Source organism: Paraburkholderia adhaesiva (assembly GCF_021390575.1).
Classification (GTDB): domain Bacteria; phylum Pseudomonadota; class Gammaproteobacteria; order Burkholderiales; family Burkholderiaceae; genus Paraburkholderia; species Paraburkholderia adhaesiva.
Genome location: NZ_JAJEJQ010000001.1, coordinates 1,433,920 through 1,491,391 on the forward strand (window position 1 = coordinate 1,433,920; position 57,472 = coordinate 1,491,391).

A 57,472-nucleotide genomic window follows, 5' to 3' on the forward strand; every position below is an offset into this window, starting at 1 on the left:
GGCTGGGGTGAATGAGCGGTGCGGCAGCGGCACGAGGCGCGGCGTTGCGCCCTCGCGTGTGCCGGTGCCGCACCGCGCGATAAGAGGAATGCTAGTGCGTGTTATTTGCCGATGACGGTTGCCGACTCGATCACGACCGCCGTTTGCGGCACGTCAGACATCGGGCCGCGCGAAGTCGTGGGCACGGCTTCGATCCGCTTCACGACATCCATGCCCTGCGTGACCTTGCCGAATACCGCGTAGCCGTTGCCGTCCGGATTCGGGTAGTCGAGGTTCGCGTTATCGACTGTGTTGATGAAGAACTGTGCCGTCGCCGAATCGGGGTCGCCGGTACGCGCCATCGCAATGGCGCCGGTCACATTCTTCAGTCCGTTTCTGCTTTCGAGCGGGATCGGCGCGCGCGTCGGTTTCTCGACGAAGCTCGTCGTATAGCCGCCGCCCTGAATCATGAAGCCGCGAATCACGCGATGGAAAATCGTGCCGTTGTACTGGCCGGCCTTCACGTACTGGAGGAAGTTGTCGACGGTCTTCGGCGCTTTCTCAGGATAGAGTTCGACGCGAATTTCGCCCTGGCTGGTCTTGATGAGCACCTGCGGATGCGCGGCTTGAGCGGCCGGTTGCGCAAAGGCGGGAGCGTTCGCAATCAGGGCGGCGCTGCCGAGCGCCAACATCAACCATTTCATGAGTGTCCTCGGTAAAGCGGATTAGAAGCGGATGGGGAAACGACGTGCGCCGCTGCCTGAGCGGCGCGACTTATTGCGAAGGTGCTACGTACGGCGGTGTCGCGAACGGTCCCGAAGGGCCACCGAACTGGAACGAGGGATTGCTCAACGTGGGCGAGATGAGGTTTGTCGTCGCCCCTTCGTTCGTAGCGGCGCCTTGCGACGCGGCCGGTTTTTTCGGCGCGGCAGACGGCGAGACGATGGTCTGGATGCCGGCGAGGCGCTGCTGCGTGGTGGCGCTCGCGTGACCTAGCGTAGTTGCGCGTCGGTATGACGCATCGGCGAGGCGCAGATACAGGTCGCCGAGGTTCTCCCATGCAAGTCCGTACGACGGGTTCGCCTTCACCGCGGTTTCCAGTGCGACGCGCGCCTCTTCAAAGCGGCCGTGCTTCGCGAAAAGCGCGGCGAGATTGTTGTAGGGCTCGGGCAATTCCGGGTACAGCTGCGTGAGCTCGGTGAATGCCGCGATCGCATCGTCGTCGCGATTCAGGCGCGCGAGGATCGTGGCCCGCTTGAATTTCGCCTGCACGTCGCGCGGGTTCGTCTTGATACGCGCGTCGAGTGCCTCGAGCGCCGCCGCCCAGTTATGCTGCGCGATGGCAGCGTCCGCTTCGGGCGTGCTGTCGGCTGTTGCGGGGGGCGCGGCATGGGCCATTTGCGCACTGCCGAAGACGAACGCAACGCTCGCAAGCGCCACTGCGGCAAGGGTCGCAACGCGATGCGTGCGGCCGCTGGAAGGTTTCATAGGGTGAGGTCGCGGTGTTATACTCCGAGCCATTCTAACAAAAAGGTCCGTGCGTTTTCGTCGCGCGCTTGTTCCGGCCGCATCCGGTAGTTCCTGGCAAATTCGGGGCGGCTTCGGGGCAACTTCCTGGCAACTGCTGGGCGTGACGCGTGAGACGCCGGGCTGTCTTCGCCCCTCGTGGTCGTCTCCGTCCAGATCGTAGCCTGAGTGCCGCGGTGCGTCGCACCGGCCGGCCACTGACGGCGCCGTTGCAGATTTTCTTCGAACCACGTATCCAGCGTCCTTATGGAATCACTGCGCATCTACAACACGCTCGCGCGTGACAAGCAAGTTTTCGTGCCCCTCGAGCCCGGCGTCGTACGCATGTACGTCTGCGGCATGACGGTGTACGACTATTGTCACGTTGGCCACGCGCGTGTGATGGTGGTGTTCGACATCGTTCAGCGGTGGCTGCGCGCGCTCGGTTACAAGGTAACGTATGTACGCAATATTACCGACATCGACGATAAGATCATTCGCCGTGCGGTAGAGAACGGCGAGACCATCAAGTCGCTCACCAGCCGTTTCATCGATGCACTTCACGAAGACGCGGATGCACTCGGCGTGGCGCGTCCCGATCTCGAGCCGCGTGCGACGCAATACATTGCGCAGATGCTCGACATGATCGGTATGCTGGAGAAGAACGGTTACGCGTATCAGGGCTCGGACGGCGACGTGAACTACGCGGTGCGCAAGTTCGCGAACTATGGTGCGCTCTCGGGCAAATCGATTGAAGACTTGCGCGCAGGCGAGCGTGTGGCGGCCAACGATGCCAAGCAGGATCCGCTCGACTTCGTGCTGTGGAAGCAGGCGAAGGCGCACGAGCCTGCCGATACGAGCTGGGATTCGAAGTACGGCCGCGGGCGCCCGGGCTGGCACATCGAATGCTCCGCGATGGGATGCACACTGCTCGGCGAGCATTTCGACATTCATGGCGGCGGTCAGGATCTGCAGTTTCCGCACCATGAGAACGAGATTGCGCAGAGTGAAGGCGCGACCGGAAAGACGTTCGTCAATTACTGGATGCACAACGGTTTCGTGCAGATCGACAACGAGAAGATGTCGAAGTCGCTCGGCAACTTCTTCACGATCCGCGACGTGCTGGCGAAGTACGATGCAGAAGTGGTGCGTTTCTTCATGGCACGTGCGCATTACCGTTCGCCGTTGAACTACAGCGACGTGCACCTCGACGACGCACGCAATGCGCTAACGCGTCTTTACACGGCGTTGAAAGAAGTGACGCCCGATGCAAGCGAGCTCGACTGGAACGAGCCGTTCGCGCAGCGCTTTAGCGCGGCGATGAACGACGACTTCAACACACCGGTTGCGATCGCTGTGCTGTTCGATCTAGCGACGGAAGTGAACCGTACGCGTGATGCAGTGCTCGCGCGTCAGTTGCAGCGCCTTGCGCGCGTGCTCGGTTTGCTCGTGCGTGAGCCGCGCGTGTTCCTGCAGCAGGCGGCTGGTGCACAAGATGCAGGGGCGTTCGACGTGGCCGAAATCGAAACAAAGATCGCCGCGCGCCAGGAAGCGAAGAAGGCTAAACAATATGCGGAGGCGGACCGGATCAGGGCCGAGCTGCTCGATGCCGGTATCGCGCTCGAAGACAAACCGGGCGGATTGACCGAGTGGCGCCGCGTTTAAGCGGGCTATCCAGTTTCCACTGATCGATTCGCGAGGGCAGGAGGCAGGATGGCAACGGCCACGAAGGCGCAGGCCAGGCGGTCTGCGTCGATGACGAGCACGGCAGGTGAGGCGGGCAAGCGCACGGTGCGCGGCGCCGCGGCGGCGAAGACCGCAAAAGACGTGCTCGACGGCAAGATGGCGCCGGCGAGAAAGACGGCGTCCAGAAATTCGAAGACTGCGCTCGACGGCGCGACGGGTACGCCCGGCGCTTCAGTCAAACGCTCACTCAAACGTTCGGTCAAGCCGGGCGTGAAATCGGCACGCGTGAAGGTCAACGGCGCGCCTGTGACGCTTGACGCACAAGCGCTGCATGCCGTACCCGCAGTGCAGCCCGATGGCGCTGCTGCGCCCGATGCGGCCGCGGAGAACCTGTCCGGTGCGTTCGAGCTCGATGTGCAGCGTCCCGACTACTGGGATCGCGCGTGCGCCGATCTCGTCAAGCGCGACCGCATTCTCAAGAAACTGATTCCGAAGTTCGGCCCCGTGCATCTCTTGAGCAAAGACGATCCGTTCGTCACGCTCGCGCGCTCGGTGGTCGGCCAGCAGATCTCGACGGCGGCCGCGCAGGCGCTCTGGCAGCGCGTCGAGGATGCCTGTCCGAAGCTCGCGCCGCAGCAGTTCATCAAGCTCGGTCACGAGAAGCTCGCCGCGTGCGGCCTCTCGAAGCGCAAGGCGGAATACATTCTGGATCTCGCGCAGCACTTCGTGTCGGGCGCATTGCATGTCGGCAAGTGGACATCGATGGACGACGAGGAGGTCATCGCCGAGCTCACGCAGATCCGCGGCATCGGCCGCTGGACCGCGGAGATGTTCCTGATCTTCAACCTCGCGCGCCCGAACGTGCTGCCGCTCGACGACCTCAGCCTGATCCGCGCGATTAGCATCAACTATTTCAGCGGCGAGCCCGTCACGCGCAGCGAAGCCCGTGAAGTCGCGGCGAACTGGGAGCCGTGGCGTACTGTCGCGACGTGGTATATGTGGCGCAGCCTTGAGCCCGCTTGAACTCCCAGCGGGCGAGACGTTGTTGCACCCCCGATTTGAAGGTATGAAGAAGGTGTCAGGGCAGTCAAGGGTTTGGCTATCGCCATCTCTTAATTGATAGTTCTGCGCCGATTTCGACACTGGCAGTCGCGGTTAGAATACGCGCTGCCGGTAAGTGCAAGGATTCCAACACATGAAGACCACGTTTCTGGATTTCGAACAGCCAATCGCTGAACTCGAAGCAAAAATCGAAGAACTACGCTTCGTTCAGGACGATTCGGCCGTCGATATTTCGGAAGAGATCGACCGGCTTTCGAAGAAGAGCCAGCAGCTGACGAAGGACCTCTATGCGAACCTGAGCCCGTGGCAGGTCTCGCAGATCGCGCGCCATCCACAGCGCCCGTACACGCTCGACTACATTCACGAGCTGTTCACCGATTTTCATGAACTGCACGGCGACCGCTCGTATGCGGACGACCTGTCGGTCGTCGGCGGTCTCGCTCGATTCAATGGCCAGGCCTGCATGATCATCGGCCATCAGAAGGGCCGCGACACGAAGGAGCGCGCCGCGCGCAACTTCGGCATGCCGCGTCCCGAAGGCTATCGCAAGGCCGAGCGTCTGATGCGCCTCGCTGAAAAATTCGGTCTGCCGATCTTCACGTTTGTCGATACCCCGGGCGCGTATCCTGGCATCGGCGCGGAAGAGCGTGGCCAGTCGGAGGCGATCGGCCGCAATCTCTACGTGATGTCTGAACTGAAGACGCCGATCATCACGACGATCATCGGTGAAGGCGGTTCGGGCGGTGCGCTCGCGATTGCCGTGGCCGACACCGTGATGATGCTGCAGTTCTCGACCTACTCGGTCATTTCGCCGGAGGGTTGCGCGTCGATCCTGTGGAAGAGTGCCGCGAAGGCGCCCGAGGCCGCTGAAGCGCTCGGTCTGACCGCTCACCGCCTGAAGGCGCTCGGTCTCATCGACAAGATCGTGAACGAGCCGCTCGGCGGCGCGCATCGCGATCCGAAGGGCATGGCTGCGCTGCTGCGCCGCGCGCTCTCCGACTCGCTGCGCCAGTTCCAGGGCATGAGCATTGCCGACCTCAAGGAGCGTCGTTACGAGCGCCTGATGGCCTACGGCAAGTTCAAGGAAACGACGCCGGGCGCGTAAGCCTCGCGCCCCGGTTCCCGATCACCGGCGCAAACGCGCCGTCAAACCGTGACAGCCCATTCAGACTCCAACGCCGGGCGCATCCTTCTCGATGCGCTCGGCGTTGCGCTTTCTGCACGCCCGAACGATAGCCTGATTGCGATCGCGTATAGCGGCGGCCTCGATTCGTCCGTGCTGCTCGACGCCGCCGTGAGGCTGGCGGGTGCGTCTCGTTGTATTGCGTTGCATGTGCATCACGGTCTAAGCCCGAACGCTGACGCGTGGCTCGCGCATTGTGCGGCGACGGCGAGTGCGCTCGGCGTGGCGTTCGACGCGCGGCGCGTCGAGCTGGCGCGCGACGATCCCGCTGGCGTAGAGGCAGCGGCACGTGAGGCGCGTTATGGTGCGCTCGGCGAAATGTGTGCGCTGCACGGCGCGCAATCGCTCTGGCTTGCGCAGCACGCCGACGATCAGGCGGAGACCGTGCTGCTGCAATTGCTGCGAGGGGCGGGGCTCGCGGGACTGGCGGCGATGGCGCCGGTACGCGCGCCGGCTGGTGGCGTACCGCGCGTGCGGCCGCTCCTGCATGTGTTGCGCGCGCAACTGGAGGCGTATGCACACGCGCATGGCGTGCGCTGGATCGACGACGAATCGAACGCAGACACACGCTACGCTCGCAACGCGTTGCGGCACGATGTGTTGCCCGCGTTGGCGGCGCAGTTTCCTGGTTATCGCGAGGCGCTTGCACGTACTGCGACGCATGCGGCGTCGGCGCAACGTTTGCTCGACGAGCTTGCGCGGATCGATCTTCGCGAACTCGCCGTGGACGATGGCGCGCGTTCGATCTCGCACGAGAAACTCGTGGCACTCGACGACGAGCGCGCACTTAACGTGCTGCGCTTCTGGATGCGCGAAATCGGCTTGCCGGCTGCATCGAGCGTGCGTCTTGCGGATGCATTGCGCCAGTTGCGTGAGATTGCACGCGACGATGGCACGGGCGGCGATCACGCGTTGCGCGTCGATCACGCGGGGCAGCGGCTACGCTGCTATCGGGGAGAGGTTTTCTGGGACGTGGCGCGCGAGCCAATGCCCGCGCACGCGGCGCGTGAGCCGGCCGAGCTGGTCTGGCGCGGTCAGGAAATCTGGCGCTTGCCGCAGTGGCGCGGCACGTTCGTGTTCGCCCCCGCCGATTCAGCCGATCCCGATGCGGTACCCGAAGCACTGCTTACGCGTGCACCGCTCGTTGCGCGGGAGCGCTCAGGTGGAGAGCGTGTGCGTGATGCAGCAGCGGACGTAAGTCGCACGCTCAAGCATCTGTTTCAGCGACACGGCGTTCCTGCCTGGGAGCGCGATGTGCCGCTGCTCTTCAGCGGCGAGACACTGTTGTTCGTGCCGCGCATCGGTGTGAATCGGGCTGCGTTTCCAGAATGCGACGTGAACGCGCCCTCGCTGGCGTCGTGGCGGCGTATCGAATGGCGTGAGGACTTGCAGATTGCCTGATGTCGGTATGAGGGCTTCTGTTCCGCTTCCCGCTTCTTTTCCGCTGCACACCCTGACTCAAGCAAAAAGGGTGTTATCACCGCGCCAATTTGTCCCCGGTTGACCGCGAATTCGTCGCAAATCCTTGCTGCGCAAGCCTTTTTTACCCGCCATCGCCCAGTTTTGGCTTGAAATTTCCGTATCGATCGGGTAGGGTAACTCGTTTGTCCAGTTCGCTTTTTCGCGTTCACGGGCGCTGTCAAAAGCGGCATGCAGTGAAGCAAGGGCCAAGCAAAGTGCAACAGGCACAGTGCGCAGGCACAAACGGCCACGAGCAAGCGCAAACAGGCGCAAGCAGGCACGAGCGAGCGCAAGCAGTTGTGATTTCCCCCTCGGCGGTTAAGTGCCGCTTGCAGGGGCGACGTCGCGGCATGCGGGCAGGGGCGCCGGAACAACTTCTCTGGTGTCGGACAAATTCTGCACGCGCTGCATGCAAGCGGTCGCCGGGGCCCTGGCAAGGTTTAGGGCCGGGTGGCGTCGCCGTTTTCAGTGCGCCAGCGCGGTAACATCTCCAGTTCAGAACGACAATGGCACTCATCGTACACAAATACGGCGGCACCTCGATGGGCTCGGTCGAGCGCATCAAGAACGTCGCCAAGCGCGTCGCGAAATGGCACAAGGCTGGCCACAAGATGGTCGTCGTGCCGTCGGCGATGTCCGGCGAAACCAACCGTCTGCTCGGTCTCGCGAAAGAGATTTCGCCGCAGCCGAGCCCGCGCGAGCTCGACATGATCGCGTCGACCGGCGAGCAGGTCAGCGTCGGCCTTCTGTCGATCGCGCTGCAGGAAGCCGGCGTTGATGCCATCAGCTACACCGGCTGGCAAGTGCCGGTCAAAACCGACAGCGCCTTCACGAAGGCGCGCATCAGCGACATCGACGGCGAGCGAGTGCTTGCCGATCTCGACGCGGGCAAGGTCGTCGTGATCACGGGCTTCCAGGGCATCGATCCGGAAGGCCATATCACGACGCTCGGCCGCGGCGGTTCGGACACGTCGGCGGTCGCGGTGGCCGCGGCCCTGAAGGCCGACGAATGCCTCATCTACACGGACGTCGACGGCGTCTATACGACCGATCCGCGCGTGGTGGACGACGCGCGCCGGCTCGATCGCATCACGTTCGAAGAGATGCTGGAAATGGCCAGCCTCGGCTCGAAGGTGCTGCAGATCCGCTCGGTCGAATTCGCGGGCAAGTATCAGGTGAAGACGCGTGTGCTCTCCAGCCTGACCGATCCGCTGATGCCGCTCGACGCGGAAATGTCCTCGGGCACCCTGATTACTTTTGAAGAAGACGACACCATGGAAAAGGCAGTCATTTCGGGCATCGCGTTCCAGCGCGACGAGGCTCGGATCATCGTGATGGGCGTTCCCGACAAGCCGGGCATCGCTTATCAGATCCTCGGCCCGGTGGCTGAGGCGAACATCGATGTCGACATGATCATCCAGAACCAGAGCGTGGCCGGCAAGACCGATTTCACGTTCACGGTCGGCCGCGGCGATTACACGCGCGCAATGGACATCCTCACGAACCAGGTGAAGGGCCACGTGAGCGCCGAGCAGGTGCTGGGCGATCCGAAGGTGTCGAAGGTTTCGGTCGTCGGCGTGGGTATGCGCTCGCACGTGGGCGTCGCGAGCAAGATGTTCCGCACGCTTTCGGAAGAGGGCATCAACATCCAGATGATCTCGACCTCCGAAATCAAGATCTCGGTGCTGATCGACGAGAAGTACATGGAGCTGGCGGTCCGCGCGCTGCACAAGGCGTTTGATCTGGAACACGCTTAAGCGTCGGTATCTGCGTGGACTTGGGCGCGGGTGACAGGTCTCACGGCCTTTGGGACGTAATACGCAGTTTTTGTTGCATGGTTTGTCGCACGCTTGCGAAATATCCACCAAAAAATGCATCCCAAAATTTGACCTTCACTCGCGAACCCGCTATTATCTTGGCTTCGTCGCGCTGCCTCCCTGGCGCGAGCGAAATTTTCGGGAGACGTGGCCGAGAGGTCGAAGGCACTCCCCTGCTAAGGGAGCATCTGGGCCAAAACCTGGATCGAGGGTTCGAATCCCTCCGTCTCCGCCAGTAATGGCGGCGAAACCCCGCAAGTTTTCGGACTTGCGGGGTTTTTGTTTTTCGCGCGGGCAATCCGTGAATGACTGGAACTCAGGACTCCAGAGCGCATCGCAATATTCTGGGCCTCTGCGATTCCCGGCACTACAGCCCGGCGTGCGGTGCTATGCTTCCTCGCGTCGCAAACGGACGTGAGCGGACACAAACGTACTCAAGCGGGCGAAGCCTGGCCGCGTGCTGCGAACTCCGTGCGTCGCAGCTGCCCACGCGTCGTGGACCTCACGGGTTGAACAACGCACAGCAGTGTTACGAGACGTTACGGTGGTACGCGCACGCGTCGTTTGTGCATTAGTTCTTACAAACCTGAAATATGCGGGCCGCGAGCCTGCGCTATATTTCATGCAACAAAATTATTTGTAAAAAGGTGACTCAATGAAGTTCCCACGTATTGCTGCAATGCTCGTCGGAGGGCTGGCTATCGGTGCGTCGGGTGCGGCCATGGCTGGCGTGAGCGTTGGCGTCAATATCGGCGTTCCAGCCCCGGTTTATGTCGCACCGGCGCCTGTCTATGCACCGCCTCCGCCGCCGCCCGTCGTTTATCAGCCCGCACCGGTCTATGCCGCCCCTGCCATCGTGATTGGCTGGCACGGTGACCGCTATTGGGATGGCCGCCGCTATTGGGAGCGCGACGACTGGTATCGCCACCATGGTCACGGATACGGCCATGGCGGTCCTGGGGGACACGAACACTGGCACTGAGCGCCACATGCGCCACAAAAGAAAAGCCGCCCCGAGGGGCGGCTTTTTCATGCCTTGCCGTTGCCCGTGCAACGAAGCGCGGGCGACGCGCGTTATTCGTCGAGACCGGCCCGGACGCCGACCACGGCGTTGAAGCCTCCGTCGACGTGCAGGATCTCGGCGGTCACGCCGCTAGCGAGGTCCGAAAGCAAGAACGCGGTCGAATTGCCGACCTGCTCGATCGTCACATTACGCTGCAGCGGCGCGTTCGCCTCGACGAAGCCGAGAAGCTTGCCGAAGCTCTTGATGCCGCTCGCCGCGAGCGTCTTGATCGGGCCAGCCGAAACGCCGTTCACGCGGATGCCCTTCGCGCCGAGCGACACCGCGAGGTAGCGCACGCTCGCTTCGAGCGAAGCCTTCGCGAGGCCCATCGTGTTGTAGTTCGGGATCGCGCGTTCGGCACCGAGGTACGTGAGGGTGACGAGCGATGCGTTGTCGGCCAGCATCGGCAGGGCAGCTTTCGCGAGCGCCGGGAAGCTGTAAGACGAAATGTCGTGCGCGATGCGGAAGTTCTCGCGCGTCATGCCGTCGAGAAAATCGCCCGCGATCGCCTCGCGCGGCGCGAAGCCAATCGAGTGAACGATGCCGTCGAGCGTGTCCCAGTGCTGCTTGAGATCGGTGAACAGGCCTTCGATTTGCGCGTCGTCCGCGACGTCGCAGGGAAACACCAGGTTGCTGTCGAACTCGTTCGCAAATTCGACGATGCGGTCCTTGAAACGGTCGCCGACGTACGTGAACGCCAGCTCTGCGCCTTCGCGTCTGCAGGCCTGCGCGATGCCGTATGCGATCGAACGGTTCGACAGCAGCCCGGTCAGCAGGATGCGTTTGCCAGCGAGGAAGCCCATGGATTCTCCTAATCAGGTCAATGCGTCGCGCGCCACGAAATGCCGCGCCGCGCGGTTTGGGTAGAATTCTCTCACAATTGACGCGGCACACTCGGCAAATCACTTATCCATGACAACAGGAACGCCTGCCAGGGCAACGCGCGCGCGGCGCGGGCACAGGGTTGCAACGTGGCTTTGCGCGTGGTCAAAGACGGGCGCGGCTTGCTGTGTGGCGCTCACCTTGACGCTCGCAGCGATGCCGTTCGCCCACGCGGCTCATGCGATTGCGCAGTTCGGCGAACCGAAATACCCGCCCGGCTTCAAACACTTCGACTATGTGAACCCGGACGCGCCCAGGGGCGGCACTCTCGTGCTCGCGAATCCGGACCGTCTCACGAGCTTCGACAAGTTCAATCCGTTCACGATGCGCGGCAACCCGGCGCCGGGCCTCGGCCTGATGTTCGAGAGCCTGACCACGGGAAGCATGGATGAGGTGGCATCGGCGTACGGTCTGTTGGCCGACGACATCCGCGTTGCACCCGATGGGTTGTCGGTGACGTTCCACCTGAATCCGCGTGCGCGGTTTTCGAATGGCGACACCGTCACCGCCGACGACATCAAGTTTTCGCTCGACACGCTCAAAAGCCCGCAGGCCTCGCCGCCGGTACAGGCGGCGTACACCGATATCGTCCGCGCAGTGGTGGTCGATCCGGCGACGATTCGCTTCGAGTTCCGCAACCACAATCGCGAACTGCCGCTGATCGCGGGCGGCATGCCCGTGTTCTCGCACAAGTGGGGATTGCGCGCCGACGGAACCCGCATCGCATTCGACCAGCTTGCGTTCGAAGAACCGATCGCCAGCGGGCCGTATGTGATCGAGCGTTACTCGACAGGCCGCACGATCACCTACAAGCGCGATCCGCACTACTGGGGCGAGGATTTGCCGGTGCGCGTCGGCACGAACAACTTCGAGCGCATCGCCTACAAGCTCTATTCCGACGATGTGGCCCGTCTCGAAGCGTTCAAGGCCGGCGAGTACGACGTGCTCGTCGAGTACATTGCACGCAACTGGGTGCGGCGCGACGTCGGCAAGCGTTTCGACAGCGGCGAACTGATCAAGCGCGAGTTCCCGCATCACAATGGCACGGGCATGCAGGGATTCGTCATGAACCAGCGCAAGCCGCTCTTTCAGGACGTGCGTGTGCGCCAGGCGTTCGATCTCGCGCTCGATTTCCAGTGGCTCAACCGCATGCTGTTTTACGGTCAGTACAGGCGCCTCGACAGCTGGTTCGCGAATACGGACATGCAGGCGAGGGGGCTGCCGTCGCTGGGCGAGCTGGCGCTGCTCGATCCGTGGCGCAACGAACTCGATCCGGTGGTGTTCGGGCCGCTGCCGCTGCAGCCGAGCACCGATCCGCCCGGCTCGCTGCGGGCAAACCTGCTCAAGGCGCGCGCGCTGCTTGCCGAGGCGGGCTGGACGTATCGCGACGGCGCGCTGCGCAACGCACAGGGCCAGCCGTTCGTGTTCGAAGTGCTCGACGATACGAGTGCGTCGGCGTCGTGGGCGTCGGTCATGGCGCAGTACACGCAGGCGCTCGGGCGGCTTGGCATTCGCGTGAACTATCGCGCGGTGGATTTTGCGCTCTACCAGAAGCGGCTCGATGCCTTCGACTTCGACATTACGACAATCCGCTTTCCCGACTCGCAGGTGCCGGGGATGGAGCTGATCGATCGCTTCGGCAGCAAGGCCGCGAGCGAACCCGGTTCGGGCAATTCCATTGGCCTGAAGTCGCCGGTCGTCGACTCGATCCTGAAGGCCCTGACGCAGGCGCAGACGCTCCCACAACTGCTCGATGCCACGCACGCGCTCGACCGGGTGCTGATGCACGGCTACTATGTCGTACCGCAGTGGTACAACGCCACGCACCGCGTCGCGTTCCGCAACACGCTGGCGTACCCGGCGACGCTGCCGCGGTACTACGGCGCGATCGACTGGATCATCACGACATGGTGGTTCAAGCCGCAGCAGGGCACGACGCCCTGACGCGGTTTCGCTACGTTGTCGCAACCCACGGACGCCAGGACCATGTGGAGCTATATCGTCAAACGCCTGCTGCTGATGATCCCGACGCTGCTCGGCGTACTCACGCTGACCTTCGTCGTGATCCAGTTCGTGCCAGGCGGCCCCGTCGAGCAGGCGATGCGCGAGTTGCGCCGCGGCGCGGAGCAGGGCATGCCGTTCGGCATGCGCGCGCACTCCGGTGTCGACGCGCAGCAGGTCGCGCAACTCAAAGCGCTTTACGGCTTCGACAAGCCGCCGCTCCAGCGATACGTCCTGATGCTCGGGCGTTTCGCGCGCTTTGACCTCGGACAGAGCTACTTTCACCACCAGAGCGTGTGGTCGCTGGTCGTGTCGAAGTTGCCGGTGTCGATCAGCATCGGGCTCTGGACGTTCTTTCTCACGTATCTGATATCGGTGCCGTTGGGTATCGCGAAAGCGGTGCGCAACGGCTCGCGATTCGACCTCGTGACGAGCCTGATCGTGCTGATCGGCTATGCGATTCCGGGCTTCGTGCTAGGCGTGCTGCTGCTCGTGCTGTTCGGCGGCGGCACGTTCCTGCAGTTGTTCCCGCTGCGCAATCTCACCTCCGACCACTGGGACACCTTGTCGTGGGGCGGCAAGATCCTCGACTACCTGTGGCATATCACGCTGCCCGTGACGGCGTCGGTGGTGGGCAGTTTCGCCGTGACGACGATGCTGACCAAAAACGCGTTTCTCGAAGAGATCCGCCGGCAATACGTGATGACTGCGCGCGCGAAGGGGCTCTCGGAGCGCACCGTGCTCTGGAAGCACGTGTTCCGCAATGCGCTTTTGCCACTCGTCGTGGGCTTTCCTGCAGCGTTCATCGGCGCGTTCTTCACGGGAAGCCTGCTGATCGAAACACTTTTTTCGCTCGACGGCTTGGGGCTGCTCTCGTATGAGTCGGTGGTGCGGCGTGACTATCCGGTGGTGCTCGGCACGCTCTATCTCTTCACATTGATCGGACTGCTTACGAAACTGATCTCCGATCTCTGCTACGTGTGGGTCGATCCCCGCATCCAATTCGAACAACTGGAGCGCTGAGTTGAACCGAGTCCGCCCCGGCATCAACGCCGAGTCCGAGCCGCGCACCGAGTCCGTGAAGGCCTTCCGGTCGCCCACGCCCGCACGGCGCGTGTGGTCGCGCTTCAGGCAGCAGCGGCTCGGCTACTGGAGCCTGATCGTGTTTCTCGTCGCGTTCGCGGCGAGCCTCGCAGCCCCGCTCTGGAGCAACGACAAGCCGCTCGCCGTGCGCTACGACGGCCATCTGTATTTCCCGCTCTTCAAGGACTACCCGGAGACCGTGTTCGGCGGCGACTTCCCGTCGCCCGCCGACTATCTCGATCCGTATATTCGCCACCGGTTCGATACGCCCGGCAATTTCGCGATCTATCCGCCGAATCCGTACTACTACGACACGCTCAACTACTTCGCAAAGGTGCCGAACCCGGCGCCGCCGTCGCGGCAGAACTGGCTCGGCACGGACCAGAACGGCCGCGACCTGTTTGCGCGGCTCGTCTACGGCTTCCGTGTCTCGGTGGAGTTCGCGCTCGTGCTCACCGCCATCGGCACGATCCTCGGGGTGCTGGCGGGGGCGGTGCAGGGGTACTTCGGTGGCAGGGTCGATATCGTCGGGCAGCGGCTCATCGAAATCTGGAGCGCGATGCCGGAGCTTTATCTGCTTATCATCTTTGCGTCGATCTTCGAGCCCGGCTTCATCCTGCTGATCGTGTTGCTGTCACTCTTCGGCTGGATCGGGCTCTCCGATTATGTGCGGGCAGAATTCCTGCGCAACCGCAATCAAGACTACGTGCTCGCCGCCCGCGCGATGGGCCTGTCGAACTGGCAGATCATCTGGCGTCACGTCCTGCCTAACAGCCTTACGCCCGTCATCACGTTCCTTCCGTTCCGCATGAGCGGTTCGATTCTCGCGTTGACGAGCCTCGATTTCCTCGGCCTCGGCGTACCGCCGCCGACACCGAGCCTTGGCGAACTGCTCGCGCAGGGCAAGGGCAATCTGGACGCGTGGTGGATTTCGATGTCGACGTTCGGCGTGCTGGTCGTCACGCTCCTTTTGCTCACGTTCATGGGCGACGCGCTGCGCAATGCGCTGGACACGCGCATTTCCGATGCGATGAAAGCAGGAGGCAACCAGTGAGCGCGCAACAGCTGGCAGGCACCGCGCCGCTGCTCGACATCGAACGCCTTTCTGTGCGCTTCGGGGAGACGCTTGCCGTCGATGACGTCTCGCTCGCCATCGGGCGCGGCGAACGCGTCGCGCTGGTCGGCGAATCGGGTTCAGGCAAGACCGTGACGGCGCTCGCCGTATTGCGCCTCTTGAGCGATGCGCAGGTGACAGGGACGATCCGGCTCGACGGTGAGGATCTGCTCGCGAAGAGCGAGCGTGCGATGCGAGGCCTGCGCGGCAGCGACATCGCGATGATCTTCCAGGAGCCGATGACGGCCCTCAATCCGCTCTACACGATCGGCGAGCAGATTGCCGAGACGATCGTGCTGCATGACGGCGTGTCGAAGAAGGAGGCCTACGAACGCGCGGTGGGGCTCCTCGAGCGCACGGGCATCCCCGAGCCACGCCGGCGCATTCTGAACTATCCGCATCAACTGTCGGGCGGCCAGCGTCAGCGCGTGATGATCGCGATGGCGCTCGCGTGCCGGCCGCGCCTGTTACTCGCCGACGAACCCACAACGGCGCTCGACGTGACGATCCGCGGCCAGATCGTCGAATTGCTGCTCGAACTGCAGCGCGACGAAGCCGCGCGCGGCGGCATGTCGGTGCTGCTGATTACCCACGACCTCAATCTCGTGCGCCGCTTCGCGCAGCGCGTGGCGGTGATGGAGCAGGGCAAGCTCGTGGAGACGGGGAGTGTCGAGCAGATTTTCGCGTCGCCGCAACATCCGTACACGCAGCGGCTGATCGCGAGCCGCCCGGAGCGCAACGTGCTGCCGGTGCTGCCGATTGCGCCGGTGCTGCTCGAGGCGAAGGACGTCGTCGTCGATTTCCCGACGAAGCTGCCCGGCTTCAAGGGCTGGTGGCACAAGGGGCGCTTTCGGGCGGTCGATGCTGCGAGCGTGTCGGTGCGGCAGGGCGAGACGCTTGGGATCGTCGGCGAATCGGGGTCGGGTAAGACGACGCTTGCGATGGCAATGTTGGGCCTGCAACGAACCGCCGGAGGACAGGTCGAGTTTCAGGGCAAGCCGGTCAAGAGCTATCTGGGGCCTGAGAAGCTCTCGTTGCGCTCGCACCTTCAGGTGGTCTTTCAGGATCCGTTCAGTTCGCTTTCGCCGCGGCAGACCATCGAGCGCATCGTCGGCGAAGGGCTTGCGCTGCATCGACCGGACCTCACCGGCGAGGAGCGCAGAAAACGCATCGTTGCAACTTTGCGCGAAGTCGGGCTCGACCGCACGGCACTGCAACGCTACCCGCACGAGTTCTCGGGCGGGCAGCGCCAGCGTATCGCGATTGCCCGGACGCTCGTGCTGGAGCCGCGCGTGATCGTGCTTGACGAGCCGACCAGTGCACTCGACGTGTCGATCCAGCAGCAGGTATTGCGCTTGCTCACAGAGTTGCAGCGCAGGTACAACCTGGGCTACGTATTCATCAGCCACGACCTTGAGGTGATCGGCGCGATGGCGCACCGCGTGGCCGTGATGCAGAACGGCGCGATCGTGGAGGCTGGTGACGTAGGAAAAATCTTCGACGACCCGACCCATCCTTACACGCGCCGGCTACTCAAAGCGGCCTTGGCGCGATGACAGTAAGAAAACGTTCATCAATGGTGCGCGCAACGTGATTGTATTTTTCTATTTGTTTTGACACACAAATACTTACTGGCTAGTATCGACCAATTCTTTCACTAACCTGCTGATTCACAGGCACTTTCTACCGAACGATGCGGCACCGATACTTGACCCAGGCATGCACGCGCGTCGTCGCCGGGATGTTCATCGGCGTACTGATGGCCGCTGCTCCCGGCGCGTTCGCCGACGAAGCGAGCAGTTTTAGCCAGAATGCCACCTATTCGCCGAACAATGCGGCGAATTCCCAAGGCTCACAACTCCTTTCCAATGCGCAGTCCACCGACCAGGCGGCTCCGGCGGAAAGCGGCGCTAGAGCTTTCCTGTCGGGTATGGCCGGCAAAGCAGGCGACGTGGTTGTGGGCGCTCTCAACATGATCGGCGTCCGTTACCGCTGGGGTGGCAACACCCCGGATTCGGGCCTCGACTGCAGCGGCTTCGTGCGCTACGTGTTCCGCGACACGCTCGGCATGTCGCTGCCGCGCAGTGCTGCGGAAATGAGCCGCGTCGGCGAAAAGGTCAGCATGAGCAACCTCAAGCCGGGCGACCTCGTGTTCTTCAACACGATGCGCCGCACGTTCTCGCACGTCGGCATCTATATCGGTGACAACAAGTTCGTGCATTCGCCGTCTACCGGCAGCACGATTCGCGTCGACGATCTCGATGACGGCTACTGGGAAAAGCGCTTCACCGGCGCGCGCCGCGTTGAAGCGTCGTTCACGCCGCAACAGCAGCAAGACTTGAGGCAGCGCGTGAGCGTCCAGCTCAACGGTACTTCCAGCGGTAACTGACCCCAGCTGACCCGCCTTCAGGCGGGTTAGGCCAAAAAAATGCCTGCTTGATTCAAGCAGGCATTTTTCATTGGCGGGCCGCAGCCCGCATCACCTCACGCGGTCGCTGCGCGCGCCGCAGCCAGCTTGCGCTCCAGCTCCGGCATCATTTTCGCCACGGCTTCCTCGCCCGCGAGAATCGCCGCGTTGCGCTGGCCGAAGTCGCTGCCCGCCATCGCGTTCAGGGCTGGCCGGATCACGACATCGGCGTATTTGTCGAGCTCGTAGGTCTTGATCGACTGGCCCATGATCGTGAAAGTCTGCATCAGCACGCCGAACTGGCTCTCCGTCGAGGCCGTTTCCGGGCGCGCCGAGATGTCCACCGCGATCACGAAATCGGCCCCCATCTTGCGGGCATACGCAGCCGGGACCGGGCTCACGAGGCCGCCGTCGACGTATTCGCGTCCGCCGATCTTCACGGGGTCGAATATCGACGGCAGGCTGCACGACGCGCGCACCGCGACGCCGGTGTTGCCGCGCTGAAACAGGATCGGCTGGCCGCTATGGAGGTCGGTGGCGACGATGCCGAGGGGTATCGTCATTTTCTCGATCGGGCGGTCGCGCAGGGTGGTGTTCAGATAGTTCTGCAGCGCGACGCCACGCAGGAAGCCGCGCGTGCTGAAGGGCATCGCCCAGTCGCTGATCGATGCTTCGTCCATTGACAGGGCGAGCTTGTTGATCGCGAAACCATTCATGCCCGACGCGTAGAGCGCCGCGACCACCGAGCCCGCGCTCGTCCCCGAGACCAGGTCGACTTTGATGTTGCGTGCTTCAAGCGCCTTGATCACGCCGATGTGCGCGAAGCCGCGCGCGGCGCCGCCGCCGAGCGCGAGGCCGACACGAATCGGACGAACCGTTTTCGCAACGGGCGGTGGCGGGGTGGTCGTCGCGGTAACGGGCGGCGTGACCTTGGCGACTTCAGTGCGCGCGGTCGTGCAGGCGGCGAGGACAGTGGACGCAGCCGCGAGCGTAAAGCTGCGACGGCTCATAGAGGACGATGACGACTTCAAACGGGTTCTCCAAACGGCGCGTGGCGGATCGTCGATGCGACGCGCAATCTCAGGTCACGCGCTGCAAACGGTCCGTGCGCCGCAGTCTGGTCGCGCGGGCAGCCTCTGGTGCTCCCACGCGGCGCCGTGCGACGGATGCGGCGCGCCGACATCATACGGCAAAGCCGGGCGTGATTTTGAGATGTGCATGTAACGCGATGTGTCAGCGAGTTTCGCGGGCAGGGTGGTGGTTTCGATCTGCGAACACGTTGCGTGGGCGAAGACGACGTTTCGGGGCTTGTGAGGCGCCCGCGCGCGGCGAGCCCAAGGTCAATGCGCCTGCGACGGGTATAATCCGGTCTCGAATTTTCCCGGTTTTTTCGTTCGCCCGGGCGTTGTGCCCGGCGGTTTGCGCACGCGCCGCGCCGGCCGCGAACCCCTGCCGTCCGTCGCTGACGAAACACGCGCGGCGGCACCGTCTTTCGAGTAATCGCCCATGACCACGACTCCCGTCCGTACCCGCTTTGCGCCGAGCCCGACCGGCTTCATTCACCTCGGCAACATCCGCTCCGCGCTCTATCCGTGGGCCTTCGCGCGCCACAACAAGGGCGTTTTCGTGCTGCGGATCGAGGATACCGATCTCGAGCGCTCCACGTCCGAATCGGTCGACGCGATCATCGAGGGCATGGCGTGGCTCGGCCTCGATTTCGACGAGGGCCCCTTCTACCAGATGCAGCGCATGGACCGTTACCGCGAAGTGCTCAAGCAGATGAACGAGCAAGGCCTCGTGTACCCGTGCTACATGTCGACGGAAGAACTCGATGCGCTGCGTGAGCGTCAGCGTGCCGCAGGCGAAAAGCCGCGCTACGACGGTACGTGGCGCCCCGAGCCGGGCAAGGTCCTGCCGACGCCGCCCGAAGGCGTGCAGCCCGTGATGCGCTTTCGCAATCCGCTGACGGGCGTGGTGGCGTGGGACGACGCCGTGAAGGGCCGCGTCGAGATTTCGAACGAAGAACTCGACGATCTCGTGATCGCGCGCCCGGATGGCACCCCGACGTACAACTTCTGCGTCGTGGTCGACGACCTCGATATGAAGATCACCCACGTTATCCGCGGCGATGACCACGTGAACAACACGCCGCGCCAGATCAACATCCTGCGCGCGCTCGGCGGCGAGCCGCCCGTCTACGCACATCTGCCGACCGTGCTCAACGAGCAGGGCGAGAAGATGAGCAAGCGCCACGGCGCGATGAGCGTGATGGGCTATCGCGATTCCGGCTATCTGCCCGAAGCGGTGCTGAACTATCTCGCGCGCCTCGGCTGGTCGCACGGCGACGCCGAAGTGTTCACGCGCGAGCAGTTCGTCGATTGGTTCGACCTCGATCACCTCGGCAAGTCTCCGGCGCAGTACGACCAGAACAAGCTCGACTGGCTCAATAACCACTACCTGAAAGAAGCCGACAGCGCGCGTCTCGCGGAACTCGCGAAGCCGTTCTTCGCAGCGCTCGGTATCGACGATGCGACGCTCGCGAAAGGGCCGTCGCTCGAAGGCGTGATTGCGCTTCTGAAGGACCGCGCGAACACGATCAAGGAGATCGCAGAGAGCGCACACATGTTCTACTGCGAGCCGCAGCCCGAAGCCGACGCGCTTGCACAGCACGTCACCGACGCTGTGCGTCCGGCGCTCGCCGAACTCGCTGCTGCATTCAAGACCGCGGAGTGGACGAAGGAGGCGATCTCGGCGACGCTGAAGGCGACGCTTGCCGCGCACAAGCTGAAGATGCCGCAACTGGCGATGCCCGTGCGTCTCTTCGTGGCAGGCACGACGCATACGCCTGCGATCGACGCCGTGCTCACACTGTTCGGCCGCAACGTGGTGGTGAGTCGCATCGAGCAGGGCCTCGCGAAATCCGCGTGATTTTTTAAAGATTTTTTGCCCCGGCCCTAGCGCTGGGGCATGAGTTCTTGTAGTATTCGGGCTCCGTTGAAAACGGAGCGTGAACAGGCAGCAACGTTCACGGAAGAGCGGCTGGATCGGGCAACGAAGTTTCAAAAATGTTGCAGAAAACGATCCAAAGACTCTTTACAAAAGCGAGTTTGCTGTTTATAATCTCGCTTCTGTTCTGCAAGGGGGTATAGCTCAGCTGGGAGAGCGCTTGCATGGCATGCAAGAGGTCAGCGGTTCGATCCCGCTTACCTCCACCAACAGAGCAGAGTAGAAGTTTTTCCGCGAAAGCGGAGTGAAGAATAAAGTTCTTCACAAAATGCAGTAAAGAAGTTAAAATATTGTTCTTCGCTGTTGAGTGAAATTAACGGCTGAGAGTAGTAAGCGGTAGAGAAAAGCGCAGTAAAGTGTAGCAAGGCATTATCTGAAAAGATTATGTCCCCTTCGTCTAGAGGCCTAGGACATCACCCTTTCACGGTGAGTACAGGGGTTCGAATCCCCTAGGGGACGCCAGACATGAGCGTCGTCGATTAGATCGTAATGATGTCGATGAGGCAGCAGGTGGGAATCAACCGACGCCCGGCTGTGTATGTCGAACTGGAGCGGTAGTTCAGTTGGTTAGAATACCGGCCTGTCACGCCGGGGGTCGCGGGTTCGAGTCCCGTCCGCTCCGCCAGATGAAGCCCGTTCAGGCTATAACTTGAGCGGGCTTTTTAGTTAAAGTTGTAGAGGCGTTAGCCTGTGTTGTCCCCTTCGTCTAGAGGCCTAGGACATCACCCTTTCACGGTGAGTACAGGGGTTCGAATCCCCTAGGGGACGCCAAAATTCGAGTGGCGCCAAGCAGTACGGCGACACAGCCATCGGGAATCGACCGACGCCCGAAGGTAGAAGCAGGACTGGAGCGGTAGTTCAGTTGGTTAGAATACCGGCCTGTCACGCCGGGGGTCGCGGGTTCGAGTCCCGTCCGCTCCGCCAGACGAACGAAGCCCACTGAAATTTTTCAGTGGGCTTTTTTCTTTTGTGCCGCTGTTTTCTCGCCATTTCCCCTTCGTCCGGCTGTACGGACAAACGGCCATTGTCGGCGCGCGCGCGGTATCGTAGCGTAGTCGAGACTTTCCCATCCTCGCTGGCGCATTCCATGTTTGCTCCGAACGATATCCCATCGCGTTTCCAGCTGCGCCACGCCACCATGGACGACTTCGAGTTCGCCGAGGCGCTAACGCGCAACAACATGGGCGGCTACTATCGGCGACATCATCTCATCTGGCGCGGCGATCTTTTTCTCGCGAGCTACCGCGAATCGGAGAATTTCATTCTCGAACTCGATCGCGAGGCGATTGGCGTTCTGCGCATCACCGAAGAGGGCGATTCGCTGCACATTCGCGACGTCCAGATCGCCGAGGGCTATCGCGGTCACGGTGCGGGGACTTTTCTGCTCGACATGTCGCATCGCTGGGCGCGCGAGCGCGGGCTGCGCGAATTACAGCTGCGCGTGTTCGTCGACAATCCGGCAGCGCGGCTCTATCTGCGTATGGGTTATCGCGTGGCCGGGCCGAGGCTGGCCAGGCTCGGCTCGATACGGCACATGACGCGGCCGGTCTGAGCGCGTTTCATGGGAGCTTTGCACGCGTTTTACGTTGTCTCGCCGATCTCGTCCACTTTGTCGCACGTGGCGTCCATCGAATCGCGCAGCACCGAATCTTCATTCGTTTCGTCGGCCCGGTCGCCCGTGCCGCGCGCAATAAACGCGCGTGGACTCTCTCCCACAGCCCGCCGGAACATCGCCGAAAAAGCACTCTGGCTCTGATAGCCGAGCTCCTGAGCGACGATCGCCATCGGCTTCCCCTGATTGAGCAGTGGAATCGCACGTGCGAGCAGCGCCTGCTGACGCCACTGCGAAAAGCTCACCCCCAGTTCCTGGCGAAACAGGCGCGCGATCGTGCGCGTGCTCGCACCGACGTGCGCGGCCCAGTATTCGAGCGATCCGGGCCCGGCGGGGTCGGCGAGTAGCGCCTCGCACAGCGAGCGCAGGCGCTTTTCCTCGGGCATCGGCACCGAGAGCGGCAGCGGCGCGGAGCGCGTGATTTCGTCGAGCGCGAGCGCGCCAAGCAACCGTTCGCGTACCGGAGCGATGTCGCGCTCGTCGAAAGATGCGATCGTCTCGCGCAGCAGACCGGACACTTCGACCACACGACAAGCGTCGAGTCCAGGAGGCACCACCGTTTCGTCGACGTAAAGCGTGCGCAGGTACGCGTCCTCGACGATCTGCACTTCGTGCGTCACATAAGGCGGAACCCAGATCGCCCGTGAGGGCGGGACCATCCAGGTTGTGCCGGGCGTGGTCATGCGCAGCACGCCGCGCGACGCATACGCGAGCTGCGCCCACGCGTGCGTGTGCTGAGAGATTCGCACGCCGGCGGCCATCGGGCGCGAGCGTACGCGGACGGGATGCGCGGGCGTGGGCTCGAACTCCGGCGGAATATCGGCGACTTCCGCAGCGGGAACGACGGGCATCAGCGGTTGCAGGGACATGGGGTGGAACGCGAAGCGCGGCGAGTGACGTTGGCGGCTCGCGGACATTTTAGGCGCAATCGCTCCGGCAGCGTTGGCGCGCTGTGTTGACATGGCGGGGCGCGCGATGGTTTGTGGACAGGCATAATGCTGCCGGTTCGTCATATCGCAATGGAGACACCATGAATTTCGCCACTGCCGACCTCTGCGACGCGCACGAAGACCGGCTCGCGGCCGGCACGCTGCGCGTGCTCGATCCCGTGTTCCGCTGGTTTGGCCGCTCGCAGGCCTTCAGCGGTCCGGCGCTGACCTTGAAAGTCTTCGAGGACAACTCGCTCGTGCGTGCGACGCTGGAGACACCGGGGGCGGGTCGTGTGCTCGTCGTCGATGGCGGCGGCAGTCTGCGTTGCGCGCTCGTCGGCGGCAATCTCGGCGAACTGGCGCAGAACAATGGCTGGGCGGGCGTCGTCGTAAACGGCTGCGTGCGCGACTCGCTCGAACTGAATGCGCTCGACGTGGGGATCGTGGCGCTCGCGACTCATCCGCAGCGCAGCTTCCGGCGCGGTGCTGGCGAGCGCGAGCTGCCGGTGCGTATGCCCGGCGCGACCGTGCGGACCGGTGAATGGATTTACGCCGATAGCGACGGCGTGCTCGTGTCGCACGAGCCGCTTGGCGCGTCTTGACGTCGCGCTGTGGTCAAGAGGGACGTAACGATGCGGTACGTGTTCGTCTACGGGACGCTGCGCGCAGGCGAGATCAACGACATCAACGTTGCGGCGGCGCGTAACGCGATCACGCGGCCCCGCCTGCTCGGGCGGGCGGCGGTGGCGGGGCGATTGTTCGATTTCGGACCGTATCCGGGGATGGTCGCCGACGCGAACGCGGCGCCCGTACTCGGCGACGTCTACGAGATCGATGACGCGCTCGTGCCGGTGCTCGACGAAATCGAGGAGGTGTATCCGGGCGTGCCGGGGCTCTTCCTGTCACAGGAGGTCGAAGTCGAGGTCGAGGGGCGGCCGATGGCATGCCTCTTTTATCCGGTCGTGCGCGAGCGGGCAGATGGACGTCCGGAGATCCATTGCGGCGACTGGGTGGCGCATCGGCTGGCACGCTGAGGCCGGCGCCTCGCGTCCACGGACGCCAGATGAATAAAAGCCCGGCGGATCGAAATCCGCCGGGCTTTTTTTTGACGTTACGCGTAATGCGGTCAGCCGGTCGTTAGATCTCTTCGTAAAGCGGCAGCGTCAGGAACTCGACGAAGTTCTCGGACGTCGACATCTGTTCGAAGATCTGCGAAGCGCGCACGTAGGGCTTCGTGTCGCCTCCCACCACGGCCTTCACCTTGTCCAGTTCTTGCGGGATCAATTCGCGCACGAATTCTGCCGTGACCTTGCGGCCGTCTTCGAGCTTCCCCTTCGGTGAACGGATCCACTGCCACACCTGCGAGCGTGAGATTTCGGCGGTCGCGGCGTCTTCCATGAGGTTGTGGATCGGCACGCAGCCATTGCCCGCGAGCCACGAACCGAGGTAGTGGATCCCAACGTTGATGTTGTTGCGCAGTCCAGCTTCGGTGATTGGTGCCTCTGGACGGAAGTCGAGCAGATCCTTGCCCGCGACGCTGACGTCCGGGCGCTGCTTGCCGATCTGGTTCGGCTTGTCGCCGAGGACCTTCACAAACTCTTCCATCGCGATCGGCACGAGGCCCGGGTGGGCGACCCAGCCGCCGTCGTAGCCGTCGGTCGCGTCGCGGGCCTTGTCCGAGCGCACGCCGCCCATCGCCTTGTCGTTCGCCGCAGCGTCGTTCTTGATCGGGATGAGCGCGCTCATGCCGCCGATCGCCGGTGCGTTGCGGCGGTGGCAGGTCTTGAGTAGTTCCAGCGCGTAGGCGCGCATGAACGGCACGTTCATCGTGATCTGCGAGCGGTCCGCGAGGCAGAAGTCCTTGTCGTTCTTGAACTTCTTGATCGCCGAGAAGATGTAGTCCCAGCGGCCCGCGTTCAGGCCTGAGCTGTGCTCGCGCAGTTCGTAGAGGATCTCGTCCATCTCGAATGCGGCGAGGATCGTTTCGACGAGCACGGTCGCGCGGATAATGCCGCGCGGAATGCCCACGGCCTCCTGGGCGGCCACGAAGATGTCATTCCACAGGCGCGCTTCGAGGTGACTTTCCATCTTCGGCAGATAGAAGTACGGGCCGCTGCCGCGCGCGATCAACTCCTTCGCGTTGTGCGTCAGATAGAGCGCGAAATCGAAGATGCCGCCCGAGACGCGCTGGCCGTCCACCGTGACGTGCTTCTCGTCGAGATGCCAGCCGCGCGGACGCACGATCAGCGTCGCGACCTTGTCGTTGAGCTTGTACGACTTGCCGTTCTGTTCCAGCGAGATCGTGCGGCGAATGGCGTCCTTGAGGTTGATCTGGCCGGTGATCTGGTTGTCCCAGTTCGGCGCGTTCGAATCCTCGAAGTCGGTCATGTAGGCATCGGCACCCGAGTTCAGCGCGTTGATGATCATCTTGCGCTCGACCGGACCCGTGATTTCGACACGGCGGCATTCGAGATCCTTCGGCAGAGCCGCGATCTTCCAGTCGCCTTCGCGGATCGACTTCGTCTCTGCGAGGAAGTCCGGGCGCTCGCCCGCGTCGAGGCGCCGGGTGCGTTCGACGCGCGCCTTGAGCAGTTCCTGACGACGCGGCTCGAATGCGCGGTGCAGCTTCGCGACGAGGGCGAGCGCCTCGGACGTGAGGATCGTTTCGAAGCCGGGCTTGATCTCGGCCGAGATCTGAATGCCCTGCGGCAGTTGCAGCGTGTTTGACATGATTGCTCCTTTGTCGGTCAGTTTAGGAATGCCTGGGTTAGACGCGTTGCCGGACGGGGACGGGTTCGTCACGCACTGGGGCGGGGGCGAGCCGGGGTCCGTTCAGGCGACGCTGCGGTGTAGAGAAGGGCGGCGAGTTTCACCTTGCCGCCGAGGGTGCCGTGCGGCGCGACGTCGGGTTCTTCGGCGGGCAGACGCTGGCGGTTGATCCAGAAGGTCGTGTTGCCGAACCAGCCGGCACGCGCGACGTCCAGTCGTTCGAGGAGACGGACACGATCTCGCGCGGTGCCCCGCCGAAGGCGGCCGAGCCGGGCGCGCAGGCTGCGGTGGCGCGGCTCGTCGCCGTGCTCGACGCATTCGCTGCGCCGCCCATCGGCGTTCATGCGGTGTTTCCGCAGCGCAAGCACTTGCCGTTGCGCGCGTGCTTCTTTTTCGATGTTCTTAAGCATACATACGGTCGCCCGGGGTACTGGGGCCAGGACTGACGCTTTCGTCTGGCGCGCACGTATGCGCGTTTCCGATATGCGTGGAGACCCGGATGCGCGCCTTGCGCCGGTTTTTGGCGCACTACAATCGTTTTGATGGCGTTCGGGCGTCGTTCGCCCGCATCGCTGGTATCACCGTCAGTGGCCGCTGCCGACAACGGAGGGCGCCATGTTCAAGCACATCCTCGTTCCGACCGACGGCTCGGATCTGTCGAAAAAAGCGATCGACGGCGCGATCGACCTCGCGCGCACCGTTGGGGCGCGCGTCACGGCCTACGCCTGTCTTCCGCAATATCCGTACTCACCTTATTCGGATGTCGCGATCGAACCACCCGGCGATTTCCAGACGCGCACTGAACGAGAGGCGCGTACACATCTGCAGGAAATCGAGGAGGCGGCGCGAAGCGCGGGCGTGGTCTGCGAGAGCCGAACGAGCGTCCATCCGTCACCGTATCTCGGCATCATCGAAGCTGCCGAATCCGGTGGCTGCGATGTGATCTTCATGGCTTCGCATGGCCGACGCGGACTCGGCAGCCTGCTGATCGGCAGCGAGACGCAGCGCGTGCTGACGCATACGAAAATTCCGGTGATCGTTTACCGCTGATGGCCTGACGTGGCCTGGCTTGGCGGGGTGAACCCCAGTCGGCGCATGGGCAAGCTGGTGCGTACCCATGCGCCTTCCGTGGCTGCGTCCCCGTTGGGCTTCTTTTTAATGCCCAGGTTTCGGGCCGTGGCTCCGGCGGATTGCCGGATCGTGAGGCTGGCCGGATTGTGTCCGTCCAAGCCGCGGCCTTACCCTGTCCTCCCGTTTTGTCCTGCCTGTCGCGGACATCTGTGATGCACGCCGGGCTGCGCCTGTGGCCAGTGAGCCCCCGCCAGGGTCACGCTTGCTGGCCACGGCGCCGCCTGACGGCACCGGTGCTGCTAATAGCTTTACGCTACCTTCTTGTCGAAGAACTGTTCGTCTTCTGTCGAACCGTGCAGGGCGGTCGTCGAGGCTTCGCGCTCGACCGTCTGCGTCACGGCGTCGAAGTAGCCCGTGCCCACTTCGCGCTGGTGCTTGACTGCGGTGAAGCCCTTCTCGGCGGCGGCAAATTCCGCCTGCTGGAGTTCGACGAATGCGCTCATGTTCTGGCGCGCATAGCCGTGCGCGAGGTTGAACATCGAGTAGTTCAGCGAGTGGAAGCCGGCGAGCGTGATGAACTGGAACTTGTAGCCCATCGCGCCGAGCTCGCGCTGGAACTTCGCAATCGTTGCGTCGTCGAGGTTCTTCTTCCAGTTGAACGACGGCGAGCAGTTGTAGGCGAGCAGTTTGTCCGGAAACTGCTTGTGGATCGCTTCCGCGAACTGCTTCGCGAACGCGAGATCCGGCTTGCCCGTCTCGCACCAGATCATGTCGGCATAAGGCGCGTAGGCGAGACCGCGCGAGATCGACTGCTCGAGGCCGTTGCGCGTGCGGAAAAAGCCTTCCACGGTGCGCTCGCCGGTGAGGAATGGCTTGTCGTTGTCGTCGATGTCGGACGTGACGAGGTCGGCGGCTTCCGCGTCGGTGCGGGCGAGCAGCACGGTCGGCACGCCGCAGACGTCGGCGGCGAGACGCGCGGCGGTCAGCTTCGCGACGGCCTCGCGCGTCGGCACGAGCACCTTGCCGCCCATGTGGCCGCACTTCTTCACCGACGCGAGCTGGTCTTCGAAGTGCACGCCCGCGGCGCCTGCTTCGATCATCGCCTTCATCAGTTCGAACGCATTCAGCACGCCGCCGAAGCCGGCTTCAGCGTCTGCGACGATCGGCTGGAAGAAGTCGACGTAGCCTTCATCGCCGGGGTTCTTGCCTTCGGACCACTGGATCTGGTCGGCGCGCGTGAGTGTGGCGTTGATGCGCTTGACGACTTGCGGCACCGAGTTGGCCGGGTAGAGCGACTGGTCCGGATACATTTCACCGGCGAGGTTGGCGTCGCCCGCGACCTGCCAGCCCGACAGGTAGATCGCCTTGAGGCCGGCCTTGACCTGCTGCATGGCCTGGTTGCCAGTCAGCGCGCCGAGCGAGTTGATGAAGGGCTCCGTGTTCACGCCCTGCCAGAGCTTCTCGGCGCCAATCTTCGCGAGCGTGTGCTCGGGGTGGATCGAGCCGCGCAGGCGCACCACGTCTTCGGCGGTGTAGTTGCGCTTGACACCCTTCCATCGCGGATCCGTTTCCCATTGCCGCTGCAGTTGCTGCGCTTGTTCCTGACGGTTCGACATGGTGTGCTCCTTCGTTTGCCCGATAAGTAAGACCAGTCTGCGTAGCTGACTCGACGATGAGAGACGCTTCGGGTGGATTTCGCGCGTTTCGTTTCGTGAAGTCTTATATAAGAGTCTAGGGAAATCGATCTGGGCGCGACAGGCCGCTGGTGAGGTTTGTTGATTATTTTTAGTTGATTAAAATCAATTGGTTACATGCTGCGTTTCGCGATGAGAAATACAATTTCCCATGTTGCAATAGCGCGCTTTGTGCCACGCAGCACGATTTTTTACCAAGCAAAAATTTTTTTCGTATCGTGAAACGACGGTGGAGACAAAAAAAGACCGGTGACTAAGCACCGGTCTTTCAGGAGTCGCTACGGGAGCAGGGCGCAAAAAGCGCTGCCGTGCTCCCGGGAGTGGTTGCGATCAGCTATCGCGACGCGCGCCGCGCGGGCCGTCGTTGCGGCGGGTGCTGAAGCCCTCGCGCGAGCGGCCGAAGCCTTCGCCGCGCGGTTGGCCGTAGCCGCGGTTGTTGCCGCCTTCACCGCGCGGAGCGCCGTAAGCGGGGCGCGAGCCATTACCGCCGTCGCGCTGACCGTAGCCGCCATCACGCTGGCCATAGCCGCCATCACGCGACTGACCGGCGTAGCCGCCACGCGACGAGCCTTCGGACTTGCCTTGCCAGCTGCCGCCGTTACCGCCATTGCCGTTACCGCTGCGGTTGCCGTTGCTGTAGCCACCCGGCTTGCCGCTGCCGCTGCCAAAGCGACGACCGCCGCCGCCGTTGCCGCCAGGACGGCCACGGCCGCCGCCGAAGCCGCGATTCGCGGGCGGCGCCTTGCGCGGCTCGAAGCCTTCGACGATGTTGACCGGCAGCGTCGAGCGCACGAAGCGCTCGATGCGCTTGAGCGCGCCTTGCTCGGCGTGATGCACAAGGCTGACTGCGGTGCCCGAGCGGCCTGCGCGACCCGTGCGGCCGATACGGTGAACGTAGTCTTCCGCGAACTTCGGCAGGTCGTAGTTGAAGACGTGCGTGATGCCAGGGATGTCGATGCCGCGTGCCGCGACGTCGGTTGCGACCAGCACGCGCACGCGACGCTCGCGCAGTGCACGGATCGTGCGATTACGCGCGCCCTGCGGCAGATCGCCGTGCAGCGCGGCGGTTTCGAAGCCCGCGTCGGCGAGCTTGCCGGCCAGCTGGTCGGCGTCCATCTTGGTCGCCGTGAACACGATGGCCTGGTCGAGGCTCTCGTTGCGCAGCAGGTGATCGAGCAGGCGATCCTTGTGATCGCGGTCGTCGACGTAATGCACGGTCTGCGCGATGTTCGACTTCGACTCGATCTTGTGCGTGATTTCGATACGCTCCGGGTCCTTCAGCAGACGGCCCGTGAGCGAGCCGATCTTGCCGTCGAGCGTGGCGGAGAACAGCATCGTCTGGCGCGATTCGGGCGTGGCGGCGACGATCGATTCGATGTCGTCGATGAAGCCCATGTCGAGCATGCGATCGGCTTCGTCGAGGACGAGCATCTTGAGTTCCGACAGGTCGATGCGGCCGCGCTCGAGGTGGTCGAGCAGACGGCCCGGCGTCGCGACGAGGATCTCGGGGTTCTTCGCGAGCAGCATCAGCTGCTGGCTGTAGGCCACGCCGCCGAGGATGCTGACCGTGCGCAGGCGGCGCAGATGCTTGCCGTACGTCGTCGCGGCGGTGGTCACCTGCATGGCGAGTTCACGCGTCGGCGTGAGGACGAGGAGGCCCGGGCGCGCGACGGGTTGCGGACGGCGCTGGCGACGATCGCCCTGGCCACCCTGGGCGCCTTGCGGACGCGGCTCGCGCGGCTGTGCGGCCTGGGCTTTCTGGATCTGCGCGAAACGCTCGATCGCAGGCAGCATGAACGCTGCGGTCTTGCCCGAACCGGTCGGGCTCGAGACCATCAGGTCGCGGCCGGCGATGGCCGCCGGAATCGCGCGTTGCTGCACGGGCGTCGGCGACTTGTAGCCCGCTGCGTCCAGCGCCGAGACGATCTCCGGCGACAGGCCGAGCGACGCAAACGTCGGGCCTTCGGGCGTTTCGGCGGCGGCAGGCGCGGGCGCGTCAGCGGCGGCATCGAGACCGAGGGCAACGTTGGCGATTGCGTCGAGGGGGCTTTGGGTAATGCTCGAAGTCATGAAAATCCTTGGTGAAACAGGAAATAGAACGTCGGCGCCAATCGGCATACCCAAGTCGTCGGATTTTGCAAACAAATCGAAAAACGGGGGCAACCCGCCACGTGGCAGGTTTTCGTTAGAAGCTGTTTCGGATGCGGCGCACCGGAACTGGTTTGCCGCCAGCCTGAGACAAGACAGCCTCTACGTGGAAGAGGCCAAGGCAGGAGGGGACAGGTTCTAAACTGGATTGGAGCTTAACGCTACGAGGCGCCAGGCTGGCCCGCCCAGTCTGAACTGGGTGGCCGGAACGCGGCGCAGCGCAAATTATATCCGGTTTTGTTGCGCTGCGCCAGAGTGATGCACCGGCAAGGGATTGCCTCGCGCCGTGGGCGGTGGCAAGCGTACGCGGTCAGTTTGGGGTCAGAGACGTTGCTCGTGCGCGGTAAGCGACACGAAGTCACGACGAGGTCGCGGCAGCCGTCGCGGTGCCGTCTGGCGTCCGGAAGCTTGCCGCGTAGGGGGCTCGCCGCCGGACGCAAGGGCAATCAGCTTGCGGTGCCGCTCTTGAGCGATTCGACCAGCTCGACGTACTGCTGCTTTGCCGCGTCCTGCGAAGTGCCTTGCAGCGCGGACCACGCTTCGTACTTGTACTTGCCGACAATGTCGGTGAAACCGGGCTTGTCGCCCTGGACGTCGCCTTTCGTGGCCTGCTTGTAGAGCGCATAGAGGCGCAGCAGCGTCAGATTGCCCGGACGCTCGGGCAGTTGCTGCACTTCTTCGTGCGCTTTCTCGAACAGGGCGTTGATATCGCTCATCGATGTTTCTCCACTCGTTTAATCGGAACCGCGGCGATAGTAGCAGCACGCCCCGCGGTTATGCTGGAACGATTCCTCCAGAGCGGCCGGTCTGGTGCCAGGCAACGGACGAAGAGCGCGCGAACGCACGGACCATGCCCGGCACGGGACCGCGAGGGGGCGCCGCATTACAATAGCGGTCATGACTGACACCGTGCTGCTTGCCCTCGATACGTCGACCGAATTCTGCTCGGTCGCGCTGCTTCGCGCCACCGCCTCTGCCGGCGGCGTTTCCGTTACCGAACCCTACGCCGAGGTGGCTGTGTGGGTGCGCCATGAAGCCACCGGCGCCGTCTCAAGCACGCGCCTGTTGCCCGCCATCGGCGAACTGCTCGATGAAGCGGGGCTGTCGCTGGCGGACTGCGATGCCATTGCCTTTGGCGCCGGTCCGGGTTCGTTCACCGGACTGCGCACCGCGACGGGCGTTGCTCAGGGGCTCGCGTTCGGGCTCGACATTCCAGTGGTGCCGGTGGGCACATTGCTCGTGTGTGCGGAGAGTGCCCGTTTGCGCGATCCGTCTGCGACGCGCGTGCTGGCGGCGCTCGACGCGCGCATGGACGAGGCCTACTGGGCCGACTACGAATGGGATGCGGCGGCGAGCGACTGGCGTACGTTGCGTCCGGCGTCGCTAGATGCACCGGAGCGAATCATCGCGCCCGACGTACCGTTCACGCTGGCGGGCAACGCCGCGGCGGCGTTCGGCACGCGGCTCGGGGCGGCCGCTACGGCCCGTACGGTCGATACCGAGGCGCTGCCGCACGCATTGCCGCTGGCACACGTAGCGCTGCGGGCGTTCCGCGCAGGCCGCACACTGCGCGCCGACGAAGCCGCGCCCGAATACATGCGCAACAAGGTCGCGCAGACTACGGCTGAGCGGCTCGCCGCCAAGGCGGCTGTTGCGAACGTGCCGCCCACCTCTGTCGACGAGGACCGGCGATGAGCGGCGTGTTGATGGCCGACCGCTATATGTCGCAGATGACCGAGAGCGACCTCGACGAGGTTGCCGCCATCGAGCGGTCCGCCTACGAGTTCCCATGGTCGCGCGGCAACTTCGAAGACTCGCTGCGCAACGGCTACTACGGCATCTGTATGCGCCACGTGACCGGCGCGCTGATTGGCTATTGCGTGCTGATGCCGGTGGTCGATGAAATGCATCTGCTGAATCTGTGCGTCGCGCCCGAGGCGCAGGGTGCGGGCGCCGGGCTCACGCTGTTGCGCGAGTCGGTGCGCATTGCGCTTGCGAATGGGCTGGAAGGGATGCTGCTGGAAGTGCGGCCGTCGAATCACCGGGCGATCCGGTTGTATGAGCAGTTCGGCTTTATCACGATCGGCCGGCGCAAAAACTACTATCCCGCCCGGCATCACAGCCGCGAGGACGCAATCGTGATGCGTTTTTCTTTTGCTGAGGAGGGCGCAGATGGCGCTCGATGACTTCGCGCTGGAAGAACTCGGCCTCGCGCCGCGCTGGGTGAGCAAGGGGGCGCAGGCGGCGCGCGTGGGGACGATGGTGGACGAAGTGCCGGGTGGGGACGTGCAGTCCACACCGGTTTCGGCGTGCGCCGGGGAGCCCGAGATCGCTTCGATGGTGGTTCGTGGGGCCGACATGCCTGCCGTTCAAGCCGAAAATGCGGGCGCAGACCGGCCAACAGCGCGAACCGGCGATCTTCCGGCGCGGCCCGCTCGCGCCGCCGATACCGTCGCTGCCGAACGTGCTGCGCCGGACATGCGTTCGGCCGAAACGTCTGCTGCTAACGTCCCGATCACGTCGGACGAACTGCCGCCGACCGAAGACGATTTCGCCTGGTTTGACGACACGCCTGCGCCGTCCCGACCCGTCGGTGATGAACCCGCGTCACAGCCTGCCGAGCCCCGCAACGATGTTGCAACGCTGGACTGGGACGCGCTTTCCCAATGCGTGACATCCTGCACGCGCTGCCGTCTGTGCGAAAAGCGCACGAACACGGTGTTCGGCGTGGGCGACCGCGAAGCCGACTGGATGCTGATCGGAGAGGCGCCTGGCGAAAACGAAGACCGCCAGGGCGAACCTTTCGTCGGCCAGGCGGGCAAGCTGCTCGACAACATGCTGCGTGCGCTGTCGCTCGCGCGCGGCGAGAACGTCTATATCGCCAACGTTATCAAGTGCCGCCCGCCCGGTAACCGGAATCCGGAACCCGATGAAGTCGCGCGCTGCGAGCCCTACCTGCAGCGTCAGGTTGCGCTCGTCAAGCCGAAGATCATCGTCGCGCTGGGCCGCTTCGCGGCGCAGAGCCTGCTCAGGAGCGAGGGCAGTATCGCGTCGTTGCGCTCCCGCGTGCACGAGTACGAGGGCGTGCCGGTGATCGTCACCTATCACCCGGCATATCTGCTGCGCAGCCTGCATGACAAATCCAAGGCGTGGGCTGATCTGTGCCTCGCGCGCGATACCTTGCGCGCCGGACGAAGCGACGACGGCGGCGAAAAATGAATGCCGCCGGGCCCGTGGATGCGTCCGGCGTTGATGTTGCCGGGTGCCTCGATGGGCTGACCGATCCCGCAGTGCGCGATCTCGCGTGGCTGCTTTTCAGCGCGGATCTGCTGCGTGCGCAACCGCCGCGGGCGCCGCTTGCCGAGCTGTGGGCCGATCGCATTAAGGCTCAGCTTGCCGCGCAATGGCTCGCGCGGCTCGACGCCGACCCGACGCCGCTCTGGGCGGTCCTGGAGGAGAGCCGGCCGACCCGTCTTGGCCGATACGCCGAGATCTTGCTCGGCTGGTTTCTCGAACACGGGCCGGCGCCGCGGCTCATCGCGGCGAACGTGCCGTTGCGGCGCGCGGGCCGCACGCTCGGTGAGTGCGATTTTCTTGCCGAGACGCCCGACGGCCAGCGGCTGCACTGGGAGCTTGCTGTGAAGTGCTATCTGCACACGGGGGATTCCGGCACGACGCTGGCCGATTTCGTCGGGCCCAATCTGCGCGATCGCTTCGACCGCAAGTTCACTCGTCTGCTCGATCATCAGCTCCGGCTTACCGAGCGCGAAGAGTTCGTTTCGCTCGGGCTTCCGGGGCCGTGGCTCGCGCAGATGTTCGTGAAGGGCTGGTTGTTCTATCGGGCGGGGGAACACGTGCAGACGCTCGCAAGCGATCCGCCCGCGCTTGGACCGGGGCATGCGCGCGGCTGGTGGGTGACCCGGTCCGAGTGGTCCGAATTCGCTGCTAAGCAAGTTGCGGATGGTTGGAGCGTATTGCCGCGACTGGCGTGGCTCGGGACCCGCCGTATCCCGGCAGGCACGCTCTTAAGGGAGGTGGCAAGCGGTAGCGCCGAAGACTACGTCACGCACGTCGAGACGTCATCGCACACCGCAGGTCGGTTTGACGGGCCGGATGCGGTTCGCGCGAGCGCGACCAGCGGCGCATTCACAGCGGACAATACAGCGCCGGACGCGAGTGTAGAGCGCGCGCAGCGTTCGAACAGCTTCGCCGACCGGATGTCGATTGTCGCGCCGGTCGATCCCGAAACCTTGCTGACCCATCTGCCGCGCCCCGGCGAGCCGGCGATGGTCGCTGCCTTTCTTGGCGATCGTGCGAACGGTTACGTCGAGTGCTCGCGGGGCTTCATCGTCCCCGACGACTGGCCCGCGCGGGCGTTGGCTTTCGCGCGAGAATAGCGCCGCGCGCGGCTCCTCACCACCAGCGATAGAAGTGATGGACCGGCCCGACGCCGTGGCCGACGTCGAGGCGCCCGCTCGCTTCGAGCGCGCCGGTGAGGTACTGCTTGGCGTCGCTGACGGCATCGGCGAGACCCGCGCGCTGAGGCCACAGCGCCGCGATCGAGGACGACAGCGTGCAGCCCGTTCCGTGCGTATTCGTGACCGGCACGCGCACAGCGCCGAGGCGCAGCGTGCCGCCTTCCTCGACGAGCCAGTCCGGGCTGTCGGTGCCGCCGAGGTGCCCGCCCTTCATCAACACGGCCCGCGCGCCGAGTGCGCGCAGCGCCTCGCCTTGCTCGACCATCGCCGCTTCGTCGGTGGCCGGTTCGACACCGAGCAGCGCCGCGGCTTCCGGCAGATTCGGTGTGACAACGCCCGCGAGCGGCAGCAATTCCTCGCGCAGCGCGGCGACCGCCTCCGGCGCGAGTAGCGCATGGTTGCTCTTCGAAATCATCACCGTGTCGAGCACGACGCGTGGTGGCTTGTGACGCCGTAGCGCGTCGGCGACCGCGCGCACGATCTGCGCGTTCGCCAGCATGCCGATTTTCACGGCATCGATGCGGATATCGTCGAACACCGCGTCTAGCTGCGCAGTGACGAACGCGGGATCCGGCGCGTGGATCGCGGTTACGCCGCGCGTGTTCTGCGCGGTGAGCGCGGTGATGACGCTCGCCCCGTAGGCGCCGAGTGCGGAGAATGCCTTCAGGTCGGCCTGGATACCTGCGCCGCCGCCTGAATCGGAGCCGGCGATCGTGAGGACGTTGGGAATCGATGAGGTCATGGCAGTGTGGAGTGCGAGCAAGGCGCGCGTCTCGGCGCAAACGCGGGACGCAAAAGCGCCGCGCGCAAACTGGCGGCGCGCTGGCGCGGCGAACCGATCAATGACGGTGATTTTCGCCGATCAGCGCAACGGAGTCGAACGCGCGTTGATTGGCCTGATGACGGCGCATCACGACCCACATCATGAGGCAGACGAAGGTGCCGAACAGCACGATCACGATGGTCACAGGCACGTCGAGCCAGACGAGCACGGCGTAGAGGCACAGCATGATGAGAACCGAAAGGTTCTCGTTAAAATTTTGCACGGCGATCGAGTGGCCGGCGGAGAGCAGAACGTGGCCGCGGTGCTGTAGCAGCGCATTCATTGGCACAACGAAGAAACCGGAGAGTCCGCCAATGATGATCAGGAACACGTAGGCGAAGAACATGTAGCCGCTCACGTGCAGATGGCCGATGCGCAGGCCCCAGTGCTGCGGAAAGAGATCGCGCGTATAGAACGCCAGCAGCATGACGGCGAGACCCATAATGACGCCGACCGGCAGGACCGAGAGCGACTTCTTGAGCGGCACGCGTGCGGCGGCAATCATCGCGCCGGCCGCAACGCCCACGGCGACGAGGGCCTGCAGGATCGCGCCCTCCGAGAGCGACATGCCGAGCGAGACCTCGGCCCACTTGAGCACGATGAACTGCAGCGTGGCGCCTGCACCCCAAAAGAGTGTCGTGACCGCAAGCGAGATCTGGCCGAGCTTGTCGCGCCACAGAATCTGGAAGCAGTCGGCGAAATCGGAAATGAGGCGGATCGGGCCGTGTTGCTGGCGCGGGTAGCGGGCGCCGGTGTCGGGAATGCGCAGATTGAAGAGGGCGGCGATGACGTAGATGCCCATGATGATGACCATGGCGGCCTGAGCGGGACTGCCGATCCACGCCGGCGTATGGCGGATCACATGCGATGCAATGTGAGGGCTGATGAGCGCGCCGCCCATGACGGTGCCGAGAATGATCGAGCCGACTGTTGTGCCCTCGATCCAGCCGTTCGCGGCGACCAGCCGTTCAGGTGGCAACAATTCTGTCAGAATGCCGTATTTCGCGGGTGAATACGCTGCGGCCCCGAAACCAACGACACCGTAGGCGAACAGGGGATGCGTTCCGGCCAGCATCATGGCGCAGCCGAACACCTTGATCGTGTTCGTGATGAACATCACGCGGCCCTTGGGGCGCGAATCGGCAAAGGCGCCGACGAAAGCGGCGAGAACGACGTAGGAAAGGACGAAGAACAGCTTGAGCAGCGGCGTCATCCAGTTCGGGGCGTGGAGATCTTTAAGCAGTGCAATCGCAGCGATCAGGAGCGCATTGTCGGCCAACGACGAAAAAAACTGCGCGGCCATAATGGTGTAAAAGCCTTTTTTCATCTGATGCGATGCTTTCCTCGCTGCGGTCCGTCCGCCCCGGACGGGTGGGTGCATCCGGGCTTATTACGTTCGAAATAGGTTGTGCGCAGGGCTTTATATCACGAAAATAGCTGGTTTCGGACTAGCAGAATCCTTGAGCGCCAGACGGGTGGGCCTTCCGGGCGCTGAAACCACACTGTAAGCACCTGATTCGAAAGCGTCTTTACGAAAACTACCCCATGCCTCGCCCCCTCTCCGCCACGATTCACACCGCCGCACTCGCCAACAATCTCGCAGTCGCCCGCCGATACGCGCCGAAGTCGAAAATATGGGCCGTGGTCAAGGCCAACGCCTACGGGCACGGGCTTGCGCGCGCGTTCCCTGGTCTACGCGCCACGGACGGTTTCGGGCTGCTCGATCTGGAAGAGGCGGTGAAGCTGCGCGAACTCGGCTGGGCAGGGCCGATCCTGCTGCTTGAAGGCTTTTTCCGTTCCACCGATATCGATGTGGTCGACCGCTACAGCCTCACCACGGTCGTGCACTCGGACGAGCAGATGCGCATGCTCGAAATGGCGCGTCTTTCGAAGCCGGTCAACATTCAGCTGAAGATGAACAGCGGCATGAACCGGCTCGGCTACATGCCTGAGAAATATCGCGCGGCATGGGAGCGTGCACGCGCCTGCCCCGGCATCGGTCAGATCACACTGATGACGCACTTCGCGGACGCCGATACGCCGCGCGGCATCGGCGAGCAGATGGAAGCGTTCGAGCGCGGCGCGCAGGGTATCGCGGGCGCGCGCAGTCTCGCCAATTCGGCGGCGACGCTCTGGCATCCGTCCGCGCATTTCGACTGGGTGCGCCCCGGCATCATCCTCTACGGCGCGTCGCCGTCGGGCGTGGCATCGGCGATCGACGGTGTCGGCCTGCAACCGGCCATGACGTTCACCTCTGAACTGATCGGCACGCAGAACATCGCGGAGGGTCAGACGATCGGTTACGGCTCGATCTTCAAGGCGAAGAAGCCGATGCGCATCGGCGTCGTCGCGTGCGGCTATGCGGACGGCTATCCGCGCTCCGCGCCCGAAGGCACGCCGGTGATCGTCGACGGCGTGCGCACACAGGTCGTCGGGCGCGTGTCGATGGACATGTTCACCGTCGATCTCACGCCGGTGCCGCATGCGGGTACCGGTGCGCGAGTCGAGCTGTGGGGCACGAACCTGCCGATCGACGATGTCGCACAGGCATGCGGCACGATCGGCTATGAGCTGATGTGCGCCGTGGCGCCCCGCGTTCCGGTGCGGGCGGAATAAGCGGTGGCAAAGTTCAAGACGCTGTACATCTGCACCGAGTGCGGAGGGCAGGCGCCCAAATGGCAGGGGCAATGCCCCGCGTGCGGCGCGTGGAACACGTTGGTGGAGAGCGTCGCCGAAACGGCGGGCAACAACCGCTTCCAGTCGCTCGCGAAGAGCGCGCCGGTGCGGCGTCTCGCCGAGATCGAGGCGTCCGATGTGCCGCGCTTCACGACCGGCGTCGGCGAATTCGACCGCGTGCTGGGCGGCGGGCTCGTGGCTGGCGGCGTGGTGCTGATCGGCGGCGATCCGGGCATTGGTAAGTCGACGTTGCTGCTGCAATCGCTTGCGGAGATTGCGGCCGAACGCCGCGCGCTCTACGTGAGCGGCGAAGAATCGGCGGCGCAGATCGCGTTGCGTGCGCAACGGCTCGCGCTGCTCGATCCCGGTTCGAAGGCGAGCGAGCTTCAGCTACTCGCCGAAATCCAGCTCGAAAAAATTCAGGCGACGATCGAGGCCGAAAAACCCGATGTCGCGGTGATCGACTCGATTCAGACCATTTACTCCGAGGCGCTGACTTCCGCGCCTGGCTCGGTCGCGCAGGTGCGCGAATGCGCGGCGCAGCTCACGCGCATCGCGAAGCAGTCCGGCACGGCGATCATCATGGTGGGCCACGTCACGAAAGAGGGCAACCTCGCGGGGCCCCGTGTGCTGGAGCACATCGTCGATACGGTGCTCTACTTCGAAGGCGACACGCATTCGTCGTTCCGACTCGTGCGCGCGTTCAAGAACCGCTTCGGCGCGGTCAACGAACTCGGCGTGTTCGCGATGACCGACAGGGGCTTGCGCGGCGTCGCCAATCCGTCGGCGCTATTTCTTTCGCAGCACGAGCAGAGCGTGCCGGGTTCGTGCGTGCTCGTGACCCAGGAGGGTTCGCGCCCGCTGCTGGTCGAGGTGCAGGCGCTCGTCGATACCGCGCAGGTGCCCAATCCGCGGCGCCTCGCAGTCGGCCTCGAGCAGAACCGGCTTGCGTTGCTGCTCGCGGTGCTGCACCGGCACGCGGGCGTCGCGTGCTTCGATCAGGACGTGTTCCTGAACGCCGTGGGCGGCGTCAAGATCACCGAACCGGCCGCAGACCTCGCCGTGTTGCTCGCCATTCACTCGTCGATGCGTAACAAGGCGTTGCCGAAGGGCCTGATCGTTTTCGGCGAAGTGGGCCTTGCGGGCGAGATCCGGCCCTCGCCACGCGGTCAGGAGCGTTTGAAGGAAGCGGCGAAGCTGGGCTTTTCATGTGCGCTGATTCCGCGCGCCAATGCGCCGAAACAGCCGATCGACGGTTTGCAGGTGATTGCCGTCGAGCGGATCGAAGAGGCTATCGACAAGGTCCGCACGTTTGAGTGAGCGAACGGCCTCGCGCGCTGTACTGTCGCGTAATCATTAGTAACAACCCTCGTACAGACTGTAACCTGGGTTTTCTGCGAATTCCCTATCCTTGGCCGCATGTTCAACCCGCGTCCAGCGGAAGGGATAGCGTCTTGAGACAGACTGAGATGTCCATCGGCGATCGTTCGATCGTCGTACGCGGCTGCCGGGTATCGGAGCCGCTCATGCAGCCTTGGGGCAGCAGTTGCCGAATCGTCGAGTGGATCGACAGCGACGGGTGCATCTCGCGCCGCGTGGTGGCCGGGAACGTGACGGCGGCACAGGTGCGCAGCACCATCTCGCATCACGTGGAAGGGCGCAAGCACTTCCTCTATGACGATGAGCGCTTGCCACGGCAAACGCTCCCGCGTCGATAGCCAGTGAAAAAATGGGCGCCTCGGGCGCCCATTTTTGTTTGTGCATTGCCTGTGCCGCGGCTGAGCGTGATTTGCATCACGCGACGGCTCAACCCCAGGGCCCGTACGTAAATGGCTTGTTGCCATCGCCACCAAACGCGCCGGTTTGCGGAGTCGTGGCGGATGTGGCTTGTGCTGGTGCTGCTGCTGCTGCTGTCTGCGTCACGACGCCTTGCGCCGGCTGCTCGTCTGTCTGAGCTGCGTCGGATGCTTCGAGCATCTGCTGCAGAACTTCCGGGTTGAAAAGCGGGTGTTGTGCCGCCTCGCCGGGCGTGAGCACTGGCGTTGCGCAGCAGTCGATGGGTTCGAGCCGGTCGATCCAGGTTTGCAGCGGCTCGGAAGCGATGACCGCCGCCAGTTCACGAGTGAGCGCGGCGGCATCCGCACCGCCGATCGCCTGACCGAGGCTCCAGTGCCGCTCGGCCCAATCATCGCGACCGAGCGCCTTGCAGAGCGCCTGCCAGAACTTCAACTCCAGCGCGCCGACGGCGAGCCAGCGGCCGTCCTGTGTGCGATACAGGTTGTAGCAGGGCACGCCGCCGTTGAGCAGGCCGCCGCCGGGCTGGTTGGCCGCCTCGTCGTCATTGGCGAGCGCAACCTGTGCGACCACGTTGTGCGCGTAGGTGGCGTGCGCCATCGAAACGTCGATGAAGCGGCCACCGCCTCCGCGCGCGACATACCAGAGCGCGGCGAGGATCTGCGTCACCGCGGAGAGCGCGCCGCCGAGCAGGTCCGCGATCTGGAAGTTCGGCAGCACGGGCGTACCGTCGCGTGCCACGAGCTGGTCGAGGACGCCCGAATAGCCAATGTAGTTCAGGTCGTGTCCGGCGCGATCCGCGAATGGCCCTTCCGCGCCGTAGCCGCTGATGGCGCAGTAGACGAGCCGGGGATTGATGGTGCGTAGCTTTTCGTAGCCCACGCCGAGCCGCGTCATCACACCGGGACGGTAGCTCTCGACGATCACGTCGGCCTCGCGCGCGAGCGCACACAGGACATTGCGCCCGCTCTCCGACTTCAGGTCGATCCGCGTTTCGCGTTTGCCGCGATTGACGAGGCGGTAGAACGCGCCGGGCCGTGTGGCGACTTCATCGGCGGAACTCTGCATCATCACGCGGGTGGCGTCGCCTGTGCCCGGGGGCTCGATCTTCAGCACGTCGGCGCCCATTTCCGCGAGGCGCAACGTGGCGACCGGCCCGGGTAGAAGCATGGTCAGATCAAGGACGCGTAGGCCTTGCAATGCAGCGGGTGACGGCACTCGTATCTCCTTTGCTTCATGCAGCGCGCGTGATGCGCGTCGTATGCGTTGCGCGGCTAGCCGATCTGTTCGAGTTCATCATGCGCGTCGAGCCAGTCGGCTTCGAGCGTATCGAGTCGGGCCTGGACTTCGGCCTGGCGGCGGATCGCGTCGGTCAGGCGCGTCTTCCGCTCGGGCGCGTAGCTTTCGGGGTCGGCGACGAACGCATCCAGCGTACCCTTTTCTGCATTGAGCGCGTCCATTTCCTTCTCGATCTTGCCGATTTTCGCCTGGAGCGGCTTTTTCAGCAGCGAAAGTTTCTGGCGCGTCTCGGCTTCCTGGCGGCGCTGTTCCTTGCGATTGACGCCTGCATCGGCCGTGCCGTCGCCGTCTGCCGCGGCATCCTGCTTGAGCGCCGCGCGTTGTTCGGCAGCATGCTGGAGCAGCCAGTCGCGGTAGTCGTCGAGATCGCCGTCGAACGGCTGCAGGCGATGCTTCGCGACGAGCATGAACTGGTCGGTCGTCGCGCGCAACAGATGGCGATCGTGCGACACCACGATCAGCGTCCCTTCGAACTGAGCGAGCGCCATCGTGAGCGCGTGGCGGGTTTCGAGGTCGAGGTGGTTGGTCGGCTCGTCGAGCAGCAGCAGATTCGGCTTCTGCCAGATGATGAGTGCGAGCGCGAGACGCGCCTTTTCGCCACCCGAGAACGGTGCGATGGGCGCGGTGGCCATCTCGCCGGGAAAATTGAAGCCGCCGAGAAAGTCGCGGAGTTCCTGCTCGCGGGTGTCGGGCGCGAGGCGCGCCAGATGCCGTAGCGGCGAGTCGTCCGGACGCAAGGTTTCCAGCTGATGCTGCGCGAAATAGCCGATCTGCAGCCCCTTGCCCGTGCGCAGATCGCCCGAGAGCGGCGCGAGCGTGCCTGCGAGCGTCTTGATCAGCGTGGACTTGCCCTGGCCGTTCGCGCCGAGCAGGCCGATACGCTGGCCGTTCTGGATCGACAGAGTGACCTGCTCGACGATGGGCGTTTCGCTGCCATCCTCGGCGCGGTAGCCGCAACGCACGTTTTCCATCACGAGCATGGGATTCGGTGCGGAATCGGGCGCGCGGAACTCGAACGTGAACGGCGAACTCGCGTGCGCGGGCGCGATCAGTTCCATCTTTTCGAGCGCCTTCACGCGGCTCTGCGCCTGGCGTGCCTTCGTGGCCTTGGCCTTGAAGCGGTCGATGAAGCTTTGCAGGTGCGCGACGGTTCTCTGCTGCTTTTCATACGCGCTTTGCTGGAGCGCCAGTTGTTGCGCGCGCAGGATTTCGAACTGTGAGTAATTGCCGCCGTAACGTTTAATCTGCTGATTCTCGAGATGCAACGTGACGTTACAGACCGAATCGAGGAATTCGCGGTCGTGCGAAATGACGACGAGCGTTCCAGGATAGCGATGCAGCCAGTCTTCGAGCCAGACGATCGCGTCGAGGTCGAGGTGGTTCGTGGGTTCGTCGAGCAGCAGCAGGTCCGAGCGGCACATCAGCGCCTGCGCGAGGTTCAGGCGCATGCGCCAGCCGCCGGAAAAGCTCGCGACCGGCGCGCAGGTTTGTTCGAGCGTGAAGCCGAGGCCGAGCAACAACGCTTCGCCGCGCGCGGGCGCGGTATAGCCGTCGGCGTCGGCGAAGGCGGCGTGCGCTTCGGCCTCGGCCGCGCCGTCGTGCGCCGCCGATGCCGCGGCGATGCGCGTTTCGATCTCGCGCAGCGCGGCGTCACCGTCGAGCGTGTAGTCGAGCGCGCTGCGGTCAACTGCAGGCGTTTCCTGCGCGACGTGCGCGATGCGCCACGACGGCGGGAGCGAGAAGTCGCCGGCGTCCGCGTGCAGCTCGCCACGCAGCACGGCGAACAGCGTCGATTTGCCCGCGCCGTTAGCGCCGATGAGCCCAACCTTTTCGCCGGGATTCAGCGTGAATGAGGTCTCATTAAAGAGCGGCTTGGTGCCGCGGGCAAGACTGAATTGATTGAAGCGGATCACAGCAGGGCCAGCGAGGAAAAAACGCTATTTTACCTGGGTGGCCTGTGTGCCGGCATTCGCCGTTCGGCCAGGGTGCGTCGCGCGGCGTTTCTCACGTAGACTGGTGCTTTCCACGGGGAGAGCACAGGTGACCAAGTCCATTTATTCGTTTTCGGCTGAGCCGCTTGGCACAGGCAGTCCGGTGAGCCTCGAACGCTATGCCGGCAAGGTGCTGCTTGTCGTGAACACGGCGAGCGAGTGCGGGTTCACGCCACAGTACGCAGGGTTGCAGAAGCTCTACGACGATTACGCCACGCGTGGACTCGAGGTGCTCGGCTTTCCATGCAACCAGTTCGGCAAACAGGAACCGGGCGACGCGTCGCAGATCGGTGGTTTTTGCGAGAAGAATTTTGGCGTCACGTTTCCGATGTTCAACAAGATCGACGTGAAGGGGGCGGACGCCCATCCGCTCTATCGCTGGCTTACCGAAGAGGCGCCAGGCATCCTTGGGCTCGCGGCGATCAAGTGGAACTTCACGAAGTTTCTCGTCGACCGCGACGGCAACGTGGTGAAGCGCTACGCACCAGCCACGAAGCCCGAAGCCATTGCTGCGGACATCGAAAAGTTGCTCGGATAAGGCACGCTAGAGGATAGGGGCGAAGAGGCGGGCGACGCGCATCGCGACCTTGCGCCAGGCGTGCGAGTCACGGTATTCGCTGCGATCGATCTCGACTGATTGCGCGAAATCGCGCAGAAGCATGGATTCGACTTCGCCTGCGAAGCCGCGGTGCACCGTGAGCACCATGATTTCGAAGTTCAGGCGGAACGAGCGGTTGTCGAGGTTCGCGCTACCGATAGCTGCGGCTACGTCGTCGATCAGCACGACCTTCTGGTGCAGGAAGCCCGGCTGGTAGCGGAAGATGCGAATGCCCGCGCGGATCGCATCGAATGCATACAGTGTCGAGGCCTCGAACACGACGTAGTGATCACGGCGCGCCGGAATCATGATGCGTACGTCCACGCCACGTAGCACCGCGAGGCGCAGCGCCGAGAAAACCGCTTCGTCGGGCACGAGATAGGGCGTTGTGATCCACAGGCGACGCCGCGCGGCGTTGATCGCCTCGACGAAGAAGAGCGAACACGTCTCCTGGCGGTCCGCGGGGCCGGTCGGCATCGCGAGGCAGAACATGTTGTCGTCGCGTGGCGCGACCTGCGGCGGCTCGCAGCCAGGCAGTTCCTGGGTCGCCCAGTACCAGTCCTCGGTGAACGCGAACTGGATGTTTGCGACCACCGGCCCGCGCACTTCGATGTGCGTGTCGCGCCATGGCGAGAGCGGTGGTTTTGCGCCGAGATATTCGACGCCCACGTTGTGGCCACCTACGAACGCGCACTCGCCATCGACGACGACGATCTTTCGGTGATTGCGGAAATTGAGCTGGAAGCGGTTGACGAAGCGGCGCGTCGTCGAGAACGGGTGCACCACCACGCCGCCTTCCTGCAGTTCTTCGACGTAGCTGGCGGGCAGATCGAAGGAGCCGATGCTGTCGTAGAGGAAGAACGCGCGCACGCCGCGCGCCACGCACTGGATGAGTGTGTCCTTCAGCAGGTCGCCGAGCGCGTCCGCGCGCACGATGAAAAATTGCACGATCACGTAGTGACGCGCTTGCTCGATGGCGTCGAATATTGCCGAGAACGTCGCCTCGCCGTTCACGAGCGTGCGCACCGAATTGCCCGGCACGATTGGCATGCCGCCTAGTTGGGCCATGGTCCGGATGACCCGCACGCCGAGTTCGTCGGCGGGCCATTCGCCTGTGGTGACGAGTTTGTCCCACTCGGGCGCGTGTGCCCGCGTGCGCAGGGTCTCGTTGCGCAGTCGCCGGGCGTCCGCGTAACCCTCGAACTTGCTGCGGCCGAGGAAGAGATAGGGGATCAGCGTGAGATAGGGCATCGTCGCGAGCGACACGGCCCAGGCGATCGCGCCCTGCGAGGTGCGGGTATTGAGGATGGCGTGACACGCCGCCGCGAGTCCAAGGACATGGATGATCGCGAGCAGGGTGCCGAGATGTAACCAGTCGAATTGCATAGAGGCGCGGGACGCTTCTGGTGCCGGAAGACGTCGTAGCGCGGTTGCCGGAAAGCAACCATCTTACCTAACCCTGCCGCCTCGCGGCTATTGGTCTGGCCCCGAGGTGTGTCGAGCGTCACGTTCAGGCGCGACGGTGGGAGCCGCGGGCGGTCGCGAGGCGGTTGTGGCGCGGCTGTAAAGCGCAGCGCGGCTGACGTCTGTCGCGTGACCGGTCAGCCGTTGTTGCGCGGCCCCCGCGTGGTGCCACGACGGGGCCGTCTCTGCCCGCGAAAGCCCCTTATACGGGCAGGTCCGCCGCCTGGATCAGGAACACCTGGTCGTCGCCGGCGCTCGTCGGGAGCCAGACGAGGTCCAGTCCGCCGAACGCTGCCTCGACGTTCTCACGCTCATTGCCGATCTCCACGACGAGTACGCCCTCGTCGGTGAGCCAGTTGCGCGCTTCCGAAAGGATGCGGCGCACGATGTCCATGCCGTCTGCACCGCCGGCGAGGGCCATCTCCGGTTCGTGGCGGTACTCGGGAGGCAGCGCCTGCATCGAATCGGCGTTCACGTACGGCGGATTCGTCAGGATGACGTCGTAACGGCGTTCGGGCAGCGGCGCGAACAGGTCACCTTCGAAGAGCGAGATACGTTCGTCGAGGCCGTGCTCGTGCACGTTGCGGCGAGCCACTTCGAGTGCTGGCGCCGAGAGGTCGACTGCATCGATATCGGCGTTCGGGAACGCGTGTGCCGCGAGGATCGCGAGGCTAGCCGAGCCCGTGCACAGTTCGAGTACTGCGCCGACGTGTTCCGGGTCTTCGACATACGGCTGCAGGCCGTCTTCGAGCAGTTCGCCGATGAACGAACGCGGCACGATCACGCGCTCGTCGACGTAGAAGCGCAGGCCGTGCATCCAGGCCTCGTTCGTGATGTAGGCAGCGGGCACGCGGTCGTTCACGCGGCGCTCGATTACGCCCAGCACGGCATCGACCTCATCGGACGCGAGTCGCGCGTCGAGGAAGGGATCGAGCAGATCGAGCGGCAGGTGCAGCGTGTGCAGGATCAGGTACGCGGCCTCGTCGTAGGCATTGGTCGTGCCGTGGCCGAACGCGAGTTGCGCGCCGGTGAAGCGCGTCACCGCGTAGCGCAGCAGGTCGCGAACGGTGGAAAAAGTGGTCGATAGAGGGTGCGTCATGTCTGGGGCTCCGGCGGGCGTGTTCAGGCGATCAGTTGCTCGAGCACGCGTCGATATACGTTCTTCAGAGGATCGATGTACTTCACTTCGATGTGCTCGTCGATCTTGTGGATGCTGCCGTTCGGCGGACCGAATTCCACGACCTGCTGGCACATGCGCGCGATAAAGCGTCCATCGGATGTTCCGCCGGTTGTCGATAGTTCGGTCGTAATGCCGGTTTCGTCCTGGATCGCCTTTTCGAGCGCGTTCGACAGTGCGCCGCGCGGCGTGAGGAACGGCAGGCCGCTCACGCTCCAGTGCAGATCGTATTCGAGACCGTGCTTGTCGAGGATCGCATGCACGCGCTGCTGCAGGCCTTCAACCGTGCTGGCGGTCGAAAAGCGGAAATTGAACTGCACGTCGGCGTGGCCCGGAATCACGTTGCTCGCGCCAGTGCCGCTGTGGAGGTTGGACACCTGCCACGTCGTAGGCGGGAAGTACTCGTTGCCGTCGTCCCATTTTTCGGCGACGAGTTCGGCGAGCGCGGGCGCAAGCAGATGCACGGGATTCTTCGCGAGATGCGGATACGCGATGTGCCCCTGCACGCCCTTGACGACCAGCGTGCCCGACATCGAGCCGCGGCGGCCATTCTTGACGCAGTCGCCGAGCGTGTTCGTCGAGGTCGGCTCGCCGACGATGCAGTAGTCCATTTTTTCGCCGCGCTGCTGCAGCGCTTCGACTACCTTCACCGTGCCGTCGGTCGCAGGGCCTTCTTCGTCGCTCGTGATGAGGAAGGCGATTGCGCCCTGATGCTGTGGATGCGCGGCGACGAACTCTTCGGTGGCCACGACGAATGCGGCGAGCGACGTCTTCATGTCGGCGGCGCCGCGGCCGTAGAGTTTGCCGTCGCGATGTGTCGGCTCGAAGGGCGGCGATTTCCACTGTTCGAGCGGGCCGGTCGGCACGACATCAGTGTGGCCCGCGAACGCGAGCAGCGGGCCATTGGCGCCGGCCGTGCCGCGCTTCGTAGCCCACAGGTTGGTCACGCCGTGCGATTCGATCGATTCGCACGTGAAGCCGAGCGCAGTGAGCCGTTCGGTCATGATGCGCTGGCAGTGCTGGTCGTCGGGCGTCACGGACGCGCGGGCGATCAGGGTTTCGGTAAGGGCGAGGGTGCCGGACATGGTGTGGGCCAATTCCAATAAAAATGCCGGCGCCGCTGGTTCGGACGGGCGCCGGCAACTGCTTGTCATGACTGCGTGCGCCCGACGTGATTCAAATCGGACGCACGGCGCGCACGCGGCGCTTCAGGCGAGGCCTGGCGTACTCAAGCGAAAAGCTCCGCGTACTGCTCGGCGGAAAAACCGAGCGTCTTCACGCGGCCGTTCACGACGATCACAGGCCGCTTGATGATCGACGGCTTGTGGATCATCAGCGCGATCGCGCCCGCGGTCGTGTCGGCTTCGGCCTTGTGCACGTCGGACAGGCCGCGCCAGGTCGTGCCGCGCTTGTTGATGAGCAGATCCAGCGACACGTCCTTGAGCCAGTCCTGGACGAGCGCATTCGATACACCCGCCTTCTTGAAGTCGTGGAACTCGAACTCGACGCCGTGCTCTTCGAGCCACACGCGGGCCTTTTTCACGCTGTCGCAGTTCGGGATGCCGTAGACGACTGTCTTCGCCGCCTTCGCCATCAGTCGCCTCGCAGCAGCTCGTTCAGGCCGACCTTGGCGCGCGTCTTCGCGTCGACCTTCTTGACGATCACGGCGCAGTAAAGGCTGTGCGAGCCGTCCTTCGAGGGCAGATTGCCCGCGACGACCACCGAGCCCGCCGGAATGCGGCCGTACGAAACTTCACCGGTTTCGCGATCGTAGATCTTGGTGCTCTGGCCGAGGTACACGCCCATCGAAATGACCGAGTTTTCCTCGACGATCACGCCTTCCACGACTTCCGAGCGAGCGCCGATGAAACAGTTGTCTTCGATGATGACGGGGTTGGCCTGCAGCGGCTCCAGCACGCCGCCGATGCCGACGCCGCCCGAGAGGTGCACGTTCTTGCCGATTTGCGCGCACGAACCGACCGTGGCCCACGTGTCGACCATCGTGCCTTCATCGACATACGCGCCGATGTTGGTGTACGACGGCATCAGCACGACATTCTTCGCGATGAACGAACCGCGGCGCGCGATGGCCGGCGGCACGACGCGGAAACCGCCCGCGGCGAAGTCTTCGGCGGTGTAGTTCGCGAACTTCGACGGGACCTTGTCGTAGAACTGGCTGTAGCCGCCGGCGGGCATCGGCACGTTGTCTTCCAGACGGAACGACAGCAGCACGGCCTTCTTCACCCACTGGTTGACGACCCAGTCGCCATCCTTCTTCTCGGCGCAGCGCAGCGCGCCACGGTCCAGTTCCGCAATCACGTGGGTGACGGCTTCGCGCACGTCGTTCGGCGCGGACTTCGCCGAGAAGTCTGCACGGTTTTCCCAGGCGGCGTCGATGATCTGCTGAAGTTGTTGCGACATGGTGATGGTTTCGTGTGAGTTCGGATAGGGAAAAGCGCTGCGGAGCGCAGCGCTTTGCGTTCAGGCGAGCGAGCGGCAGAAATCGACGATGCGTTGTGCGCCCTCGATACATTCCTCGACGTCGGCGACGAGCGCCATGCGGACGAAATTCTGGCCCGGATTCGCACCGTGCGCGGTGCGGGCCAGATAGGAGCCCGGCAGGACCGTCACATTATAGTCGGCGTAGAGGCGCTGGGCGAACGCGGTATCGGAGAGTCCGGTGCGCGAGACGTTCGCCCAGAGGTAGAACGCGGCGTCGGGCAGACGCACGTCCAGCACCTCGGCGAGCATCGGCGTAACCGTCGAAAATTTCTGCACGTACTTCGCGCGGTTCTCGCGCACGTGTTGCTCGTCGCCCCACGCGGCGATGCTGGCGGCCTGCCAGACCGGCGACATCGCCGAACCGTGGTAGGTGCGGTAGAGGAGGAAGCGCTTGAGGATCGCCGCGTCGCCGGCGACGAAGCCCGAGCGCATGCCCGGCACATTCGATCGCTTCGAGAGACTCGACAGCATCACGAGGCGTTCGAAACCGCGTCCGAGGCGGTGCGCCGCCTCGAGCCCGCCGAGCGGCGGCGACGCTTCGTCGAAATAAATCTCGGAGTAGCACTCATCCGAGGCGATGACGAAGCCGTAGCGGTCGGACAGCGCGAAGAGCTCGCGCCAGTCGTCGAGCGTGAGCACGGCGCCCGTCGGGTTGCCCGGCGAGCAGACGTAGAGCAACTGAGTGCGCGCCCAGACATCTTCGGGCACCTGTGAATAGTCGCAGGCGTAGTTGCGGGCCGGATCGCTGTTCACGAAGTACGGCTCGGCGCCCGCGAGCAGCGCCGCGCCCTCGTAGATCTGGTAGAACGGGTTCGGGCAGAGTACGATCGCGCGTCTGGCCGGATCCTTTACGCCCTCAGCCGGATCCACGACCGCCTGCGCAAGCGCGAACAGCGCCTCGCGCGAGCCCGAGACCGGCAGAACTTCCGTGTTCGCATCGATGCCAGGCAGCGCGTAGCGCGCCTTGACCCAACTCGCGACGGATTCGCGCAGCGCGGGGGTGCCCGCCGTTGCGGGATAGACCGAAAGGCCGTCGAGCGAGGCGATAACGGCGTCGCGGATCAGTGCAGGCGTGGGATGTTTCGGCTCGCCGATCCCCAGGCTGATGGGCCGCAGGCCGGCTTTCGGCGTGACGTCCTTGAAGAGGGCGCGCAGCTTTTCGAAGGGATAGGTCTGAAGGGTGTCGAGTAGCGGATTCACTTGGGCGTCGGACAGGCGAGAGCGAAAGACGGGCAGCAGGCGCACGGGGCTCGCATGCGGTGTGCCGCTGGCGCCGTTCTGCATTGGCGAAGCGCTGGCGCCAGACGAACATGCAACGTGCACGCGCCAGGCGGCTGCGAGCGCACGATTATAGCGTGGCGGCGCAGGCGCCGCGCCGCCGTACCGCGCGTTTGCGTGGCCGGCCTGGCCCGGAGCGGTGCGGTTCGCACGTTGATGCGGCGCGTCTCTGGCAAGGAAAGCATTCAAGCGGATTCGAAGGTTTAATGAGGGAGCAGTAATGCGGTTTTCGACTTATCAGGGGCGCATGAATTGCGACGCGAAGTGCGCGTTGTCGGGGGCCGGGCGATGAATCACAGCCAGCGGGCCGGATGGCCGACGCTCGCAATCATGCTCGGCGCGTCAGTGTGGGGCGCGGTCTGGTACCCGCTGCGGATGCTCGCGGCGCTAGGTGTGACGGGCACGGCCGCGAGCGCGGCGACGAGTGCCGCTGGGTGCGCCTTCGTACTGTTGCTGCGCCGTCGCTCGATTGCGACGCTGCGCTGGCACGGCGTCCTTCCGCTGCTTGGGCTGGCGGCGGGCGTGACCAATCTGGGCTTCGTCTGGGGTTCGATCCACGGCGAAGTGATGCGTGTGCTGCTGCTGTTCTATCTGACCCCTGCGTGGACCGCGCTTTTCGCGCATTTCATCCTCGGCGAGCGGCTGACCTGGTCGGGTGCGGCGCTGTCCGCGCTGTCGCTGGCCGGGGCGGTGCTGATGCTGTGGTCACCGACGCTCGGGGTGCCGCTGCCGGGCAATGCCGGCGAATGGGCGGGCCTCGCGGGCGGCATGGGGTTTGCGATGAGCAACGTGCTCGTGGTCAAAACGAGCCGCGTGCTGCCGGATATGAAGCCGGAAATGCGCACTGCAGTGATATTCGGCGGTGCGGCGCTGTTCAGCGCGTGCGCGGCGGCCTTTGAGCCGATGGCGGCCGCCCCCGCCGGACACCTGCTCACCCGTGCGGCGCTGCTCGTCCTGGCGCTCGGCCTCGTGCTCGCGTCGAACAACATGATCGTGCAGTACGGTCTCGCGCGCGTGCCGGCGAACCGCGCGTCAATCATCATGCTGTTCGAACTCGTTGTCACGGCGCTCACTTCGTGGCTTTTCGCGGGCGAGGTGCCGGGTCCGCGCGAATGGGCGGGCGGCGGCTGCATCGTGCTCGCATCGCTTTTGTCGAGCTGGGTGCACCGTACGCGCAGCGCGCCGGACCCGCGCGAGGACGACAACGCGGCCACGTGCGATGACATTGAGGACATCGACACCGACTGCAGTGGCGAAGCCGGTTCGAGCGCTCGTGGCCGCCGGAACGGCGCGCGTGCGATGGTATGATTGCCGCTAGTTCTCGCCGCGCAGCGCACGTGGATGTGCGCCGCACGGTGAGCCGTGGCGGCTGCCCAGTGCGCATTCCGCCGCCGGGCAATTTCGCCGGGGCGTGGCCTGCAGCACGGGCGGTCCCGTTCACTCTCCCTATTCAAACAGCGATATCGCCGTGCGTCTGACCTCGATTAAGCTCGCTGGCTTCAAATCATTCGTCGATCCCACGCATTTTCAGGTCCCGGGCCAGCTCGTTGGCGTGGTCGGGCCGAATGGCTGTGGCAAATCCAACATCATCGATGCAGTGCGCTGGGTGCTCGGTGAATCCCGCGCATCCGAGCTGCGCGGCGAATCGATGCAGGACGTCATCTTCAACGGTTCGACTGCGCGCAAACCAGGCAGCCGCGCGAGCGTCGAACTTGTGTTCGACAACGCGGACGGCCGTGCCGCTGGACAGTGGGGCCAGTATGCGGAGATTGCCGTCAAGCGCGTGCTGACGCGTGACGGGACGTCGAGCTACTACATCAACAACCTGCCCGCGCGCCGCCGCGATATCCAGGACATCTTTCTCGGCACGGGCCTCGGGCCCCGGGCCTACGCGATCATCGGTCAGGGCATGATCGCGCGCATCATCGAAGCGAAGCCTGAAGAACTGCGCGTGTTCCTCGAAGAAGCGGCGGGTGTTTCGAAATACAAGGAACGCCGCCGCGAGACGGAGAACCGTCTGCACGACACGCGTGAGAACCTCACGCGCGTCGAGGACATCGTGCGCGAGCTTTCGACGAACCTCGAGAAGCTCGAAGGCCAGGCCATCGTCGCGACGAAGTTCCGTGAACTGCAGGCGGATGGGGAGGAAAAGCAGCGCCTCCTGTGGCTGTTGCGCAAGAACGAGGCAGGAAGCGAGCAGGAGCGCCAGCAGCGTGCGATCGAACAGGCGCAGATCGATCTCGAGCGCCAGATGGCGCAACTGCGCGAGGTCGAGGCGCAGCTCGAGACGCTGCGCGTCGCGCACTACGCCGCGAGCGATGCGACGCAGGGTGCGCAGGGCGCGCTCTACGAGGCGAATGCCGAGGTGAGCCGCCTCGAAGCCGAGATCAAGTTCATCGTCGAGTCGCGCAATCGTGTGCAGGCGCAGATCGCCGCGCTTACTGCGCAACGCGAGCAGTGGCAGTCGCAGGCGCAGAAGTCGCAAGACGATATCGAGGAAGCCGAAGAGCAGTTGGCGATCGCGGAAGAAAAGGCCGCCGTGGCGGAAGAAGATGCGGCCGCCAAGCAGGAGGCGCTGCCCGCACTCGAAGGCCGCTGGCGCGATGCGCAGGGCGGCCTTAACGACGAGCGCGGGGCAATTGCGCAAACCGAACAGGCGTTGAAGCTTGAGGCAGCGCATCAGCGCAACGCCGACCAGATGCTGCAGCAACTGCAGCAGCGTCACGAGCGACTGAAGGCTGAAGCAGGCGGACTCGACGCACCGGACGAAGCGCAACTGGAAGAGTTGCGTATGCAACTGGCCGAGCAGGAGGAAATCCTGCGCGACGCGCAAGAGCGGTTGTCGGAGGCGCAGGACGCGCTGCCGCGCCTCGAAGGCGAACGCCGCGCCGCGCACGAGCGTGTGCAGGCCGAGAGCGCGCAGATTCACCAGCTCGAAGCACGCCTTGCGGCGCTCAAGCAGTTGCAGGAGAACGTGCAGACCGAAGGCAAGATCCAACCGTGGCTCGAGCGTCACGAGCTGGGTGCGCTGCCGCGTCTGTGGAAGAAGCTGCATGTCGAGGCGGGCTGGGAAACCGCACTAGAAGCGGCGCTGCGCGAGCGGCTCGCGGCGCTCGAGGTGTCGAACCTCGACTGGGTGAAGGCATTCGCCAGCGACGCGCCGCCCGCCAAGCTCGCGTTCTATGCACCGCCCGCAGCGGCTCAACCGGCGAGCGCGGCCGCAGGTCTCACATCGTTGCTGTCGCTCGTGCGAATCGACGATGCGGGTCTGCGCGCGGTGTTGTCCGAATGGCTTGGTTCGACATTCGTCGCAGCCGACCTTTCCGAAGCGCTCGCTCAACGCGCGCAGTTGCCGTCGGGCGGCACCTTCGTCGTGAAGGCTGGTCACATGGTGACGCGCGTGGGCGTACAGCTTTACGCGGCCGATTCCGAACAGGCCGGCATGCTCGCGCGTCAGCAGGAAATCGAGAACCTCACGCGCCAGGTGCGCGCGCAGGCACTGCTCGCCGATGATGCGCGTGCCGCAGCGATCCGCGCGGACGCCGTCCACACTCAGGCCGCGCAGGCGCTCACCGAAGTGCGCCAACAGGCCGAGCGCGCGACACAGCGCGTGCACGCGCTGCAGATGGATGTGCTGAAGCTGACCCAGGCGCACGAACGCTACACGGCACGCAGCACGCAGATTCGCGAGGAGCAGGGCGAGATCGCGGCGCAGATTGACGAGCAGCGCGCGTTGCGCGCGGAGTCGGAAGCAAATTTCGAGCGCCACGACGGCGAACTGGCTGAACTTCAGGCTCGCTTCGAGGACAACCAGCTGGCGTTTGAAGCGCTCGACGAAGAGCTGGGCGCAGCGCGCAATTCGGCCCGTGATCTCGAACGTGCCGCGGGCGATGCGCGCTTTGCTGCGCGCAACATGGCGAACCGCATCGAAGAACTGCGACGCAACATCCAGGTGGCACACGATCAAAGCGAGCGTGTCGCTGCGTCGCTGGAAGATGCGCGCGCCGAACTGGAAACGATCAACGAGCAGACCGCACATACGGGCCTGCAGGATGCCCTCGAGATCCGGACGCAGAAAGAGGCTTTGCTGCGCGTGGCGCGTGCCGAACTCGACGATCTCAGTGCGAAGCTGCGCCAGGCTGACGAGACACGCCTCACCGCGGAACGCGCGCTGCAGCCGTTGCGAGACCGCATCACGGAATTGCAGTTGAAGGAGCAGGCAGCGCGTCTGAACGGCGAGCAGTTCATCGAACAACTTCAGGCGGCAGGCGTTGACGAAGCGGCACTGCAGGCGAAGCTCACGCCGGACATGAAGCCGTCGTATCTGCAGGGCGAAGTCACGCGCATCAACAATGCGATCACGGCGCTCGGCCCGGTGAACATGGCCGCGCTCGACGAGCTCGCGGCAGCGAAGGAGCGCAAGACCTTCCTTGATGCACAGTCTGCCGACCTCACGAGCGCGATCGAAACGCTCGAGGACGCGATTCACAAGATCGATCAGGAAACGCGCACGCTGCTTCAAGGCACGTTCGACGAAGTGAACCACCATTTCGGCGAACTGTTCCCGCGTCTCTTCGGTGGCGGCCAGGCGAAGCTCATCATGACGGGCGACGAAATTCTCGATGCGGGCGTGCAGGTGATGGCGCAGCCGCCGGGTAAGAAGAATTCGACGATTCACCTGCTGTCCGGCGGCGAGAAGGCGCTCACGGCGACCGCCCTGGTGTTTGCGATGTTCCAGCTGAATCCGGCGCCGTTCTGTCTGCTGGACGAAGTGGACGCGCCGCTCGACGACGCGAACACCGAGCGCTTTGCGAACCTCGTGCGGGCGATGTCGGACAAGACGCAGTTCCTGTTCATTTCGCACAACAAGATTGCGATGGAGATGGCTCAGCAGCTTATCGGCGTGACGATGCAGGAGCAGGGCGTGTCCCGTATCGTCGCGGTCGACATGGAAACGGCGGCAGGTTTCGCACAAAATACGGTCTGAAGGTCGGTATGCGACACGCGACGGACGGCGCCGGACGTAAGGCCGCCGCCTCGTGCGTCGTGAATGCAACGCATGCGGGTCGCGCCGGTGGCGCACCGCTGGACAAGAATTGCTGATGGAGCATGCATGGACGAGTTGACTCTCGGGTTGATCGGCGCGGGTGCCGTGGTGGTCGGGGGCGTGGTGGCTTACAACGCGTGGCAGGGCGCCAGAGTGCGTCGGCGCATGCCGCGTCCAATGCCCGAGGAAGCCGCTGAAGCGCCGTTGCGCGACGATCTCGAAGAGCAGAGCCCATTCATTGAGCCGGTGCGCGCATCGTCGCGACGCGAGCCGTCGCTCGGGGACGGCGCTACCGATGATCGCGTCGAACCCGGCTTCGGCACGGCAGCGCCGCTCGATACACCGGCCGACATCCAGGCCGAAAACACGTCGCCGAATGGCTTCCTCACCACCGATCCCGAGCCCGGTTCGGCTGATACGGCGGGCACCGAGCCGGTGACCCAGCCCGAAGAGGCCGAACGTGTCGAGCCGGTCCTCCCGGCAGCAACCACGATTTCGTCGGCTCCTCCGGCGGTTGTCGATCGCCGGATCGATTGCATCGTGCCGATCCGCCTTACCGCACCGATGGCCGGTGAGCGCGTGATTCCGCTCGCCCAGCGCCTGCGTCGCGCCGGTAGCAAGCCCGTGCATATCGAAGGGAAGCCTGAAGGTGGTGACGGTTGGGAGCTGCTGCAAAACGGCGTGCGCTACGAAGAGCTGCGCGCTGCGGCCCAGCTCGCCAATCGCAGCGGTCCGCTCAACGAACTGGAGTTTTCGGAATTCGTGACGGGTGTTCAGCAGTTCGCTGACGCGCTCGATGCCGCACCCGAATTCCCGGACATGATCGAAACCGTTTCGATGGCGCGCGAACTCGACGGTTTCGCCGCGCAATGCGATGCGCAGCTTTCGATCAACGTGATGTCGGACGGCGCACCTTGGTCGGCGAATTATGTGCAGGCCGTGGCCGCGCAAGATGGGCTGCTGCTCTCGCGGGACGGCACGCGGTTCGTGAAGCTCGACGCGAAGCAAAGCCCGGTGTTTATGCTGCAGTTCGGCGACACCAACTTCCTGCGTGACGACCTCACGTATAAGGGCGGCCAGATGATCACCCTGATTCTCGACGTGCCGGTCGCCGACGAAGACATCCTGCCGTTTCGCCTCATGTGCGACTACGCCAGGTCGCTTGCTGAGCGAATCGGCGGCCGCGTGGTCGATGATCAGCGCAGGCCGTTGCCGGAATCGGTGCTTCAGTCCATCGACAAGCAGCTCATGACGCTCTACGCAAAGCTCGAGCAGGCCGGCATTCCGGCGGGCTCGCCTGCTACGCGGCGACTCTTTAGCCAGTAACGCGATCGGACCCGGCGCGGCTGTGTCTGGCCGCGCATCGCTCGACAGGCGGGCATGCGACGTGCGCGCGTTTGCACCAGGTGATGCCGGCCACGCGCCAGACAAAGCAGCTCGTAAATTCATGACGGTGACGCGTCCTGCGGGTTGCGGATGCGTTCACGGTCGCATTCTCGTCACGACGCTGTCAACGCGGCCGGGCCAACGTTGGCCGTTCGGCCAGGATCTGGCGGGGGCGGTGCGACGGCGCACGAATATGGCCATCCGGCCGATGCCACGCGCACTGCTTCCTGAGATAATCTGTCTCCGATATCCACTCGCAACGTTGCACCAGCATGACCCGAACGTCCGCCCGACATACCGATGAACTGTCTGCCTCGCAACGTGCGGCGTGGTTGCGCGCGGAGCTTGAGCGCGCGAATCACGCGTACTACGTTCTCGATCAGCCCGAGCTGCCCGACGCGGAATACGATCGGCTGTTCAAGGAACTGCAGCAGATCGAATCCGATCATCCTGAGCTAGTCACGCTGGACTCGCCCACGCAACGCG

The 57,472-nt window shown here is 64.2% G+C and carries 48 protein-coding genes, 6 tRNA genes and 1 pseudogene (1 of these 55 cut by a window edge); 35 read left to right on the forward strand and 20 right to left on the reverse strand.

Annotated elements, in window-relative coordinates:
* Positions 1–101: 101 nt before the first annotated feature.
* Positions 102–683 (reverse strand): peptidylprolyl isomerase, encoded by a 582-nt coding sequence (locus L0U80_RS06415; protein ID WP_233863138.1) that lies wholly within the window; start codon positions 681–683, stop codon positions 102–104.
* A 70-nt stretch (positions 684–753) separates the two neighbouring features.
* A complete protein-coding gene (locus tag L0U80_RS06420) occupies positions 754–1,467 on the reverse strand; it encodes a tetratricopeptide repeat protein (protein WP_233863139.1) in 714 nt (237 codons plus the stop codon).
* Between the two features lie 285 nt (positions 1,468–1,752).
* Here L0U80_RS06420 and cysS point away from each other — a divergent pair, with 285 nt between their 5' ends.
* The 4 genes from cysS to tilS all read left to right on the forward strand — a co-directional run bounded on the left by cysS (position 1,753) and on the right by tilS (position 6,817).
* Positions 1,753–3,150: a cysteine--tRNA ligase gene (gene cysS / locus L0U80_RS06425; RefSeq protein ID WP_233863140.1), complete on the forward strand. Its 1,398-nt coding sequence runs from the start codon at positions 1,753–1,755 to the stop codon at positions 3,148–3,150.
* 48 nt (positions 3,151–3,198) lie between these two features.
* Positions 3,199–4,194, forward strand: coding sequence for a DNA-3-methyladenine glycosylase family protein (locus tag L0U80_RS06430; protein ID WP_233863141.1), 996 nt, complete (start codon positions 3,199–3,201; stop codon positions 4,192–4,194).
* 172 nt (positions 4,195–4,366) lie between these two features.
* Positions 4,367–5,338, forward strand: coding sequence for an acetyl-CoA carboxylase carboxyltransferase subunit alpha (locus L0U80_RS06435; RefSeq protein ID WP_233863142.1), 972 nt, complete (start codon positions 4,367–4,369; stop codon positions 5,336–5,338).
* A 48-nt stretch (positions 5,339–5,386) separates the two neighbouring features.
* Positions 5,387–6,817, forward strand: a complete 1,431-nt coding sequence (tilS, locus tag L0U80_RS06440; protein WP_233863143.1) for a tRNA lysidine(34) synthetase TilS — start codon at positions 5,387–5,389, stop codon at positions 6,815–6,817.
* Between the two features lie 57 nt (positions 6,818–6,874).
* On the opposite strand, the gene L0U80_RS06445 is transcribed toward tilS, so the two are convergent.
* Positions 6,875–7,150, reverse strand: coding sequence for a hypothetical protein (locus L0U80_RS06445; RefSeq protein ID WP_233863144.1), 276 nt, complete (start codon positions 7,148–7,150; stop codon positions 6,875–6,877).
* Between the two features lie 233 nt (positions 7,151–7,383).
* Between L0U80_RS06445 and L0U80_RS06450 the strand changes: the two genes are divergently transcribed.
* From L0U80_RS06450 to L0U80_RS06460, 3 genes are all read left to right on the forward strand, one after another.
* The gene (locus L0U80_RS06450) at positions 7,384–8,634 is read left to right on the forward strand and encodes an aspartate kinase (RefSeq protein WP_233863145.1); all 1,251 of its coding nucleotides are present in this window, start codon (positions 7,384–7,386) and stop codon (positions 8,632–8,634) included.
* Positions 8,635–8,835: 201 nt separating this feature from the next.
* Positions 8,836–8,929: transfer RNA gene (locus tag L0U80_RS06455), tRNA-Ser, on the forward strand.
* 420 nt (positions 8,930–9,349) lie between these two features.
* The gene (locus tag L0U80_RS06460) at positions 9,350–9,676 is read left to right on the forward strand and encodes a hypothetical protein (protein ID WP_233863146.1); all 327 of its coding nucleotides are present in this window, start codon (positions 9,350–9,352) and stop codon (positions 9,674–9,676) included.
* A gap of 92 nt (positions 9,677–9,768) precedes the next feature.
* On the opposite strand, the gene fabI is transcribed toward L0U80_RS06460, so the two are convergent.
* Positions 9,769–10,560, reverse strand: a complete 792-nt coding sequence (gene fabI / locus L0U80_RS06465; protein WP_233863147.1) for an enoyl-ACP reductase FabI — start codon at positions 10,558–10,560, stop codon at positions 9,769–9,771.
* Between the two features lie 109 nt (positions 10,561–10,669).
* Between fabI and L0U80_RS06470 the strand changes: the two genes are divergently transcribed.
* The 5 genes from L0U80_RS06470 (at position 10,670) to L0U80_RS06490 (ending at position 17,226) form a co-directional block, all read left to right on the forward strand.
* Positions 10,670–12,583 carry an extracellular solute-binding protein gene (locus L0U80_RS06470; protein ID WP_373322115.1) on the forward strand — a complete coding sequence of 638 codons (1,914 nt, stop codon included), beginning with the start codon at positions 10,670–10,672 and terminating at the stop codon, positions 12,581–12,583.
* 42 nt (positions 12,584–12,625) lie between these two features.
* Positions 12,626–13,663, forward strand: coding sequence for a microcin C ABC transporter permease YejB (locus L0U80_RS06475; RefSeq protein ID WP_233863148.1), 1,038 nt, complete (start codon positions 12,626–12,628; stop codon positions 13,661–13,663).
* A gap of 22 nt (positions 13,664–13,685) precedes the next feature.
* Complete coding sequence (locus L0U80_RS06480) at positions 13,686–14,777, forward strand: ABC transporter permease (RefSeq protein ID WP_373322185.1); 1,092 nt, start codon at positions 13,686–13,688, stop codon at positions 14,775–14,777.
* A complete protein-coding gene (locus tag L0U80_RS06485) occupies positions 14,774–16,393 on the forward strand; it encodes an ABC transporter ATP-binding protein (RefSeq protein WP_233863150.1) in 1,620 nt (539 codons plus the stop codon). The genes L0U80_RS06480 and L0U80_RS06485 overlap by 4 nt, the downstream gene beginning before the upstream one ends.
* Positions 16,394–16,530: 137 nt before the next feature.
* Positions 16,531–17,226, forward strand: coding sequence for a C40 family peptidase (locus tag L0U80_RS06490; RefSeq protein ID WP_233863151.1), 696 nt, complete (start codon positions 16,531–16,533; stop codon positions 17,224–17,226).
* Positions 17,227–17,321: 95 nt separating this feature from the next.
* Here the strand turns inward: L0U80_RS06490 and L0U80_RS06495 are convergent, their stop codons facing one another.
* A complete protein-coding gene (locus L0U80_RS06495; protein WP_233863152.1) occupies positions 17,322–18,275 on the reverse strand; it encodes a patatin-like phospholipase family protein in 954 nt (317 codons plus the stop codon).
* 475 nt (positions 18,276–18,750) lie between these two features.
* On the opposite strand from L0U80_RS06495, the gene gltX reads away from it, so the two are divergent.
* From gltX to L0U80_RS06530, 7 genes are all read left to right on the forward strand, one after another.
* A complete protein-coding gene (gene gltX, locus L0U80_RS06500; protein WP_233863153.1) occupies positions 18,751–20,172 on the forward strand; it encodes a glutamate--tRNA ligase in 1,422 nt (473 codons plus the stop codon).
* 211 nt (positions 20,173–20,383) lie between these two features.
* Positions 20,384–20,459, forward strand: a tRNA-Ala gene (locus L0U80_RS06505).
* A 177-nt stretch (positions 20,460–20,636) separates the two neighbouring features.
* A tRNA-Glu gene (locus tag L0U80_RS06510) sits at positions 20,637–20,712 on the forward strand.
* 86 nt (positions 20,713–20,798) lie between these two features.
* Positions 20,799–20,875, forward strand: a tRNA-Asp gene (locus L0U80_RS06515).
* 70 nt (positions 20,876–20,945) lie between these two features.
* Positions 20,946–21,021: transfer RNA gene (locus L0U80_RS06520), tRNA-Glu, on the forward strand.
* Positions 21,022–21,097: 76 nt separating this feature from the next.
* A tRNA-Asp gene (locus L0U80_RS06525) sits at positions 21,098–21,174 on the forward strand.
* 163 nt (positions 21,175–21,337) lie between these two features.
* Positions 21,338–21,802 (forward strand): GNAT family N-acetyltransferase, encoded by a 465-nt coding sequence (locus L0U80_RS06530; RefSeq protein ID WP_124150361.1) that lies wholly within the window; start codon positions 21,338–21,340, stop codon positions 21,800–21,802.
* Positions 21,803–21,831: 29 nt separating this feature from the next.
* Here L0U80_RS06530 and L0U80_RS06535 read toward each other — a convergent pair whose 3' ends face one another.
* Positions 21,832–22,731, reverse strand: a complete 900-nt coding sequence (locus tag L0U80_RS06535) for an AraC family transcriptional regulator (protein WP_233863154.1) — start codon at positions 22,729–22,731, stop codon at positions 21,832–21,834.
* A gap of 161 nt (positions 22,732–22,892) precedes the next feature.
* On the opposite strand from L0U80_RS06535, the gene rraA reads away from it, so the two are divergent.
* On the forward strand, positions 22,893–23,393 hold the full coding sequence (gene rraA / locus L0U80_RS06540; protein WP_233863155.1) for a ribonuclease E activity regulator RraA: 501 nt from the start codon (positions 22,893–22,895) through the stop codon (positions 23,391–23,393).
* A gap of 30 nt (positions 23,394–23,423) precedes the next feature.
* Positions 23,424–23,825 carry a gamma-glutamylcyclotransferase family protein gene (locus L0U80_RS06545; protein WP_233863156.1) on the forward strand — a complete coding sequence of 134 codons (402 nt, stop codon included), beginning with the start codon at positions 23,424–23,426 and terminating at the stop codon, positions 23,823–23,825.
* Positions 23,826–23,928: 103 nt separating this feature from the next.
* Here L0U80_RS06545 and aceB read toward each other — a convergent pair whose 3' ends face one another.
* A complete protein-coding gene (gene aceB, locus L0U80_RS06550) occupies positions 23,929–25,521 on the reverse strand; it encodes a malate synthase A (protein WP_233863157.1) in 1,593 nt (530 codons plus the stop codon).
* Positions 25,522–25,826: 305 nt separating this feature from the next.
* Here aceB and L0U80_RS06560 point away from each other — a divergent pair.
* Together L0U80_RS06560 and L0U80_RS06565 are read left to right on the forward strand one after the other, a co-directional pair.
* Positions 25,827–26,006 (forward strand): annotated as a pseudogene (locus L0U80_RS06560) (LysR family transcriptional regulator); the annotation flags it as partial.
* Between the two features lie 169 nt (positions 26,007–26,175).
* Entirely contained in the window at positions 26,176–26,610 is a 435-nt protein-coding gene (locus L0U80_RS06565) for a universal stress protein (protein ID WP_233863158.1), read from the forward strand.
* 329 nt (positions 26,611–26,939) lie between these two features.
* On the opposite strand, the gene aceA is transcribed toward L0U80_RS06565, so the two are convergent.
* The 3 genes from aceA to L0U80_RS06580 form a co-directional block, all read right to left on the reverse strand.
* Positions 26,940–28,247, reverse strand: a complete 1,308-nt coding sequence (gene aceA, locus L0U80_RS06570; protein WP_233863159.1) for an isocitrate lyase — start codon at positions 28,245–28,247, stop codon at positions 26,940–26,942.
* Between the two features lie 408 nt (positions 28,248–28,655).
* On the reverse strand, positions 28,656–30,395 hold the full coding sequence (locus L0U80_RS06575; protein WP_233863160.1) for a DEAD/DEAH box helicase: 1,740 nt from the start codon (positions 30,393–30,395) through the stop codon (positions 28,656–28,658).
* 524 nt (positions 30,396–30,919) lie between these two features.
* Positions 30,920–31,189 (reverse strand): acyl-CoA-binding protein, encoded by a 270-nt coding sequence (locus L0U80_RS06580; RefSeq protein ID WP_233863161.1) that lies wholly within the window; start codon positions 31,187–31,189, stop codon positions 30,920–30,922.
* A gap of 181 nt (positions 31,190–31,370) precedes the next feature.
* On the opposite strand from L0U80_RS06580, the gene tsaB reads away from it, so the two are divergent.
* Genes tsaB through L0U80_RS06600 form a run of 4 tightly spaced genes read left to right on the forward strand, consistent with a single transcriptional unit; the run spans position 31,371 to position 34,870 of the window.
* On the forward strand, positions 31,371–32,168 hold the full coding sequence (gene tsaB, locus L0U80_RS06585; protein ID WP_233863162.1) for a tRNA (adenosine(37)-N6)-threonylcarbamoyltransferase complex dimerization subunit type 1 TsaB: 798 nt from the start codon (positions 31,371–31,373) through the stop codon (positions 32,166–32,168).
* Positions 32,165–32,659, forward strand: coding sequence for a ribosomal protein S18-alanine N-acetyltransferase (rimI, locus tag L0U80_RS06590; RefSeq protein WP_233863163.1), 495 nt, complete (start codon positions 32,165–32,167; stop codon positions 32,657–32,659). The genes tsaB and rimI overlap by 4 nt, the downstream gene beginning before the upstream one ends.
* Entirely contained in the window at positions 32,646–33,692 is a 1,047-nt protein-coding gene (locus L0U80_RS06595; RefSeq protein ID WP_233863164.1) for a uracil-DNA glycosylase, read from the forward strand. Before rimI ends, L0U80_RS06595 begins: the two co-directional genes overlap by 14 nt.
* Complete coding sequence (locus L0U80_RS06600) at positions 33,689–34,870, forward strand: DUF1853 family protein (RefSeq protein WP_233863165.1); 1,182 nt, start codon at positions 33,689–33,691, stop codon at positions 34,868–34,870. Before L0U80_RS06595 ends, L0U80_RS06600 begins: the two co-directional genes overlap by 4 nt.
* A gap of 16 nt (positions 34,871–34,886) precedes the next feature.
* Here the strand turns inward: L0U80_RS06600 and thiD are convergent, their stop codons facing one another.
* The gene (gene thiD, locus L0U80_RS06605; protein ID WP_233863166.1) at positions 34,887–35,693 is read right to left on the reverse strand and encodes a bifunctional hydroxymethylpyrimidine kinase/phosphomethylpyrimidine kinase; all 807 of its coding nucleotides are present in this window, start codon (positions 35,691–35,693) and stop codon (positions 34,887–34,889) included.
* A 97-nt stretch (positions 35,694–35,790) separates the two neighbouring features.
* Positions 35,791–37,101, reverse strand: coding sequence for a lysophospholipid transporter LplT (gene lplT, locus L0U80_RS06610; RefSeq protein WP_233863167.1), 1,311 nt, complete (start codon positions 37,099–37,101; stop codon positions 35,791–35,793).
* A gap of 218 nt (positions 37,102–37,319) precedes the next feature.
* Between lplT and alr the strand changes: the two genes are divergently transcribed.
* The 3 genes from alr to L0U80_RS06625 all read left to right on the forward strand — a co-directional run bounded on the left by alr (position 37,320) and on the right by L0U80_RS06625 (position 40,168).
* Complete coding sequence (alr, locus tag L0U80_RS06615) at positions 37,320–38,390, forward strand: alanine racemase (protein ID WP_233863168.1); 1,071 nt, start codon at positions 37,320–37,322, stop codon at positions 38,388–38,390.
* A gap of 3 nt (positions 38,391–38,393) precedes the next feature.
* Positions 38,394–39,770, forward strand: a complete 1,377-nt coding sequence (gene radA / locus L0U80_RS06620) for a DNA repair protein RadA (RefSeq protein WP_233863169.1) — start codon at positions 38,394–38,396, stop codon at positions 39,768–39,770.
* A 149-nt stretch (positions 39,771–39,919) separates the two neighbouring features.
* The gene (locus tag L0U80_RS06625) at positions 39,920–40,168 is read left to right on the forward strand and encodes a DUF2866 domain-containing protein (RefSeq protein WP_373322117.1); all 249 of its coding nucleotides are present in this window, start codon (positions 39,920–39,922) and stop codon (positions 40,166–40,168) included.
* Between the two features lie 88 nt (positions 40,169–40,256).
* Here L0U80_RS06625 and L0U80_RS06630 read toward each other — a convergent pair whose 3' ends face one another.
* Positions 40,257–41,414, reverse strand: coding sequence for a CaiB/BaiF CoA transferase family protein (locus L0U80_RS06630; protein WP_233863171.1), 1,158 nt, complete (start codon positions 41,412–41,414; stop codon positions 40,257–40,259).
* A 104-nt stretch (positions 41,415–41,518) separates the two neighbouring features.
* The gene (locus L0U80_RS06635) at positions 41,519–43,456 is read right to left on the reverse strand and encodes an ATP-binding cassette domain-containing protein (RefSeq protein ID WP_233863172.1); all 1,938 of its coding nucleotides are present in this window, start codon (positions 43,454–43,456) and stop codon (positions 41,519–41,521) included.
* 127 nt (positions 43,457–43,583) lie between these two features.
* On the opposite strand from L0U80_RS06635, the gene L0U80_RS06640 reads away from it, so the two are divergent.
* The gene (locus L0U80_RS06640; protein ID WP_233863173.1) at positions 43,584–44,072 is read left to right on the forward strand and encodes a glutathione peroxidase; all 489 of its coding nucleotides are present in this window, start codon (positions 43,584–43,586) and stop codon (positions 44,070–44,072) included.
* A gap of 6 nt (positions 44,073–44,078) precedes the next feature.
* On the opposite strand, the gene cls is transcribed toward L0U80_RS06640, so the two are convergent.
* The 6 genes from cls to dapC form a co-directional block, all read right to left on the reverse strand.
* Positions 44,079–45,518, reverse strand: coding sequence for a cardiolipin synthase (gene cls / locus L0U80_RS06645; protein WP_233863174.1), 1,440 nt, complete (start codon positions 45,516–45,518; stop codon positions 44,079–44,081).
* A gap of 280 nt (positions 45,519–45,798) precedes the next feature.
* Positions 45,799–46,695 (reverse strand): 50S ribosomal protein L3 N(5)-glutamine methyltransferase, encoded by an 897-nt coding sequence (gene prmB / locus L0U80_RS06650; RefSeq protein ID WP_233863175.1) that lies wholly within the window; start codon positions 46,693–46,695, stop codon positions 45,799–45,801.
* Between the two features lie 23 nt (positions 46,696–46,718).
* Positions 46,719–47,858 (reverse strand): succinyl-diaminopimelate desuccinylase, encoded by a 1,140-nt coding sequence (dapE, locus tag L0U80_RS06655; RefSeq protein ID WP_233863176.1) that lies wholly within the window; start codon positions 47,856–47,858, stop codon positions 46,719–46,721.
* Between the two features lie 143 nt (positions 47,859–48,001).
* On the reverse strand, positions 48,002–48,367 hold the full coding sequence (locus tag L0U80_RS06660) for an ArsC family reductase (protein ID WP_233863177.1): 366 nt from the start codon (positions 48,365–48,367) through the stop codon (positions 48,002–48,004).
* Positions 48,367–49,194 (reverse strand): 2,3,4,5-tetrahydropyridine-2,6-dicarboxylate N-succinyltransferase, encoded by an 828-nt coding sequence (gene dapD / locus L0U80_RS06665; protein WP_233863178.1) that lies wholly within the window; start codon positions 49,192–49,194, stop codon positions 48,367–48,369. The genes L0U80_RS06660 and dapD overlap by 1 nt, the downstream gene beginning before the upstream one ends.
* A 60-nt stretch (positions 49,195–49,254) precedes the next feature.
* A complete protein-coding gene (dapC, locus tag L0U80_RS06670; protein ID WP_373322186.1) occupies positions 49,255–50,475 on the reverse strand; it encodes a succinyldiaminopimelate transaminase in 1,221 nt (406 codons plus the stop codon).
* A 366-nt stretch (positions 50,476–50,841) separates the two neighbouring features.
* Here dapC and L0U80_RS06675 point away from each other — a divergent pair, with 366 nt between their 5' ends.
* The 4 genes from L0U80_RS06675 to ligA all read left to right on the forward strand — a co-directional run.
* The gene (locus tag L0U80_RS06675) at positions 50,842–51,861 is read left to right on the forward strand and encodes a DMT family transporter (RefSeq protein ID WP_233863179.1); all 1,020 of its coding nucleotides are present in this window, start codon (positions 50,842–50,844) and stop codon (positions 51,859–51,861) included.
* 160 nt (positions 51,862–52,021) lie between these two features.
* Positions 52,022–55,540 (forward strand): chromosome segregation protein SMC, encoded by a 3,519-nt coding sequence (gene smc, locus L0U80_RS06680; protein WP_233863180.1) that lies wholly within the window; start codon positions 52,022–52,024, stop codon positions 55,538–55,540.
* A gap of 126 nt (positions 55,541–55,666) precedes the next feature.
* Positions 55,667–56,926 (forward strand): cell division protein ZipA C-terminal FtsZ-binding domain-containing protein, encoded by a 1,260-nt coding sequence (locus L0U80_RS06685; RefSeq protein ID WP_233863181.1) that lies wholly within the window; start codon positions 55,667–55,669, stop codon positions 56,924–56,926.
* A 332-nt stretch (positions 56,927–57,258) separates the two neighbouring features.
* Positions 57,259–57,472: the beginning of an NAD-dependent DNA ligase LigA gene (gene ligA, locus L0U80_RS06690; RefSeq protein ID WP_233863182.1), read on the forward strand. Its footprint extends 1,838 nt past the window's final position; 214 of the gene's 2,052 nt are visible here — the first part of the coding sequence; its start codon is at positions 57,259–57,261; the stop codon falls past the right edge of the window.

Coding starts and splice junctions, on each gene's coding strand:
- L0U80_RS06415 (WP_233863138.1), bottom strand. CDS start 683: ATGAAATGGTTGATGTTGGCGCTCGGCAGCGCCGCCCTGATTGCGAAC.
- L0U80_RS06420 (WP_233863139.1), bottom strand. CDS start 1,467: ATGAAACCTTCCAGCGGCCGCACGCATCGCGTTGCGACCCTTGCCGCA.
- cysS (WP_233863140.1), top strand. CDS start 1,753: ATGGAATCACTGCGCATCTACAACACGCTCGCGCGTGACAAGCAAGTT.
- L0U80_RS06430 (WP_233863141.1), top strand. CDS start 3,199: ATGGCAACGGCCACGAAGGCGCAGGCCAGGCGGTCTGCGTCGATGACG.
- L0U80_RS06435 (WP_233863142.1), top strand. CDS start 4,367: ATGAAGACCACGTTTCTGGATTTCGAACAGCCAATCGCTGAACTCGAA.
- L0U80_RS06450 (WP_233863145.1), top strand. CDS start 7,384: ATGGCACTCATCGTACACAAATACGGCGGCACCTCGATGGGCTCGGTC.
- L0U80_RS06460 (WP_233863146.1), top strand. CDS start 9,350: ATGAAGTTCCCACGTATTGCTGCAATGCTCGTCGGAGGGCTGGCTATC.
- fabI (WP_233863147.1), bottom strand. CDS start 10,560: ATGGGCTTCCTCGCTGGCAAACGCATCCTGCTGACCGGGCTGCTGTCG.
- L0U80_RS06470 (WP_373322115.1), top strand. CDS start 10,670: ATGACAACAGGAACGCCTGCCAGGGCAACGCGCGCGCGGCGCGGGCAC.
- L0U80_RS06475 (WP_233863148.1), top strand. CDS start 12,626: ATGTGGAGCTATATCGTCAAACGCCTGCTGCTGATGATCCCGACGCTG.
- L0U80_RS06490 (WP_233863151.1), top strand. CDS start 16,531: ATGCGGCACCGATACTTGACCCAGGCATGCACGCGCGTCGTCGCCGGG.
- gltX (WP_233863153.1), top strand. CDS start 18,751: ATGACCACGACTCCCGTCCGTACCCGCTTTGCGCCGAGCCCGACCGGC.
- L0U80_RS06530 (WP_124150361.1), top strand. CDS start 21,338: ATGTTTGCTCCGAACGATATCCCATCGCGTTTCCAGCTGCGCCACGCC.
- L0U80_RS06535 (WP_233863154.1), bottom strand. CDS start 22,731: ATGTCCCTGCAACCGCTGATGCCCGTCGTTCCCGCTGCGGAAGTCGCC.
- rraA (WP_233863155.1), top strand. CDS start 22,893: ATGAATTTCGCCACTGCCGACCTCTGCGACGCGCACGAAGACCGGCTC.
- L0U80_RS06545 (WP_233863156.1), top strand. CDS start 23,424: ATGCGGTACGTGTTCGTCTACGGGACGCTGCGCGCAGGCGAGATCAAC.
- aceB (WP_233863157.1), bottom strand. CDS start 25,521: ATGTCAAACACGCTGCAACTGCCGCAGGGCATTCAGATCTCGGCCGAG.
- L0U80_RS06565 (WP_233863158.1), top strand. CDS start 26,176: ATGTTCAAGCACATCCTCGTTCCGACCGACGGCTCGGATCTGTCGAAA.
- aceA (WP_233863159.1), bottom strand. CDS start 28,247: ATGTCGAACCGTCAGGAACAAGCGCAGCAACTGCAGCGGCAATGGGAA.
- L0U80_RS06575 (WP_233863160.1), bottom strand. CDS start 30,395: ATGACTTCGAGCATTACCCAAAGCCCCCTCGACGCAATCGCCAACGTT.
- L0U80_RS06580 (WP_233863161.1), bottom strand. CDS start 31,189: ATGAGCGATATCAACGCCCTGTTCGAGAAAGCGCACGAAGAAGTGCAG.
- tsaB (WP_233863162.1), top strand. CDS start 31,371: ATGACTGACACCGTGCTGCTTGCCCTCGATACGTCGACCGAATTCTGC.
- rimI (WP_233863163.1), top strand. CDS start 32,165: ATGAGCGGCGTGTTGATGGCCGACCGCTATATGTCGCAGATGACCGAG.
- L0U80_RS06595 (WP_233863164.1), top strand. CDS start 32,646: ATGGCGCTCGATGACTTCGCGCTGGAAGAACTCGGCCTCGCGCCGCGC.
- L0U80_RS06600 (WP_233863165.1), top strand. CDS start 33,689: ATGAATGCCGCCGGGCCCGTGGATGCGTCCGGCGTTGATGTTGCCGGG.
- thiD (WP_233863166.1), bottom strand. CDS start 35,693: ATGACCTCATCGATTCCCAACGTCCTCACGATCGCCGGCTCCGATTCA.
- lplT (WP_233863167.1), bottom strand. CDS start 37,101: ATGAAAAAAGGCTTTTACACCATTATGGCCGCGCAGTTTTTTTCGTCG.
- alr (WP_233863168.1), top strand. CDS start 37,320: ATGCCTCGCCCCCTCTCCGCCACGATTCACACCGCCGCACTCGCCAAC.
- L0U80_RS06625 (WP_373322117.1), top strand. CDS start 39,920: ATGTCCATCGGCGATCGTTCGATCGTCGTACGCGGCTGCCGGGTATCG.
- L0U80_RS06630 (WP_233863171.1), bottom strand. CDS start 41,414: ATGCTTCTACCCGGGCCGGTCGCCACGTTGCGCCTCGCGGAAATGGGC.
- cls (WP_233863174.1), bottom strand. CDS start 45,518: ATGCAATTCGACTGGTTACATCTCGGCACCCTGCTCGCGATCATCCAT.
- prmB (WP_233863175.1), bottom strand. CDS start 46,695: ATGACGCACCCTCTATCGACCACTTTTTCCACCGTTCGCGACCTGCTG.
- dapE (WP_233863176.1), bottom strand. CDS start 47,858: ATGTCCGGCACCCTCGCCCTTACCGAAACCCTGATCGCCCGCGCGTCC.
- L0U80_RS06660 (WP_233863177.1), bottom strand. CDS start 48,367: ATGGCGAAGGCGGCGAAGACAGTCGTCTACGGCATCCCGAACTGCGAC.
- dapD (WP_233863178.1), bottom strand. CDS start 49,194: ATGTCGCAACAACTTCAGCAGATCATCGACGCCGCCTGGGAAAACCGT.
- L0U80_RS06675 (WP_233863179.1), top strand. CDS start 50,842: ATGAATCACAGCCAGCGGGCCGGATGGCCGACGCTCGCAATCATGCTC.
- L0U80_RS06685 (WP_233863181.1), top strand. CDS start 55,667: ATGGACGAGTTGACTCTCGGGTTGATCGGCGCGGGTGCCGTGGTGGTC.